At 52.0% G+C, this 57,671-nt stretch carries 52 protein-coding genes and 1 tRNA gene (1 of these 53 running past the window's edge); 32 read left to right on the forward strand and 21 right to left on the reverse strand.

Annotation, left to right across the window (positions count from 1 at the left end; all coding sequences use genetic code 11):
- From INT33_RS05945 to INT33_RS05955, 3 genes are all read left to right on the forward strand, one after another.
- On the forward strand, nt 1-477 hold a 477-nt coding region (locus tag INT33_RS05945), incomplete at its 5' end, for an integrase core domain-containing protein (protein WP_226940095.1).
- A gap of 62 nt (nt 478-539) precedes the next feature.
- Nucleotides 540-740 carry a hypothetical protein gene (locus INT33_RS05950; protein WP_018916069.1) on the forward strand — a complete coding sequence of 67 codons (201 nt, stop codon included), beginning with the start codon at nt 540-542 and terminating at the stop codon, nt 738-740.
- A 197-nt stretch (nt 741-937) separates the two neighbouring features.
- Complete coding sequence (locus tag INT33_RS05955) at nt 938-1,141, forward strand: hypothetical protein (protein ID WP_018916068.1); 204 nt, start codon at nt 938-940, stop codon at nt 1,139-1,141.
- 64 nt (nt 1,142-1,205) lie between these two features.
- Here the strand turns inward: INT33_RS05955 and INT33_RS05960 are convergent, their stop codons facing one another.
- The 5 genes from INT33_RS05960 to INT33_RS21440 form a co-directional block, all read right to left on the reverse strand.
- Nucleotides 1,206-1,388: a hypothetical protein gene (locus INT33_RS05960; protein ID WP_192538700.1), complete on the reverse strand. Its 183-nt coding sequence runs from the start codon at nt 1,386-1,388 to the stop codon at nt 1,206-1,208.
- Nucleotides 1,389-1,691: 303 nt separating this feature from the next.
- Nucleotides 1,692-1,768, reverse strand: a tRNA-Pro gene (locus INT33_RS05965).
- A 131-nt stretch (nt 1,769-1,899) separates the two neighbouring features.
- Nucleotides 1,900-2,706, reverse strand: coding sequence for an inositol monophosphatase family protein (locus INT33_RS05970; protein ID WP_193091388.1), 807 nt, complete (start codon nt 2,704-2,706; stop codon nt 1,900-1,902).
- A gap of 94 nt (nt 2,707-2,800) precedes the next feature.
- Complete coding sequence (locus tag INT33_RS05975; RefSeq protein ID WP_193091389.1) at nt 2,801-3,253, reverse strand: anti-virulence regulator CigR family protein; 453 nt, start codon at nt 3,251-3,253, stop codon at nt 2,801-2,803.
- A gap of 112 nt (nt 3,254-3,365) precedes the next feature.
- On the reverse strand, nt 3,366-3,785 hold the full coding sequence (locus INT33_RS21440; protein WP_193091390.1) for a pilin: 420 nt from the start codon (nt 3,783-3,785) through the stop codon (nt 3,366-3,368).
- A 243-nt stretch (nt 3,786-4,028) separates the two neighbouring features.
- Here INT33_RS21440 and pilB point away from each other — a divergent pair, with 243 nt between their 5' ends.
- The 6 genes from pilB (at nt 4,029) to INT33_RS06010 (ending at nt 9,714) form a co-directional block, all read left to right on the forward strand.
- A complete protein-coding gene (gene pilB / locus INT33_RS05985) occupies nt 4,029-5,723 on the forward strand; it encodes a type IV-A pilus assembly ATPase PilB (protein ID WP_193091391.1) in 1,695 nt (564 codons plus the stop codon).
- Nucleotides 5,724-5,726: 3 nt separating this feature from the next.
- Nucleotides 5,727-6,959 (forward strand): type II secretion system F family protein, encoded by a 1,233-nt coding sequence (locus tag INT33_RS05990; protein ID WP_193091392.1) that lies wholly within the window; start codon nt 5,727-5,729, stop codon nt 6,957-6,959.
- Nucleotides 6,960-6,976: 17 nt separating this feature from the next.
- Entirely contained in the window at nt 6,977-7,819 is an 843-nt protein-coding gene (locus INT33_RS05995; RefSeq protein WP_193091393.1) for a prepilin peptidase, read from the forward strand.
- A 130-nt stretch (nt 7,820-7,949) separates the two neighbouring features.
- A complete protein-coding gene (gene coaE / locus INT33_RS06000) occupies nt 7,950-8,540 on the forward strand; it encodes a dephospho-CoA kinase (protein WP_193091394.1) in 591 nt (196 codons plus the stop codon).
- Between the two features lie 31 nt (nt 8,541-8,571).
- The gene (gene yacG / locus INT33_RS06005; RefSeq protein ID WP_018916059.1) at nt 8,572-8,805 is read left to right on the forward strand and encodes a DNA gyrase inhibitor YacG; all 234 of its coding nucleotides are present in this window, start codon (nt 8,572-8,574) and stop codon (nt 8,803-8,805) included.
- Between the two features lie 33 nt (nt 8,806-8,838).
- A complete protein-coding gene (locus INT33_RS06010; protein WP_193091395.1) occupies nt 8,839-9,714 on the forward strand; it encodes a DNA replication terminus site-binding protein in 876 nt (291 codons plus the stop codon).
- A gap of 48 nt (nt 9,715-9,762) precedes the next feature.
- On the opposite strand, the gene INT33_RS06015 is transcribed toward INT33_RS06010, so the two are convergent.
- The 9 genes from INT33_RS06015 to INT33_RS06055 form a co-directional block, all read right to left on the reverse strand.
- A complete protein-coding gene (locus tag INT33_RS06015; RefSeq protein ID WP_192538708.1) occupies nt 9,763-10,101 on the reverse strand; it encodes a hypothetical protein in 339 nt (112 codons plus the stop codon).
- Between the two features lie 1,031 nt (nt 10,102-11,132).
- Nucleotides 11,133-11,510 carry a histone-like nucleoid-structuring protein, MvaT/MvaU family gene (locus INT33_RS06020; protein ID WP_192538709.1) on the reverse strand — a complete coding sequence of 126 codons (378 nt, stop codon included), beginning with the start codon at nt 11,508-11,510 and terminating at the stop codon, nt 11,133-11,135.
- A 294-nt stretch (nt 11,511-11,804) separates the two neighbouring features.
- Nucleotides 11,805-13,481, reverse strand: a complete 1,677-nt coding sequence (rpsA, locus tag INT33_RS06025) for a 30S ribosomal protein S1 (protein WP_192537884.1) — start codon at nt 13,479-13,481, stop codon at nt 11,805-11,807.
- Nucleotides 13,482-13,676: 195 nt separating this feature from the next.
- Nucleotides 13,677-14,366 (reverse strand): (d)CMP kinase, encoded by a 690-nt coding sequence (gene cmk, locus INT33_RS06030; RefSeq protein ID WP_192537885.1) that lies wholly within the window; start codon nt 14,364-14,366, stop codon nt 13,677-13,679.
- Complete coding sequence (locus INT33_RS06035) at nt 14,359-16,617, reverse strand: bifunctional prephenate dehydrogenase/3-phosphoshikimate 1-carboxyvinyltransferase (protein WP_193091396.1); 2,259 nt, start codon at nt 16,615-16,617, stop codon at nt 14,359-14,361. Before INT33_RS06035 ends, cmk begins: the two co-directional genes overlap by 8 nt.
- Nucleotides 16,618-16,643: 26 nt before the next feature.
- Entirely contained in the window at nt 16,644-17,735 is a 1,092-nt protein-coding gene (gene pheA, locus INT33_RS06040; RefSeq protein WP_018916052.1) for a prephenate dehydratase, read from the reverse strand.
- A gap of 5 nt (nt 17,736-17,740) precedes the next feature.
- Nucleotides 17,741-18,844 (reverse strand): 3-phosphoserine/phosphohydroxythreonine transaminase, encoded by a 1,104-nt coding sequence (gene serC / locus INT33_RS06045; RefSeq protein WP_193091397.1) that lies wholly within the window; start codon nt 18,842-18,844, stop codon nt 17,741-17,743.
- Complete coding sequence (gene gyrA, locus INT33_RS06050) at nt 18,828-21,539, reverse strand: DNA gyrase subunit A (protein ID WP_193091398.1); 2,712 nt, start codon at nt 21,537-21,539, stop codon at nt 18,828-18,830. Before gyrA ends, serC begins: the two co-directional genes overlap by 17 nt.
- A gap of 149 nt (nt 21,540-21,688) precedes the next feature.
- The gene (locus INT33_RS06055) at nt 21,689-22,123 is read right to left on the reverse strand and encodes an acyl-CoA thioesterase (RefSeq protein ID WP_193091399.1); all 435 of its coding nucleotides are present in this window, start codon (nt 22,121-22,123) and stop codon (nt 21,689-21,691) included.
- A 168-nt stretch (nt 22,124-22,291) separates the two neighbouring features.
- Between INT33_RS06055 and INT33_RS06060 the strand changes: the two genes are divergently transcribed.
- From INT33_RS06060 to INT33_RS06120, 13 genes are all read left to right on the forward strand, one after another.
- Complete coding sequence (locus tag INT33_RS06060) at nt 22,292-23,230, forward strand: recombination-associated protein RdgC (protein ID WP_193091400.1); 939 nt, start codon at nt 22,292-22,294, stop codon at nt 23,228-23,230.
- A 55-nt stretch (nt 23,231-23,285) separates the two neighbouring features.
- A complete protein-coding gene (locus tag INT33_RS06065) occupies nt 23,286-24,470 on the forward strand; it encodes a 1-acyl-sn-glycerol-3-phosphate acyltransferase (protein WP_193091401.1) in 1,185 nt (394 codons plus the stop codon).
- A gap of 124 nt (nt 24,471-24,594) precedes the next feature.
- On the forward strand, nt 24,595-24,876 hold the full coding sequence (locus INT33_RS06070; RefSeq protein ID WP_192537892.1) for a hypothetical protein: 282 nt from the start codon (nt 24,595-24,597) through the stop codon (nt 24,874-24,876).
- 138 nt (nt 24,877-25,014) lie between these two features.
- On the forward strand, nt 25,015-27,051 hold the full coding sequence (gene metG, locus INT33_RS06075; protein WP_193091402.1) for a methionine--tRNA ligase: 2,037 nt from the start codon (nt 25,015-25,017) through the stop codon (nt 27,049-27,051).
- Between the two features lie 195 nt (nt 27,052-27,246).
- Nucleotides 27,247-28,758 (forward strand): sensor domain-containing diguanylate cyclase, encoded by a 1,512-nt coding sequence (locus INT33_RS06080; RefSeq protein ID WP_193091403.1) that lies wholly within the window; start codon nt 27,247-27,249, stop codon nt 28,756-28,758.
- On the forward strand, nt 28,755-29,336 hold the full coding sequence (gene rsxA, locus INT33_RS06085; RefSeq protein ID WP_018916043.1) for an electron transport complex subunit RsxA: 582 nt from the start codon (nt 28,755-28,757) through the stop codon (nt 29,334-29,336). The genes INT33_RS06080 and rsxA overlap by 4 nt, the downstream gene beginning before the upstream one ends.
- Nucleotides 29,337-29,345: 9 nt before the next feature.
- Nucleotides 29,346-29,954 (forward strand): electron transport complex subunit RsxB, encoded by a 609-nt coding sequence (gene rsxB / locus INT33_RS06090; protein ID WP_193091404.1) that lies wholly within the window; start codon nt 29,346-29,348, stop codon nt 29,952-29,954.
- Nucleotides 29,955-31,628 carry an electron transport complex subunit RsxC gene (rsxC, locus tag INT33_RS06095; protein WP_193091405.1) on the forward strand — a complete coding sequence of 558 codons (1,674 nt, stop codon included), beginning with the start codon at nt 29,955-29,957 and terminating at the stop codon, nt 31,626-31,628.
- On the forward strand, nt 31,625-32,665 hold the full coding sequence (locus INT33_RS06100; protein ID WP_193091406.1) for an RnfABCDGE type electron transport complex subunit D: 1,041 nt from the start codon (nt 31,625-31,627) through the stop codon (nt 32,663-32,665). Before rsxC ends, INT33_RS06100 begins: the two co-directional genes overlap by 4 nt.
- Complete coding sequence (gene rsxG, locus INT33_RS06105; protein WP_193091407.1) at nt 32,662-33,297, forward strand: electron transport complex subunit RsxG; 636 nt, start codon at nt 32,662-32,664, stop codon at nt 33,295-33,297. The genes INT33_RS06100 and rsxG overlap by 4 nt, the downstream gene beginning before the upstream one ends.
- Nucleotides 33,294-33,995, forward strand: a complete 702-nt coding sequence (locus INT33_RS06110) for an electron transport complex subunit E (RefSeq protein ID WP_192537899.1) — start codon at nt 33,294-33,296, stop codon at nt 33,993-33,995. The genes rsxG and INT33_RS06110 overlap by 4 nt, the downstream gene beginning before the upstream one ends.
- A 15-nt stretch (nt 33,996-34,010) precedes the next feature.
- A complete protein-coding gene (gene nth / locus INT33_RS06115; protein ID WP_192537900.1) occupies nt 34,011-34,649 on the forward strand; it encodes an endonuclease III in 639 nt (212 codons plus the stop codon).
- Nucleotides 34,650-34,674: 25 nt separating this feature from the next.
- The gene (locus tag INT33_RS06120; RefSeq protein ID WP_193091408.1) at nt 34,675-35,745 is read left to right on the forward strand and encodes a carboxysome shell carbonic anhydrase domain-containg protein; all 1,071 of its coding nucleotides are present in this window, start codon (nt 34,675-34,677) and stop codon (nt 35,743-35,745) included.
- On the opposite strand, the gene INT33_RS06125 is transcribed toward INT33_RS06120, so the two are convergent.
- From INT33_RS06125 to INT33_RS06140, 4 genes are all read right to left on the reverse strand, one after another.
- Nucleotides 35,734-36,816 carry a tRNA-queuosine alpha-mannosyltransferase domain-containing protein gene (locus INT33_RS06125; RefSeq protein ID WP_193091409.1) on the reverse strand — a complete coding sequence of 361 codons (1,083 nt, stop codon included), beginning with the start codon at nt 36,814-36,816 and terminating at the stop codon, nt 35,734-35,736. The two genes, INT33_RS06120 and INT33_RS06125, sit on opposite strands and share 12 nt — an antisense overlap.
- A 37-nt stretch (nt 36,817-36,853) precedes the next feature.
- A complete protein-coding gene (locus tag INT33_RS06130; protein WP_193091410.1) occupies nt 36,854-37,861 on the reverse strand; it encodes an ArsA family ATPase in 1,008 nt (335 codons plus the stop codon).
- A gap of 100 nt (nt 37,862-37,961) precedes the next feature.
- Nucleotides 37,962-38,264 carry a cory-CC-star protein gene (locus INT33_RS06135; protein WP_192537904.1) on the reverse strand — a complete coding sequence of 101 codons (303 nt, stop codon included), beginning with the start codon at nt 38,262-38,264 and terminating at the stop codon, nt 37,962-37,964.
- A gap of 16 nt (nt 38,265-38,280) precedes the next feature.
- Nucleotides 38,281-39,957, reverse strand: coding sequence for a carbon starvation CstA family protein (locus tag INT33_RS06140; RefSeq protein ID WP_192537905.1), 1,677 nt, complete (start codon nt 39,955-39,957; stop codon nt 38,281-38,283).
- A gap of 260 nt (nt 39,958-40,217) precedes the next feature.
- Between INT33_RS06140 and INT33_RS06145 the strand changes: the two genes are divergently transcribed.
- From INT33_RS06145 to INT33_RS06160, 4 genes are all read left to right on the forward strand, one after another.
- Entirely contained in the window at nt 40,218-40,592 is a 375-nt protein-coding gene (locus tag INT33_RS06145; RefSeq protein ID WP_193091411.1) for a response regulator transcription factor, read from the forward strand.
- Complete coding sequence (locus INT33_RS06150) at nt 40,589-42,670, forward strand: 3'-5' exonuclease (RefSeq protein WP_193091412.1); 2,082 nt, start codon at nt 40,589-40,591, stop codon at nt 42,668-42,670. Before INT33_RS06145 ends, INT33_RS06150 begins: the two co-directional genes overlap by 4 nt.
- A gap of 202 nt (nt 42,671-42,872) precedes the next feature.
- Nucleotides 42,873-45,602 carry a sensor histidine kinase gene (locus tag INT33_RS06155; protein WP_192537908.1) on the forward strand — a complete coding sequence of 910 codons (2,730 nt, stop codon included), beginning with the start codon at nt 42,873-42,875 and terminating at the stop codon, nt 45,600-45,602.
- A 110-nt stretch (nt 45,603-45,712) separates the two neighbouring features.
- Complete coding sequence (locus INT33_RS06160; RefSeq protein WP_193091413.1) at nt 45,713-46,933, forward strand: EAL and HDOD domain-containing protein; 1,221 nt, start codon at nt 45,713-45,715, stop codon at nt 46,931-46,933.
- Nucleotides 46,934-47,033: 100 nt separating this feature from the next.
- Here INT33_RS06160 and INT33_RS06165 read toward each other — a convergent pair whose 3' ends face one another.
- Entirely contained in the window at nt 47,034-47,357 is a 324-nt protein-coding gene (locus tag INT33_RS06165; protein WP_193091414.1) for an HlyU family transcriptional regulator, read from the reverse strand.
- 56 nt (nt 47,358-47,413) lie between these two features.
- Nucleotides 47,414-48,634 carry an argininosuccinate synthase gene (locus INT33_RS06170; protein ID WP_018916025.1) on the reverse strand — a complete coding sequence of 407 codons (1,221 nt, stop codon included), beginning with the start codon at nt 48,632-48,634 and terminating at the stop codon, nt 47,414-47,416.
- A gap of 212 nt (nt 48,635-48,846) precedes the next feature.
- Here INT33_RS06170 and rnt point away from each other — a divergent pair, with 212 nt between their 5' ends.
- Together rnt and INT33_RS06180 are read left to right on the forward strand one after the other, a co-directional pair.
- Nucleotides 48,847-49,515: a ribonuclease T gene (gene rnt, locus INT33_RS06175; RefSeq protein ID WP_018916024.1), complete on the forward strand. Its 669-nt coding sequence runs from the start codon at nt 48,847-48,849 to the stop codon at nt 49,513-49,515.
- 127 nt (nt 49,516-49,642) lie between these two features.
- Nucleotides 49,643-50,902, forward strand: a complete 1,260-nt coding sequence (locus tag INT33_RS06180; RefSeq protein ID WP_018916023.1) for a 6-phosphofructokinase — start codon at nt 49,643-49,645, stop codon at nt 50,900-50,902.
- Between the two features lie 87 nt (nt 50,903-50,989).
- Here INT33_RS06180 and INT33_RS06185 read toward each other — a convergent pair whose 3' ends face one another.
- Nucleotides 50,990-52,708, reverse strand: a complete 1,719-nt coding sequence (locus INT33_RS06185; RefSeq protein WP_192537911.1) for a protein kinase domain-containing protein — start codon at nt 52,706-52,708, stop codon at nt 50,990-50,992.
- A gap of 254 nt (nt 52,709-52,962) precedes the next feature.
- Here INT33_RS06185 and ppa point away from each other — a divergent pair, with 254 nt between their 5' ends.
- The 4 genes from ppa to accC all read left to right on the forward strand — a co-directional run.
- Nucleotides 52,963-53,493 (forward strand): inorganic diphosphatase, encoded by a 531-nt coding sequence (gene ppa / locus INT33_RS06190; protein WP_018916021.1) that lies wholly within the window; start codon nt 52,963-52,965, stop codon nt 53,491-53,493.
- Nucleotides 53,494-53,668: 175 nt separating this feature from the next.
- Nucleotides 53,669-55,579, forward strand: coding sequence for a protein-disulfide reductase DsbD (gene dsbD / locus INT33_RS06195; protein WP_193091415.1), 1,911 nt, complete (start codon nt 53,669-53,671; stop codon nt 55,577-55,579).
- A 337-nt stretch (nt 55,580-55,916) separates the two neighbouring features.
- The gene (accB, locus tag INT33_RS06200; RefSeq protein ID WP_193091416.1) at nt 55,917-56,375 is read left to right on the forward strand and encodes an acetyl-CoA carboxylase biotin carboxyl carrier protein; all 459 of its coding nucleotides are present in this window, start codon (nt 55,917-55,919) and stop codon (nt 56,373-56,375) included.
- A gap of 30 nt (nt 56,376-56,405) precedes the next feature.
- Nucleotides 56,406-57,671 carry the 5' portion of an acetyl-CoA carboxylase biotin carboxylase subunit gene (gene accC / locus INT33_RS06205; RefSeq protein WP_193091417.1) on the forward strand. It continues 75 nt past the right edge of the window, so 1,266 of the gene's 1,341 nt are visible here — the first part of the coding sequence; its start codon is at nt 56,406-56,408; the stop codon falls past the right edge of the window.

Consider the following 57,671-nt stretch of genomic DNA (forward strand, 5'->3'; position numbering starts at 1 on the left):
CGAGAAGGATGCTGGCATCAGCCCCCGGTGTTGCACTCGGATAATGGCGCGCCGATGACGTCTTATACGCTTAAAGCGAGGTTAACAGAGCTGGGGATGTTGATGTCTTACAGCCGACCAAGAGTGAGCAATGACAACCCTTACTCGGAAGCGCTGTTCCGTACCGTCAAATACTGTCCAGCATGGCCCACAAAGGGCTTTGCATCGCTGAGCGCAGTGCGTGACTGGATGCTGACGTTCGAGCGGGCTTACAACGAACAGCACCTGCATAGTGGCCTTCGGTACGTGACACCTGCTGACCGGCATCGAGGTGTCGACCGAGAACGTCTTGAGCACCGCAAAGCAGTTTATGAAAGTGCTAAGTGCCGACATCCACAGCGTTGGTCGGGCAAGACTCGAAACTGGGAGGTACCCGGTTCGGTATCGCTCAACCCTGGCAAGCTGCAGGAAGTTGAGCGTAATAAACAGGCTGCTTAGAGGCAGCCATTTGGACAACTGGGTTGAAAATCACCGATATCTACCAAGGAAAGGAAAAAGTTATGACGATGATTGATCAATTACGTGATGGCAAGACAAAAGCATTCGCCAAACACTGCTTTGAAAGTGGTTCCGTTGAAAAACTCCGCGCTGCAGCCGAGGGTAGCGCAGATCAAGCAGAAATGGAGCATTGGGGCATTACGGAGGGTCAGTGGGAAGAAGCCGTTGCTGCGGCACTGGCGGACCATGAAGCGGCAGAGTAAATCTGCACTTTGCTAGGCTTTGCATTTAAAACCGTCCGCTTTACGCGCTGACGGTTTTTTTAATCATGCTTTTTTCTTAAATTATTAATAAGTATTAAAACAGCATTTTTATAAGCGTTACCTAGCAAATCGGTGCAACCAAAGTTTGCTCATAAAGTCATAGAACCAGGGAATAATGCAGATCAAGGAGAAAGATAATGTCCATTATGATTGACGACATTCTAATGTTGCCAAAGACGGATTTTGACAGAGACCTCTCGGTTGGCGATGAATGTGAAAATTATGGTTTAAAAGATACACGCGATGAGTATAACCAGGTTTCGCGAGACGTTACTCTTAAAGTAATTGCCGTTCATGACGACGATTATGAAGTTAAAGTTATCGACATATTGACCGAATAAACCGCGACAAGCACTGATGAGCCACATTAGTAGCGTAATCAGTGCTTACTCACAGCCCCCGCCTCTACTCTTCTACTGTGACTTTTCGCAGGTCATCTACGCTAACCCCTTCCGGCAATTCAGATGCATCGGTGGGCAGCCATACGGGCGATAGATCGCTATCTTCACGTCCATTCTTATGAGTATGGCCGGGTATACGGTAAACCACCTGGCCTCGACGATCATCCCAGGCAAAAATGCGGTCCATATCGCGTTCCTCCATTCAGCTACATTTTAATGTGGGAGTTGAGTAATGCGGCATTATCATTACTCATTATATTTAGTCGAACACTAGCGCAGAAGCATCTTCTACGCTCAAAACAGCAGATATTCTATACCGGGTATAGTGTATCGGGCTGACCGTCAGTGAGTTTAGCGCCGACTTTGCTCTTACAGCAGCAAGGGCAGGAATGCATAACGGCCACGCACAATGACAGTGTAGTCGAGGCGATTTTGAAGGCATAAAAAAACGCCGCTCGGTGTAACCCGTAAGCGGCGTTTTTTACTTAATTGGTCGGAGTGACAGGATTCGAACCTGCGACCTTTGCAACCCCATTGCAACGCGCTACCAAGCTGCGCCACACTCCGATGTCTCGTTGGCATTTGCCTTAAGACGGTGCGTATACTAGCGTTTTACGAGGCAAATGAAAAGCTCTTTTTGCGCTTTCTTTTCAAGTATTTGCCATGACAACGAGTTGCCTTTGTCAACCGAGGGCTTATCACTGACTGGCATCGAGCAGCAGCCGTTCCATCGCCTGGTATACAGCTGGCGCAGCTACCAACAACTCCTTGGGGTATAAATCGGCAGGCACGCCTTCAGGAATTGCTGCGAGATGCCCAACAGTAGCGCCAGCCTCACGCGCAATCACCCAGCCGGCGACAAAATCCCAGGGTGAAACCGTTTCGTAATAAGCGCCTAGACGACCACAAGCGACATCGCATAAATCAAGTGCGGCGGCACCGTTACGTCGGACGTCACGACACTTGGCCAAGACAGCCTCCAATCGAGGCATCAAAGCTAGCCGGGCCTCTTTCTGATAAGGAAAACCGGTACCCACTAGTGTCTCAGCTAATAAACTTACCTTGCCCGCCTGGATAGGCTGCTGGTTGCAAAAAGCACCTAGCCCTTCTGCCGCGCTAAATGTTTCATTCAAGAAAGGCGCATGCACCACTCCCACTTTGCCAACGCCCTCTTCCATCCAACCAATAGACACGGCAACATGCTTTAAACCCTGGGCAAAATTGACCGTTCCATCGATAGGGTCAACGACCCAGAGCTTTGCAACGTTGGCATCTAGCGCACGCTCTGGCGCCAACTCTTCGCTCAGTAGCGCCTCGCCAGGGAAGTAACCATTCAAGCGCTGACGTATGAGCTGATCGACGGCTACGTCAACATCGGTGACCAATTCTTCGTCAGCCTTTAAGCGTTGCGAGAACGACTGTTCTGCGCGAGCCTTACGAATGAGTTCCCCCGCTTCTTGAGCGATTGAAATCGTTAGCGCTAAACGTTCTTCCAATGTATGCATGCTCTTCTGTCCTTTAAACACATGGCTAAAATTTCAGAGCATAGTCACACACTATGACTTTTTAAATCACGTCCGTGCAGTAAAGGCATAAATATTAACGCAGTGCGTCCACCAGTATATCAACCACTACGCGAGTTGCTGCCTCGATCAACACAACATCGCTGCCTACATACTCCCACTCATAGCCGGGGTAACTGGGTAATTGAGCGGCTAAGGGCCTGTCAAAACGCTTAGCGATACCGGGAGGCAAAGGCTTGCCCCGTTCAATCTGGCGCTGAATACCCGGCGGCAAAGACCCTGTTGCCGGTGCGTTAAATTCACGCAGCAGACGTATCAGCTCGCGCTCGTTCACACGCGGTAAATCAACATACTGATCGTTGCGCTCATTATGTGATGGCCGAGCGTCTTTATGATGTCGCTGTTCCTGGTGCCCATTGTTATCGCGTGCACCATGTGCCGGAGCATGGGCAGGCTGCGCAAAAGCGGTATTCACGCCAAGGAGCAATCCGAACGCACCTAATAAGACCATATAGTTAACATGTTTCATCGTAAGCCCACAACCCGACGTAGAAGCCTACAGTGTAGAGGGGAAATACGCAGACAGTGTGGAAATAAAAAGACCTATCTAAGTAAAATAATATGCTAAGGCCTGCTTACTCTTAGGAATTTTTAGACATAATATTGCCAGCTTTAATATTAATGCTGCCAGCACTGTCACCGCGATACGTCTTAATATCGTTTACATCATCGGTTGACGCGCTGCTTATAAAAGCCGTAGCTAAATCCTCCTTGCTAACTGTCGATGCACCAATATCACAGGAATTAAATTCGAAATCATTATAAATTTCAGCATCAACATTTGCTGACTGTGAGAGGGAATAATTAGTTATCACTATATTACGAAAAGAAGCTAGCTCGCCCTCACAGGCTGTTAATGAAGCTCTATCAAGATAATTTCCATATTGCGGCACCGCCACCGCCATCAAAACACCAATAATGGCAATTACGACCATTAGCTCTATAAGCGTAAAACCACTTTGAAAACTTACACTGCTGATATTATTAGCATATTTTTTCATACTACCCCTCTGAATTATATACAAAAAACTTTTCTCTAAAATCCTCGCCATAGGTGCTTCGCTCTGATTGCCCTTCTAATACACCTCCCAAATAATAAAGCACATCAAATAATAATTAATCAATATTTTAATAAAATTATTGTTTTTGATGTTTCAGCATAGGAATATAGTTATTAGCCATACTTCAGAAAATCAATAAATATATTAATATCATAATCTTATAAAATCACTTTTGAGCTGCCTATGAATTCAGGACTTGCTAGTCGCTTGATCAAGAATGAGCTTTTAAACCATGATCAGGCAGACAAAGCCAATAAAGCGTCCCAAGCATTAGACATATCGTTATTACAGTATGTAGTTGAACATAAACTAGTCGGCTCGATTACTGCAGCCACAGCAGCGGCTTACGAATACGGTTTACCGGTTATCGATTTAGACGCTGTACAGCTGCAGGCACTTCCTGAAGCCTCTATGTTTCCTTCTCGCCTGTTAAAATCATTAAAAGTGCTCCCTCTAGCACTTCAGAAACGACAATTGACCGTGGCAGTTTTTTGCCCATCGGTGCTATGCCAACTTGATGAGTTAAGATTTGCATTAGATGCCATCACTATTGAGGGTATTCTTGCGCCTCTTGATCAACTAGAGACTGTGCTTGATAGCTACCTTAATCATCATCGCTACGCCGCATTAAAAAGCACAAATGACGTGGTGAGCCACTCTTCTTCTATTGATGTTCAAGAAAGCGCTACGCTTGATGATACAACACTGAATGTCGATGACGGCCCTGTCGTTGAACTGGTTAATAAGGTGATCCTGGACGCTATTGATCGAGGCGCCTCGGATATTCATTTCGAGCCCTATGAACAACTTTTTCGAATCCGATTTCGTATTGACGGTGTGCTTATTGAAGTCGCCCAGCCACCCAAAGCAATGCGCCATCAGATAGCCGCCCGCTTAAAAATTATGGCTCGTCTCGATATTTCCGAGCGGCGCCTCCCTCAAGACGGCGCCATTAAACTGGCACTGTCAGACGCTCGGTCATTGGAGCTGCGCATCAATTCTCTCCCTACAGTGTATGGTGAGAAAATTGTGCTTCGCTTACTCGATCCTGCGGCCGTGCAATTGGGAATTGACCAGTTGGGTTTTACCGACGATCAGCGAGCGCTGTATGAACAGGCGCTAAAGCAACCGCAAGGCATGATTTTGGTAACCGGTCCTACGGGGAGCGGTAAAACGGTCTCGCTGTATACGGGCATTACGCTACTTAATAAAGTAGAACGCAATATTTGTACTGCTGAAGATCCTGTTGAAATCAAGGTGCCGGGCATTAATCAGGTCAATGTTCTGCCTAAAATCGGCCTGGATTTTGCCCATGCATTACGGGCTTTTCTTCGCCAAGATCCTGACGTGGTTATGGTGGGTGAAATACGCGATTTGGAAACCGCGGAAATAGCGGTAAAAGCAGCGCAGACGGGGCACCTGGTACTTTCAACGCTACATACTAACTCTGCGGCACAGACACTGACTCGCTTATCCAACATGGGTGTTTCAGCGTTTAATATCGCAAGCTCTGTTAGCCTTATTATTGCTCAGCGCCTTGCCCGCAAACTGTGTAACCACTGCAAAGAACCTGCTGACATTCCTATCGAAGCGCTGTACAGCGAAGGCTTTATGAACGCTGATATTCAACACGCTACCTTCTATCACGCTGTTGGCTGCAAGAAATGTACACAAGGCTATAAGGGAAGAATCGGTGTTTATGAAGTCGTGCCCGTCTCAGAAGCCGTCCGGCAACTGATTATGCAAAATGCACCGGCTATTGATATTGATCAGCAAGCTAAAAAGGAAGGATACCCAGGGCTTCGTCAGAGTGGTTTCCATTACGTTACCCAAGGCGTTACCAGTCTTGAGGAAATCAACCGGATCAGTAAGGAGTAACGCATGGCCCGGCATACCGCTAAACACAAGGCGCATTCTCCTCGACTGTATCGCTGGAAGTGGACAGGCCTTGGACCTCAAGCACGCTTATTGAGTGGAGAAACCATTGCCCATAACAAAGCGGAGGTTATCGCTACACTAACCAAACAAAATATTAATGTTCGCCGTATCCATAAACAAAGTGGCCTGCGTAGCCATGGCCGAATAAAACCTTATGACATTATGATTTTTTCACGCCAAATGGCAACCATGATTCAAGCAGGCATCCCGCTTCTGCAAGCTTTTCGAGTAGTCGCGGAAAGTCTTAAAAAACCAGCCCTGGTCGCCACGGTTCACAAGCTATCCAATGATGTAGCCTCAGGAACAAGTTTTTCGGATTCCTTACGACGCCATCCGCAACACTTTGATCGCTTATTCATCAATATGGTGGATGCAGGTGAGCAGTCAGGTACACTCGCTAAAATGCTTGAGCGCAACGCTCTTTATAAAGAAAAGGTTGAATCACTCAAAGGCCGTGTAAAAAAAGCCCTCTGGTACCCCGCTATCGTGATGCTCACAGGTATCGTTATTACGCTGCTATTACTGATTAAAGTAGTGCCCCAGTTTGAAAGCATGTTTCAAAGCTTCGGTGCTGAACTGCCGGCGATTACCCAATTCACCGTTAATCTATCGGTGGCTACTCAAGAGTACTGGCTACCCATGACAGCGCTACTATTAGCCACTGCGCTCGTACTCAGATGGTTAACACGGCGGTCCCCAACGCTTGTCTTTCACCTACACCGTTTACTCTTACGCCTACCTATTATCGGTAGCATCATCGATAAAGCCGCCGTCGCCCGCTTTTCTCGCACACTGGCGACAACCTTCGCCTCTGGAATTCCCTTAGTGGAGGGGCTGGAAACAGCTGCGGGCGCAACAGGTAATAAAGTGTATGAACAGGCAGTACACCAGGCCCAATCAGATGTAGCCACAGGTCAACAGCTGCATTTTTCAATGCGAATGACCAATTGCTTCCCCGCCTTAGCGATTCAGATGGTAAGTATTGGGGAAGAGGCTGGCGCGCTGGACACCATGCTTCTGCGCGTAGCCGATTACTATGAAGAGCAGGTCGACAACCATGTCGACGCGCTAACCTCTCTAATCGAGCCTTTTATTATCGTTGTGCTGGGAGCTCTAGTCGGAGGTATCGTGGTTGCAATGTATTTACCGATATTTGAACTGGGCAGTATTCTGTAGGCCTATTAAGGAGCGTTATGAGTTCGTCAGCATTGGGTATTGGTGTAGCAGTCTTTGTATTAGGACTTTGCCTGGGCAGTTTTTTAAATGTGGTGATTACCCGCCTTCCCGTCATGCTGATGCATCACTGGCGCCATGAAGCACGCACGGCACTTGAGCTGCCTATTGAGCACTCCTCGCGCTTTAATCTGGCAACACCTGGTTCGCTATGCCCGCGCTGTGAACAACCCATTGCCTGGCACGATAACCTTCCTCTGATTGGCTGGATCAAACGGCGTGGACGTTGTGCAAGCTGCCAAACCACTATCAGCCCGCAATATCCTCTTATTGAGCTGATGGGGGGTCTGCTTGCCTTGGCCGTTACGTTACTCCATGGACTTAGCATTTCTAGCCTATTTATTTATGCCGCGTGCATGACGCTTCTAGCACTCGCAGTTATCGATTTTCGAACGTATTTACTGCCCGACATTCTGACACTGCCATTACTCTGGACTGGGCTGCTATATCAGCTATTTTTTCAGCCCTTCTTGCTGACTAACGCAGTAATAGGCGCCATGGGGGGCTACCTGATACTTTGGAGCTTTTTTTGGGCGTTTAAGCTGCTTACAGGCAAAGAAGGTATGGGGTATGGAGATTTCAAGCTCCTGGGCGCTTTGGGCGCCTGGCTCGGCTGGACGTTTTTACCGTTACTGTTACTACTCTCTGCTGGCCTTGGGGCGATTGTCGGCATTATTGCGCAGGCACACTTTCCACGCTTACGCGGCGCTCCCCTGCCTTTCGGCCCCTTTCTGGCGATTGCGGGGTGGGTATGTCTGTTAGTAGGTAACGATCTGATGGCTGTCTATCTCTCTTACCTCTAATACTCCAACATTGCGCCACTTCCTAGCCTATCAATAATTTTATCATGGCTAGTATATCAATCTGAAGGTACCGACTTTCCACATAAAAGCGCGTAAAATAAAGCCTCAAAGAACGTATTGAAGGGCGACTATGATTATTGGCTTAACCGGCGGCATTGGTTCAGGGAAATCAACGGTTGCACGCGCGTTTGAATCGTTAGGTATTGGTTGGATCGATGCCGACGATGTCGCCCGAGAGATAGTTGAACCAGGCGAGCCTGCACTAAGCGCAATCATTAATTACTTTGGTCAGCGTGTTGCCAAAACAGATGGCACGCTTGATAGAGCGGCGCTGCGCTCGCTGATTTTTGAAGACCCATCTAAACGCCAGTGGCTTGAAGCGGTTACACATCCTCGAATCAGGGAGCGACTGCTTCAGCATCTGACACGTTTATCTGGTCACTCGCCTTATGTTCTACTCGTCTCACCGCTACTTTTTGAGTCTGGCCAAGATGCTTTGGTTGCCCGTTCAATCGTGGTGGATGTACCGCCCGACATGCAGCTTTCACGCACGCTCGCCCGCGATGGGGTAAGCGCTAAGCAAGTTCACGCAATTCTTGCCGCTCAGCTTCCCCGTGAAGAGCGCTTAGCGAAAGCCGACGACGTGATTGATAACAGTGGTAACCATGCCCACTTGATGGAACAAGTCGAGCGCTTGGACAGAGCCTACCGTAACGGCTGACTTAATTTTTTAATTTTAGGATTTTTTTGTTATGTCTCATTCCGCCAATGATGCCCCGCTTGAAGTTAACTGCCCACAATGCGGCAAAGCGGTTGCATGGTCACCTGAAAGCACCTATCGACCGTTTTGCAGCAAACGCTGTCAATTAATTGATTTTGGCGCGTGGGCAGAAGAATCTCACCGAATCGCAGGCGAGTCCGCCATGGACGAAGCTGATCTAGACACCCTGTTGGCACAAGCTGATAAAGATGCGCCTCTTTCTTAACGGATTGTTGATCAGGTGAGGTAAATATTGGCCATGCTGGAACCCGACGTAACCGCTTATCGCTTATTGCATGAGCTTGATGATCGATTTGACCATCTGGTTGGCACTATTGAGGTGGCCCTGGTCCTGTACGAACGGCAGCGCCCGGCTACGTGGGTCCTGCATCAGCCCACCGTTGATTCCGACTGGCTGCGCCACGCGCTGCTGGATATGTGGCATCAGGAAGGCCAGGACGGGCGGGAAACACGTAATTACGTAGGGGTGATTGCCGCTGACGAACCGCTTATCGAAGCAGTAGACGCAATTAACCATGCTAAAACAGCGATTAGCGAGTTAATTCAAAAAATAAAAGCGCTCTCTCCAAAAGCGTTTGGAGAAATTAAACACCGCCTACCGCAACGTCACCCTCACGTGGACAATGTACTGCGGCGCAGTGGCTTTGCCAGGCTGCATCTTAAACAGTGCTGGCGACATCTACCTATCGCTGAGGCGCCCGTCTCACGCATACGGCTTGCCTGGTATAGCAGTGGCCGCTCTATCAAGCGGCTGAGTGTCCAAGAGGCGGAACGAAAATTAATGCTGCTGGATACCGAAGCGCCACACGTACGTATCCAGTTACGCAAGCTGGCCGCCCTGCCTAGCAATGAAATATTGGCTCAGGTGCAAGCACAAGCGCCTTTGATGCGAGCCAACCTCTTTTTTACTGAACCGTTGCTTGATGGGCATTCGCGACGGGCTCTTAATATTGCCATGCCCCTGTTTGTTCCCGCCCCTGATAAGCGCCTACCTCAAGTTAACTCGCCCTCTTTACAACCGCCCTTAGAGCGAACGCGGGCTAAAAGACGCGATGAGAAGATTGAGCACGACGCGTACCTACCTAGCTTACGTATTTATCGCTACCGTCAGTAAGGCCTGCGAACGGTTAGCGATAAACCATCAATAGACGTACACAAGCCCTTAAGGCGTAGAAATGGCGGGAGCTTCGTCTTGAGGCCAGAGGTCATATTCTAACAATGTTGAAATCAATTCATTTAATACTTGGTCAGACTGATCATATTCGCTCATTAGCGCTTTCAGCTGCTGCTCGAACAAACGATCTCTTACCTGCTGCTGTTCGACTGCATCGTCTTTTTCTAACGCGGCTAAGGAGCGTACGGGAGGCCCTGTTGGAATGTCAAAACCACTATTAGGATCTTCCAGCTGACGTAATGCCTGAGCAAATGCATCATCCAACTCACGAAACTTACGCAGCTTGTCACGCTCATCCAACTGTTTTGGAGCTTTGTGATATTTCATTGATGTTTCATTTACACCTTACTTGAAATGGTCGAAGCACCTGGTAGACAGGTATTTTCCACAAGTGTGTTCAATTGCGTAAAGTTAACCCTAAAAATGACTATTTGCCTGATGGAATGTAACTAACAAGCCATCATAACGCACAGCCTTATCAATGCGGATCTGTTGATGCAGGGTGAGGCAAATGCACATAACCTAGCAAAGAAAGGAAGAATGCCTGCCACTGCAACACATGAGTATATATAGGCAATGATATACCCACTTGCCAGCAATACTATAGTTCATCAGATGTTCAATAAAGGCTAACAAGGCTGAAAACAATTCATACCGGTAGCACAAGCGCTCAGAAAATACATGGCCAGCCCATGTGACGCATGATCATGCGACCTAAAAATCTGAGCTGTAAGTACGCTTAGTAAAACGCCCTACAGCAGCAACTTTGCAAATTGTCTAACGTCGCCGACGGAGCGTCGACTCGCTCAACACAGCCCCTAGTTTACTATTAAACTACTCTCAATTCTTCTTTAGCGGTGGCAATCAAGGTAAGTAGGCTATGGCAAACGTGACACAGCACCTGAGGCGCCTGCACGTAGCTTCTGGCCCGTCAGCTCAATGTGCGGCGATAGGTCACGCCTTCTGCAGAGAGCTAAGCAACCCCAATCCCTTTTTATAGAGTTAGTAATTAATAAAAGCAAATACGCTAAGGGTCTATTCAATGCCATCTTACCTACGATACGCCATAGGAGTATACCTTGAAAATCCCCACGATGGTTATCGTCTAGCGCTGCCGATAAAATAATGCAGAGGCGACATTTCCAATGTTTCCTCGATCAATTAACACAAAAAATAGACCGAAGTTTTGCAGAGAAGCACTGTCGCTTCACAGCATGCCCTTCTCGCTAGATTAAGAATCCCGCTGCTATGCTAGCCGCTATCAACTAAGGGTGGATCTTCAGGCTACTATTTTAGAGATTTAAACAACGATAAAAATGAAAACGGCATTTCCTAGTAGAAATGCCGATCATTACTATTTAGTCTTCCATGCTTTCCAGCCATGACTCTACGGCTTCGTCACCGTATTCGTCTTTCCAGCTACGTAAACCTTTATGGTTACCACCTCGGGTTTCAATTACTTCACCCGTTTTTGGATTTTTGTAAATTTTAAGACGGCGCTTACGGCGATTCGCATTATTACCTGCCGACGCTTTCGTACCACGCTGATCATTTGCAGGATCTAGCAGTGCAATAACATCTGCGGGACGTTTACCAAACTCGTTCATTAGCGCTTCAAGCTTAGCTTTGAATTCCAACTCGCTTTTTAAACGCTGATCGCCTTCAAGACGTTGCAAGTCTTCTTGAAGCTGCTTAAGTTGCTGCTCTTTTTGAATATATTCATTTAGAAGTGACATGGGGGAGTCCTTATACTTCAGGTTTATCTACTAGATACTGAATTGACCTGCACAATATCCATTAGTTCAGAATGCGCGCTCATTATTACTTTAAAACTACACTTTGACAATAGTCTAGACGGTTTTCATTCGACTACTAATATTTTTTTAAGTGTTTAATGTAATTTTATAAACGTTTAAATACGTCATTAGCGTCAATCTAATAAAACAACACTATTAGAAAACCATAAATTCGCATACAAAAAAAAGCGCCGCCCATAGGGCGGCGCTTCTTAGAACCAGCGACTAAATAGCTTAGTCTTGGCCCATTTGCTGTTTGATAAGGTCACCGATAGTGGTCGGACCACCAGCTTCGGGTTCTTGATCACGCAGCTTTTTCAGGTTCTGACGGGTATCGTCCTGCTCTTTCGCTTTGATCGACAGATTAATCTGACGGCTCTTGCGATCGACATTAATGATACGCGCTTCAACGCTGTCGCCTTCGTTCAGCACATTACGCGCGTCTTCAATACGGTCAGCACTGATTTCAGAGGCTTTGAGGATGGCAATAACGTCGGTTGCCAGCTCAACGTGTGCTTCTTTAGCGTCTACTTCAACAATACGGCCAGTCACAATGCTGCCCTTATCGTTAACAGACAGGTATTCAGCAACAGGATCGGAATCCATTTGCTTGATACCTAAAGAAATGCGCTCACGCTCAGGATCGATAGACAGAATAACGGCTTCGGCTTCATCGCCTTTCTTGAAGTTACGAACCGCTTCTTCACCAGTCTCTGTCCAGGAAATATCGGATAGGTGAACCAGACCATCGATACCGCCTTCAAGGCCGATAAAGATACCGAAGTCAGTGATTGACTTGATGGTACCTGAAACACGGTCGCCCTTGTTGTATTCAGCGTTAAACGTTTCCCACGGATTAGCAGTACACTGCTTGATACCCAGAGAAATACGACGACGCTCTTCATCGATATCCAACACCATGACGTCAACATCGTCGCCCACTTGGACAACTTTAGACGGATGGATGTTTTTGTTGGTCCAATCCATTTCAGAAACGTGAACCAGACCTTCAACGCCCTCTTCCAGCTCAGCAAAGCAGCCGTAATCGGTCAGATTAGTGACCACAGCATGTACTTTGGTGCCTTCCGGGTAACGCTGCTTAATGTTGACCCACGGATCTTCGCCCAATTGCTTCAGACCCAATGAAACGCGGTTGCGCTCACGGTCAAACTTCAGCACTTTAACGTTGATTTCGTCGCCAACAGCAACGATTTCAGACGGGTGCTTGATGCGCTTCCACGCCATATCGGTGATATGCAGCAGGCCGTCAACACCACCCAGATCTACGAACGCGCCGTAGTCTGTCAGGTTCTTAACGATACCTTTGATCTGCTGGCCTTCCTGAAGCGTTGCCAGCAGCGCTTCGCGCTCGGCACTGTTTTCAGCTTCAAGAACGGCACGACGAGAAACAACAACGTTATTGCGCTTCGGATCAAGCTTGATGACTTTAAAGTCCAGCTCTTTATTTTCCAAATGCGCAGTATCGCGAACCGGACGTACGTCGACCAAAGAACCCGGCAGGAAGGCACGGATAGAGTCGACGTCGACAGTGAAGCCGCCTTTGACTTTACCGTTGATCACGCCTTTGATGATTTCATCTTTCTCGAAGGCGGCTTCCAGAATCTTCCAAGCTTCTGCGCGCTTGGCTTTTTCACGGGACAGACGTGTTTCACCGAAGCCATCTTCTACGGCTTCCAGTGCAACGTGAACGTCGTCACCGATAGCGATGTTTAACTCGCCATTTTCATCGCGGAATTGTGCCGCCGGGATCTGGCCTTCAGATTTAAGACCAGCATTGACGGTAACCCAGTCGCCATCGATGTCGACAACTTGAGCCGCGACGATAGCGCCTGGCTCCATGTTAATGTCGTTAAGGGACTGTTCAAACAGTTCAGCAAAGCTTTCGCTCATGGTTTTCCTACGTGATCAACGTTGTTGAGGCATAAATGCCTTCTCCGTACCACCAGCGAGTACGGGCCTAATGTCACTCTGCTTTTGGAGGTGTTAGCGCTGGTTAGACCTGACCGGGCTCACTGATATGAACGATCATATGAACTGCCGCCCTGCCACGTCGTGACACCTTTCCAAAAACGCCGCAAGGGAGAATCAGGTGTCGGATGCCAACCCTTTCAGGGCAAGCAATTCCGTCAGCCGTTCAACCACTTCCGGTATGCTCAGGCGCGTGGTATCAAGCGTAATGGCATCATCTGCCGGCTTGAGAGGTGCCACGCTGCGCTGCGTGTCGCGTGCATCGCGTGCCTGAATCTCCTTCAAAAGACTCGAAAGACTAGCATTCATGCCCGCTTCCTGCAACTGAAGATGGCGTCGACGCGCACGTTCTTCAGCACTAGCGGTTAAAAATATCTTTAATGGCGCATCCGTGAATACCACGGTTCCCATATCACGGCCATCGGCCACGAGCCCTGGCGCCTTCTGAAAATCCCTCTGTCGTTGAAGCAGAGCCGCACGAACGGCGGGTAGCGCAGCTACCTGAGAAGCCAACTCACCAGTTTGTTCGGTCCGGATCGACTGGCTTACATCATCACCTTCAAGCAGCGTACGGGGCTTACCGCCCTCAATGGGGAAAGCGACATCCAGCGACTCTGCTAATGCGGCAACTGCCTCTTCGTCATCAAGCGCAATACCGTGCTTCACCGCTGCGGTAGCCGTTAGCCTATAAAGCGCCCCGCTATCCAGCAAATGCCAGCCCAAACGTTCGGCAACCAAACTACTAATGGTTCCCTTGCCTGCCCCACCGGGTCCATCGATGGCCAGAACAGGGATACGCTTAGTCATGCTGCCCCTCCACGTTAACCCTCATGCCAATTTTATTAGCCAGTTCAACGAAGCTGGGGAATGACGTTGCCACATTGGCGCAGTCATCAATGATAATGTCGTCACTAGCCCGCAGTGAAGCAATCGTAAACGCCATGGCGATACGATGATCACCCAGGCTATCAATGCGTCCACCGCCGTAGCTTGGCACTTGTGCGTCAGCGTTACCCAGGATATCGATACCATCTTCAACTACCGTATGCTCAACGCCTAAAATTGCCAACCCATCGGCCATGGCCTGAATACGATCAGACTCTTTAACGCGGAGTTCTTCAGCACCACGCAAGCGCGTTGTTCCTTGTGCGTTAGCGGCGGCTATAAATAGCGCAGGGAATTCATCAATCGCAAGCGGCACTTGGTCGACCGGAATATCAATACCCTTAAGCGGCGCATATCGAATGCGAATGTCGGCCACCGGCTCGCCGCCCACTTCAGCTTGGTTAAGAAGCTCAAGATTGGCGCCCATCAGCGTAAGAATATTAATGACGCCAACACGGGTCGGGTTAATGCCTACATGCTCAAGGGTGATATCGGCCCCTGGCGTAATCGCTGCGGCCACCATAAAGAACGTCGCCGATGAAATATCGGAGGGGACGTCAATGGGGCCAGCGCTTAAGGTTCCGCCACCCTGCAACCAGCAGGTGTCACCTTCGCGTGACACTGAATAGCCAAAACCATTAAGCATACGCTCAGTATGATCACGCGTTGGCGCCGGTTCTCGTACGCGCGTTTCACCTTCGGCATAAAGCCCGGCCAACAGTAGGCATGATTTCACTTGGGCGCTAGCCATGGGCATATCGTAGAAAATGCCTTTAAGCGCCGTGCCACCTTTAATTTTTAGTGGCGGACGGCCACCCTCAGCCGTTTCAATAGAAGCCCCCATCAAACGCAACGGGTCAGCCACCCGTGCCATAGGGCGTTTGGTCAACGACTCATCACCAGTAAGCTCACTATCAAATGCCTGCCCGGCTAAAAGCCCCGCGAACAGCCGCATGGCGGTTCCAGAGTTACCAACATAAATTGGTCCGGCCGGTGCTTTAAGGCCCTTTATTCCCACACCGTGAATTGTTACACGCCCCTGGTGTGGACCTTCAATCGCCACGCCCATTTCACGAAAGGCTTGCAGCGTGGCCAGGCTATCTTCACCTTCAAGAAACCCTTTGACCTCAGTCACGCCTTCGGCGAGGGCGCCCAGCATAATGGAGCGGTGCGACATGGATTTATCGCCCGGTACGCGTAAACGGCCTTGAGCCTGGCCGCCTGGCCGTACTCGATAAGTTACCTTACCTTGTGGTTGCATATTATATTCCGCTTGATAGCTGGTTTTATTCAATAACGTATCAAAGTAATGCCGTGCGTGGCTGGCACGATCGAAGGTCGCAATAAGGGCATCGCTATCGCCCTGCTCAATCGCTTGGCGCAGCCGGGCAAGACCTGCTTCAAAATCATCCAGTGACGTCAGCACCGCCTCGCGATTGGCCGTAAAGATATCCCGCCACATCACCGGGTCGCTGCCAGCGATACGCGTAAAGTCGCGAAAACCTCCGGCGGCGTATCGAAATATCTCAAGACGCTCGTCTTGACGGGCAAGCGTATCAACCAATGAAAATGCTAATAGATGGGGTAAATGGCTGGTCCGCGCCAACACCTGATCGTGACGCTCAACGTCCATCTCCAGCACACAGGCACCGCAGGCCTGCCACAACGCCCGCACCCGCATCAAAGCATCTGGATCAACATCCGGCTCAGGGGTCAAAATAACGTTGTGGTGAACATAAAGCGCCGGGTTAGCCGCCGCCACACCGCTCTTTTCTGAGCCTGCTATAGGATGGCCCAAAACCATATTGGGCGGCACTCGGCCAAACACACGCGCCGCGCAGTCTCGGATGGTCGCTTTCGTGCTACCTACATCCGTTAATACCACGTTGCTAGCAGCATGTGTGAGCAGGTCTGCAAGCGATGCCATCACCGACTCCATTGCCAACACAGGTACCGCGATAACGATCATGCTGGCGCCTGCCACTTGATCAGCAAGCGCCACGCCACCGGTATCGATTAATCCCATATCGATACCGCGGGCAATTTCATCTTCGCTTGGATCACAGGCCGTGATCACACCCTTAAATCCTGAGGCACGCAAGGCCGCCGCCAAGGACCCGCCAATCAAGCCCAAGCCAACGATCAGCAGGCGCTGTTCGTGGCAGGAAGGCATACCATTTACCGGCAATACTGCAGCCGTCACAGCACGCCCTGCGGATAAGAACCCAAGACACGCAGCTCAGAGGCACGCAGTCGGACTTCTTCAAGCACAGCAGCGACTCGAGGCTCATCAGCATGGCCTTTAAAATCGATGAAGAATACGTAATTCCAGACACCGCTGCGTGACGGGCGCGTTTCAATACGCGTCAAATCAATTTTATGGCGATGGAAAGGCTCTAGCAGATCATGTAGCGCACCGGGCAAGTTACGCATGGCCACCACAACCGACGTTTTATCATCACCCGCCATAGGCACCTGCTGATTGCCGATAATTAAAAACCGGGTCGAATTATCCGGCCGGTCTTCAATTTTATCGGCAATACGCTCAAGACCGTAAAGCTTTGCGGCCATGTCGCCAGCGATTGCCGCGCTGTGCCATTCGGTTTTTACCAGCTTGGCTGCCTCAGCATTAGACGACACCGGTACACGTTCCGCGTGCGGATAATGCGCATCCAACCATTTGCGGCACTGTCCAAAAGACTGGGGATGGGAATAGATACGGGATATCTTATCGCGCCGCGTCGTATCACTAATCAACAGATGATGATGAATACGTAATACGACCTCGCCACAAATATGGATAGAAGAATCCATAAAAGTGTCGAGCGTATGGTTAACTACGCCTTCCGTTGAGTTTTCAACGGGCACAACACCGTAGTTAACCGCGCCGGCTTCCACTTCACGAAAGACTTCATCAATGGCCGCCATGGGCAGACTGATAGCGCTGCCGCCAAAGTGCTTTAAGGCTGCCTGCTGAGTAAACGTACCCTCAGGCCCCAAATAAGCCACTTTGACGGGCTGCTCAAGAGCCAAACACGCCGACATGATTTCGCGAAACAGCCGCGCCATCTCTTCAGAATCAAGAGGCCCCTGGTTTAGCGCCATAATACGCCGCAATACCTGCGCTTCGCGCTCAGGACGGTAAAACACCGCATCTTTGTCTTGAGCAAGCTTAACGTGAGCGACTTTCTGGGCGCAGTCAGCACGCTCACTGATCAGGCGTAGAATATCGCCATCCAGTTGATCAATACGCTGCCGCAGTTCGTCCAAATCGACCGGCGTGTCGGACATAGTTGTTAGCCCCTTCGTTTTTCAAAATCTGCCATAAAAGCCACCAATGCATCGACCGCTTCTTCGGGCACCGCATTGTACAAACTGGCGCGCATTCCTCCCACGCTGCGATGGCCTTTTAAATTTAGCAGTCCAGCCTGATCCGCTTCTTGCAAAAAGGCCTTATCGAGCGCTGAATCGGCTAGCACAAACGGCACGTTCATGCGTGAGCGGTTCTGCTCAGCAATCGGATTGCTATAAAAATCGCTGGCTTCAATGGCGGCATAAAGGTTGTCCGATTTGCGCTGATTGATCGCATCCATAGCCGTTAGACCACCGATATCATTGCGCAACCATTCGAAGACAAGCCCAGCCAAATACCATGCATAGGTTGGCGGTGTATTCACCATGGACCCGGCTTCCGCCAGCATTTGATAATCAAACAACGAAGGAATATCGGGCTTAGCGCGGCCTATTAGATCATCACGCACCACCACCAGTGTTAATCCCGCAGGGCCTATATTCTTTTGTGCTCCGGCGTAGATAACGCCAAACTCCGAGACATCAATTGGCTTGGAAAGAATGTTGGATGACATATCGCACACTAGCGGCACGGATTGGCCGTCCTCACGTGTCATGTGCGGCGTGTAATCAAACTCCAGACCACCAATCGTTTCATTGGAGGTGTAGTGCAGATAGGCAGCGTCTTTGCTGACCCGCAGTACATCATGCTCAGGTACAGCAACGTGCCCGTTAGGCTCGCTGCTGCCCGCCACATGACACGCATAGCCCAGCCGCTTGGCTTCGTTAAGTGCCTTTTTGCCCCAAATGCCTGTCTGGATAAAATCAGCACTGCCACCCTGACCCAACAGGTTCATGGGCAGCATGGAAAATTGCAGGCTGGCGCCGCCTTGCAAAAACAGCACTTTATAATTTTCGGGAACGCCGAGCAGCTGGCGGAGATCCGCCTCTGCCTTTTCAGCAATAGCGATAAACTCATCGCTGCGGTGGCTCATCTCCATAACGGACAAGCCACGCCCTTGATAGTCCACCAGCTCGCTGCGGGCTCTTTCGAGCACCGCAACAGGCAGGGCCGCTGGCCCTGCACAAAAGTTATAGTGACGTGTCATCAGCCCCAGTGTCCTGTGCGCTTGCGTCCGCGTTGTCTTGCTCGCCCTCTTCAACCAGTGTCTCCAGCTCACTGTCAACAGGCTCATCAACACGCACGGTTTTAACCAGTTTTTCTTCTTTACCCAGACGAATCAGCATGACGCCCTGGGTATTACGCGAAGTGGTAGAAACCTCTTCCACGCGTGTACGCACCAGCGTGCCACGGTCTGTAATCAGCATCATTTCATCGCTGTCATAAACCTGCATGGCGGCTACCAGCGAACCGTTGCGCTCACTGGTTTGCATGGCGATAACACCTTGACCGCCACGCCCACGCAGCGGGAACTCTTCCAGACGCGTACGCTTACCGTAACCATTTTCACTGGCCGTCAGAATGTAGATCTGACCTTCTACCTGAGTGCTTTCAGTGGCGTTTTCTTCAACACCTTCTGCAACCACATCGGCATCGGCTTCCGCGTCAATCTGCTGGCTTTTGGGGATAATCAGGCTGATTACTTCAGCGCCATCCGCCAGACGCATGCCGCGCACACCGCGAGCGGTACGGCCCATTGCGCGCGCCTTGCCTTCTTCAAAACGGATCGCTTTACCATTCGAAGAGAGCAACATGGCATGGTCAGAGCCTGACGTAATGGCCGCGCCGACCAGACGATCACCTTCTTCCAGGTCGATGGCAATCAGGCCTACGCTACGCGGACGAGAGAACTGCTCAAGGCTTGTCCTCTTCACGGTGCCATTGGCGGTCGCGAAGAAGATATAGTGTTCCGGGTCGTAATCACGTACCGGTAGAATGGCGTTAACCGATTCGCCCTCTTCCAGCGGCAGCATATTGACCAAAGGCTTGCCGCGCGAACCACGGCTAGCGGACGGCATCTCGTACACTTTCAGCCAATACACTTTACCGCGGTTGGAGAACAGCAGAACGGTATCGTGGGTTGAAGCAACGAGCAGATGTTCAATCACATCCTCGTCTTTCATCGACGTTGCCGACTTGCCGCGCCCTCCACGCCGCTGCGCTTGATAATCCGAAAGCGGCTGGGTTTTAGCGTAGCCAGAGCGTGACACGGTAACCACCATGTCTTCTTCGGCAATCAGGTCTTCGATCGACAGATCCAGATGGCTTGCCTGAATTTCAGTGCGGCGATCATTGCCGTATTGATCGCGTACGGCATGCAACTCTTCGCGAATCACTTCCATCAACCGGTCGGCCGAGGCAAGGATTTCGGTCAGCTCGGCGATTCTTTCCAGAATAGCCAGGTACTCATTGAGCAGCTTCTCGGTCTCAAGGCCAGTTAAGCGATGCAGCCGCAGCTCAAGAATGGCCTGCGCCTGGGCAGGCGATAGGCGATATTCGGTAGCCGAGGGATTAAGGCCAAAGCTTTCATCCAACTCTTCGGGCTTGCATGACGTGGCGCCCGCCCGCTCTAGCATCCCGGTGACCTGGCCAGGCTGCCACGTTTTCGTCAACAGCTTCTCTTTGGCTTCAGCGGCATTGGGCGAGGCTTTAATCATCTCGATGATTTCATCAATATTCGAGATGGCAACCGCCAGGCCTTCCAATATATGCCCGCGCTCACGCGCTTTCTTAAGCTCAAACAGCGTCCGACGCGTCACTACCTCGCGGCGGTGACGAATAAACGCTTCCAGCATTTCTTTCAGGTTCAGCGTGCGTGGCTGGCCATTTTCAAGGGCCACCATATTGATACCAAACACGTTTTGAAGCTGTGTCTGGGCAAAGAGATTATTAACGACGACTTCACCCGACTCGCCGCGCTTAATCTCAATAACGACCCGCAAGCCGTCTTTATCAGACTCATCGCGCAGCTCGGCAATGCCTTCGATTTTCTTTTCTTTAACCAGCTCGGCGATTTTTTCAATCAGGCGCGCTTTGTTTACCTGATAAGGCAGCTCGGTAATGATGATGTGATCACGACCCGTCTTATCATGGTGCTCGATCGTGTGGCTGGCACGTACATAGATGCGCCCACGCCCGGTGCGGTAAGCATCTAAAATGCCCGCACGCCCATTGATAATACCTGCGGTCGGGAAATCAGGACCGGGGATGTACTCCATCAGATCGTCCACCGACAGCGTGTAGTCATCGATCAACGCCAAACAGCCGTCGATAACTTCGCGCATGTTATGCGGTGGAATATTGGTCGCCATACCTACCGCAATACCCGATGAGCCGTTAATCAGCAGGTTGGGGACTTTAGTGGGCAATACGGCAGGAATACGTTCGGTACCGTCGTAGTTATCGACCCAATCGACGGTATCTTTTTCAAGATCCGCCAGCAACTCATGTGCCAGGCGCGACATGCGCACTTCGGTATAACGCATGGCGGCGGCGTTATCGCCATCAATCGAACCGAAGTTGCCCTGGCCGTCGACCAGAACGTGACGCATCGAAAAGTGCTGCGCCATCCGTACGATGGTGTCGTAAACCGCACTATCACCATGCGGGTGATATTTACCGATGACATCGCCGACAACACGCGCCGATTTCTTGTACGGTTTATTCCAGTCATTACCCAGTTCATGCATGGCAAACAGCACACGCCGGTGAACAGGTTTCAGACCGTCACGCACATCGGGTAGCGCGCGGCCGATAATGACACTCATCGCATAGTCGAGATACGACTGTTTGAGCTCGTCTTCAATATTGACGGGCAAGATTTCTCTGGCGATGTCACCCATGAAAGTCAGATCCTTTGCACTGCATTGGCACTGCGAGAGTTGAAAGCGCTTAAATACCGCTACTGCTAGACAGCAAGACGGTGCGCAGATACTGCTACATCATACCACTGCATCCGCAGCAAGGGCAGCCGGGTACCGCGCATTGATTGTTATACCGAAAACTGCTCTTTGGTTAGTATCAATCCTTTAAGCGCATGACTCACGCTGCCTTCGATGGTCGCCGCCTTATTGGCCCGCATATCGAGAAGCACAAAGGTGAGGTCGGCTTGGGCAATCAGTACGCCATCGTCTCGATAAATTCGATGATGGCAAATGGCACTTCGCTCGCCCACCTCCACAATACCCGTCAATACGATTAAATCATCGCCATGCCCTGCTGCCGCGCGGTAATCAATATTCAGATTCACCACGACAAATGCACGCCCGGCATCATGAAGCTCGCTAATCAACGTCGGGTGTTCGTCAAAAAATGCCCAGCGGCCCTCCTCCATAAATTCCAGATAGCGGGCGTTGTTGACATGCCCGTAACCATCTAAATGAAAACCGCGAACGCGCAGATGAACGCGAGAGAGCGACTTGGACATAACAACTCCTTTGGTGGTTGTTCAATAAACTTAAAAAGCGACTGATAAGCCATTGACTTAATCAAACACAAGTTTAAAACACATACAATAAGCACCTATACAGTAAGGTGCTGGCAGGAATGCCCCGCTTTCGACATAATGTGCCACCTTTTGAACAGGATCGGTGACATGTGGTTTAAGCACCTGCATTTATATCGCCTTCACGGCGCGCCAGAGCTCGACAGCACAACACTTTCTGATGCGCTACAAGCTCACGCAGCCAAACCGCTGGGCAATGCGGATGCCCGACGCCTGGGCTGGACAGCTCCCGCAGGACGGCTTAGCGGTGGCCAGTTGCTCCACGAGATTCAAGGCCAGCGTTTGCTTTCGGTATTGCGTCAAGAACGCCTGCTCCCTGCCTCGGTGGTGAAAGAAGAAGTTGATGAGCAGGTTGCTGACATAGAAGCCCGTGAAGGCCGCAAAGTCACCCGTAAAGAGAAGACGGCGCTCAAAGAGCAGGTAACCGAAGCGCTTCTTCCGCGTGCCTTTGTGCGCAGCCAGAAGATTGATCTGTGGTGGGATACGCGACGCCACTTGATTGGCATTAACGCAAGCTCCCGCACCCGAGCTGAAGATCTTCTGGATCTACTCCGTGAGACACTGGGCAGCCTGAAAGCCACGCCTTTATCGTCCCAGACGCTACCCATCCGCGCGATGACGACCTGGCTTGGCGACCCCGCCAGCCGCCCTGCGGATTTACAGTTGGGCGATCAGGTTGAACTTAAAGCCAAGGGCGATGATGGCGTACTCCGCGCCCGTCAGGTTGATCTGGATAGCGATGAAATTCAGCAACTGCTGGAAAGTGGACGTCAGGCAAGCAAGCTTGCGATGAGCCTGGAAGGCCGCTTAAGTTTTGTACTGCATGACGACCTCGCGCTTAAATCGCTACGGTTTGGCGATGCCTTGATCGAAGAAGCGGACCACGCAGACGATGGCGATGACGCCCTGGCCCGACTTGAAACCGACTTTATTTTAATGGCGCAGGCGTTATCCGATGACGTTGCGCGTCTGATAGAGTGGCTGGGTGGTGAAAACAAGCAGGAACCTGCGACGCCAGCAGATGCCTAACGTTTGATCTCGCTGCAATGAATTGATTTTTACTGTTTATCATCCAACGGATCGCATGACTCATCACAACGACGTAACCAACGCTCTGAATGCCACCGACCCGTGGGCAGATATACGCCCGTATACGGACACCGAAGTGGCCGATGTCCTTGCACGACTGGCCCGCGACAGCGAGCTACTGGATGCGCTTACCCGCTTTCGATTGCCCCGCATGGCACGCTGGGTTCCATCGCTTGCGCGCAAGCTTGCAAGCAATGCGATACAGCGTGAAGTAAAAGGGGTCACGACGGTACGCGATTTTCAAATGCGCATTGCCAGCTATATGGAGCGCATGATTCGCACCACGACAGATGCATTTGAAGTCTCAGGCCTGGATAAGCTCGATCCAGAAAGTGCCTATCTGTTTATTGGTAACCACCGTGATATATCTCTCGACCCCGCCTTTGTTAACTATGCGCTTTACCAGGCAGGGCGCGATACAGTGCGTATCGCCATCGGTGATAATTTGCTGAAAAAACCGTATGTCACCGACCTGATGCGGCTTAATAAAAGCTTTATCGTTCCGAGAAGCGCGCGCGGCAAACGCGCCATGCTGGCCGCCTACCAGCAGCTTTCCGCCTATATTCGCCACTCGATTACCAGCGATAACCACTCTATATGGATGGCGCAGCGTGAAGGGCGTGCCAAAAATGGCATTGACCGCACTGACCCCGCGATCATCAAGATGCTCACCATGGCCAAGCGTAATGCAGAGCGCGACATGGTGTTTGGCGACGCCGTGGCTGAGCTTAAACTCGTCCCGGTCTCCATCAGCTATGAATACGACCCCTGTGACCTGCAAAAAGCCCAGGAGCTGCATGACATAGCGAACCAGGGAAGCTACGCAAAAAGCGAATTTGAAGATATTCGCTCGATTGTCTCGGGTATTACCGGTGAAAAAGGCCGAGTACAGCTACGCTTTGGCACCCCGGTAGGTGCCGACATGGCCACCCCAGACGAAGTAGCGGCTGAGATTGATCGCCAGGTTATCGGCGGTTATCGGCTTTACCCAAGCCATTACCTGGCTCTGGAAGCACTCGGTGAAGCACCGGAGCTAGTGGCTCGCAAGACGATTACCCGCCAGGACCGTGAGCGCTTTAAAGCGCGTATGGAAAGCATTCCTGAGAACCTTCGGCCATACTGGTTAGCACAGTATGCCAACCCCGTTAAACACAAAGCGGGGCGTTTGACGCTTAAATAATAGGACTGCGCGATAGGCTTTGGACCCAGTCGAGCCATGCCCGCTCCACAAAAAAATGCTATGGTCAATGCATTGACTGGCCCCGCTTGCCAATATGCGCAAGCGCGGCGTTAAGGAGAGCTTTATGTCTGCATCGGAAATTCAAAAAACGCGTATTATTAATGAACTACGCGGCTTTATACGTAAATTGCTTCAAGACCCCAATATTCTTGAACAGTCGCTGGTGATCGCTCGTCAGCAATTAACTGAAGGCAGCAGCCCGACCGTTATGGCACGGATCGCCAATGAAATTTCGGACACTACCAGTGTGCATATTCCAGAAGATCCTGCCGAGCATTCAGAGGCCGACAGGCTATTTTTAGAACTTTTGAAAGAAGTCGTTCAAGAAGAGCAAGCGCTGTACTAGCTTCATGAAAAGCGAAGATACAGGTGTCCTATTCATCTGATCTGCTGGCATCTTCGCCACTTAATTACGCTAACCGGCTAAGCCGTCGGTTAACTTCGCCGTTTTATTGTCATCGCCTAATCGGAATTATCATTCACCATGTCTAACTCTGCCACGCGCAACATTCTGGTGACCAGCGCGCTCCCCTACGCTAATGGAGCTATTCACCTCGGTCACTTGCTTGAATATATCCAAACCGATATCTGGGTACGTTTTCAGAAAAGCCGTGGCCAGCAGTGCTACTACGTTTGTGCCGACGACGCTCATGGCACGGCCATCATGCTGCGTGCCGAGCAGGAAGGTATTTCACCGGAAGCCTTGATTGACCGGGTCTCGCAGGATCATCAGGAAGATTTTGCCCGCTTTGGCGTGGGTTTTGATAACTACCACTCCACGCATTCCGATGAAAATCGTCACTTCAGTGAGCTAATTTATAAGCGTCTGCGCGACAAAGGCCATATTGCTACCCGCGATATCGAGCAGATGTACGACCCTCAAAAAGGCCTGTTCCTGGCAGACCGCTTCATCAAGGGTACCTGTCCGAAATGCGGGACGGAGGATCAGTATGGCGATAACTGCGAAAAATGCGGCGCCACCTATACCCCAGCCGACCTAATTAATCCGGTCTCAGCTATTTCTGGCGCCATTCCTGAAGTGCGCAGTTCAACCCATTATTTCTTTAAACTGCCCGACTTTGAAGCGTTTCTACAGGCCTGGATAAACGATGGCCATGTTCAACCACAAATTCGCAACAAGCTGATGGAGTGGTTTGAGTCAGGCTTTAATGAGTGGGATATCTCCCGGGATGCACCCTACTTTGGATTTGAAATTCCGGATGCGCCAGGCAAGTATTTTTACGTTTGGCTTGATGCGCCTATCGGCTACTTGGCCAGCTTTAAAAATCTATGCGACCGTGAAGGCATCGATTTTGATAGCTATTGGCATAAGGATTCCAGCGCCGAGGTCTATCACTTCATTGGTAAAGATATCGTTTATTTCCACGCACTTTTCTGGCCGGCCATGCTGCACGGTGCCGATTTACGCACGCCTACTGCGGTTAACTGCCACGGCTTTTTAACCGTGGACGGCGCCAAAATGTCTAAGTCCCGTGGCACATTTATCAAAGCTGCTACCTACGCCGACTACTTGAATCCTGAGTACTTGCGTTACTACTTTGCGGCAAAGCTCACCTCTAAAGTTGATGACCTTGACCTCAACCTGGAAGACTTTTCAGCGCGGGTTAATGCGGATCTCGTTGGCAAAGTGGTCAATATCGCCAGCCGCTGTGCCGGGTTCGTAAAAAAGATTGGTGGCGGTACGCTTTCCGCGCACTGCGCCGAACCGCAGATGGTCGCTCGGTTTATTGCCGCGGGCGATGAGATCGCCGAAGATTTTGAGGCACGCGAATTTAGCCGTGCCATGCGCAAGATCATGGAACTGGCTGATGAAGCCAATACCTATATTGCCGATAAAGAGCCCTGGGCACTTGCCAAGCAGGACGGCCGTGACGAAGAAGTACTCGAGATTTGTTCAGTAGGCATTAACCTTTTTCGCCAGTTGATGGTGTACTTAGCCCCAGTAGTACCTACCATGGCCGCCCAGACACAAGCCTTCTTGAAGCTTGACTCACTTAACTGGGAAAGCCGTCATAGTGTACTGGTGAGCCATGAGGTGGAGAAATTCAAACCCCTGATGACCCGAGTAGAACGCGACAAAATCGACGCCATGATTGAAGCCTCAAAGGAGGATCTGGTGGAAGAGCAAAAGCTTAAGGAAGCTCCTAAAGGACCTCTGGCAGAAGCCCCCATTGCTGCCGAAATCAGCTTTGATGACTTTGCAAAGGTAGATTTGCGCATTGCCCGTATCACCAAGGCACAGTACGTAGAGGGCGCTGACAAGCTGCTGCAATTGACGCTGGATTTAGGCGGCGAAACCCGCAACGTATTCTCCGGCATTCGCAGCTCCTATGCACCCGAGGCGCTGGAAGGGCGTCTTACCGTCATGGTCGCCAACCTTGCCCCGCGTAAAATGCGTTTTGGCCTTTCCGAAGGTATGGTGCTTGCCTCGGCCAATAAAGACGGTATTTATCTGCTTTCACCTGACGCTGGTGCCGAACCCGGCCAACGTGTAATGTAGCCGACCTTTAAGCACTTCCAGGGGGTAGAGACGACCAGACTCTGCCCCCTTCTTGCGTGTATTGCTTAATAAACCTTTTACAAGACTCTCCGTTTAGGCCTGATTATGCTTCGGCACTTCTCTCAATCACTGCGTTTTCAATTTTTAGTAGCGTTGAGTGGTGTGCTATTGCTCGCTCTATGCTCATTAGTCGTGATGAGTAAATGGTTTATTTTTCCCGCCCTGCACGAAGAAGAGCGTGGCGTTATTAATCAGGAGCTAAAACGTGTTGAACGCAGTCTCGACTTAGCCCAGCAAAGCCTACTGGCTCAAGCGCGTGATTGGGCTCACTGGGACGATACTTATCAATTCGTTCAAAATAACTATCCACGCTACGCCGACGTTAATTTCAGCCCTGATATGATGAGAGAGATGCGCTACCAGTTGATAGCGTTTTTTGATGCTAACGGCGAGATCTACTTTCTTTCAGGCTTAGACCCTGACACTAACCAGTTTGCAATCTGTGCAGGCGTTACTGATGATTGCGCCTGGATGGCAGCGTTGATTGACAGTATCCAGCGTTCGATAGAAAACACCCCTGAACAGCAATATTTTCTTTCACCAGGGGTTAGCGCTCCGGCAATGGTCGCCATTACGCCAATTCTGCGCACTGACGGCAGCGGCCCGAGCGTCGGCTGGTTAGCCAAAGTGCGCTTAATGGATAAAAAATGGGTAGCGCAGATGGAAAATGTAACAGGCCTTCCGATCACCATTGAGCAGCGACCGACTTCTGAGGCCATACCGTTTACCAACATTGAGGGCGAGACGATTTACGCCCATCATTTACTGCCGACCAATGTGCCCACCATTAGCATCTTGGTGGGCACTCAACTTAACCGTACTCATTATCTAGCAAGCCTTAGTACCATTCGCTATGTATTAATCTGGACAGCTTGCCTCATGCTGTTTGTGATTGGCTTTGTACTCTGGCTTATGGAGCGCATGATTTTAAAGCCACTTAAAGCACTGGCCATTTTTGCAAAACAAACTATGAGTGAAGACAGTAATTTGGACTCTGCACTGCTTTGCCAGCGTAACGATGAAATTGGGCTGTTAGCGCGAAGCTTTGATCAGCAGCTAAGTCGACAACGTGAGCTTAATGCTGAGCTTTTAAATCTCTCCACGCATGATTCTTTAACGGGCCTACCTAACCGGCGGCTGTTCGACCAGCGCCTTCAAGCGTCCATTCATGAAATGGAGGCGTCATCGCAACCACTCGCCGTGATGATGCTGGATATCGATCATTTCAAGCTTTTCAATGACCACTATGGGCACCAGAAAGGCGACCAGTGCTTGCAGCAGGTCGCCCAGACACTGCAAAAAGTGGCCACCACGCATGATTTTTTAATCGCCCGAACCGGGGGTGAAGAATTTAGCGCATTACTGCCCAATACCTCTGCCCAACAGGCAAAACATATTGGTCAGTTGCTGCATGACACGATAGATGCTTTAGCATTTCCTCATCTGGCCTCGCCCGTAGCGCCCTATGTTACTATTAGCGTAGGAATCGGGTCGCTGGACGAAGGCACCGATATTTCTCCGAATGTACTAATGAGCACCGCCGATCAAGCGCTTTATAGCGCCAAAGCGGCAGGACGCCACCAGGTCAAGATATTCACACCGCCTAATGCTGATTTTTCTGTCGTCAGCCACGATACGTCACTATGAGCGAGTTATTTATCATTCTGATCAGCACGGCGCTGGTCAATAATTTTGTATTGGTACAGTTTTTGGGGCTGTGCCCGTTTATGGGGGTTTCCAATAAGCTGGAATCTGCCATGGGCATGTCGCTGGCGACCACTTTCGTATTAACACTTGCCTCGGCTGCAAGCTACGTTGTCTATTACGGCTTGTTGGTGCCGCTGGATGTGACCTATCTGCGCACCATCAGCTTTATTGTGGTGATTGCCGCAGTTGTGCAGTTCACCGAGATTATGGTGCGCCATTTAAGCCCGCTGCTGCATCAAGTACTGGGCATCTTTCTGCCTTTGATCACGACCAACTGTGCGGTGTTGGGTGTCGCCCTGCTCTCGCTCAACCGCGAGTTAAGCTTTTTCCATACCACGCTTTACGGGCTTGGCGCGGCGCTGGGGTTTTCATTGATCCTGGTGCTTTTTGCCGCCATGCGTGAGCGTTTAGCCGGGGCGGATATTCCCAAGCCGTTCAGGGGTGCCGCTATCGCCATGATTACCGCCAGCTTGATGTCACTCGCCTTTCTCGGTTTTTCCGGTTTAACCCAAGGGTAATTCAATACCATGAGCGATACGTTCTCTCTCTGGGGTATTGTCAGCGCCATTGGCATACTCACTGGCTTAGGGGTTGGCTTCGGCGCTCTATTAGGAGCCGTTAGCGAGCGCTTCAAGGGCGACGAGCATCCGCTTGTTGACCAGATTGATGCGCTGCTGCCCCAAACTCAGTGCGGCCAGTGCGGCTTCCCAGGCTGCCGCCCTTATGCTGAAGCGATTAATGAAGGCGATGCCCTGAACAAATGCCCGCCTGGCGGCGAGGCAACCATTCATGCCCTGGCCGATTTGCTTGGCCGCGAGCCCGAGCCGCTTGATGGGGACGCCCCCAGCGAAGCAAAGGTAGCGTTTATCCGTGAAGCTGAGTGCATCGGATGTACCAAGTGCATTCAGGCGTGCCCAGTGGACGCCATTATTGGCGCCGCCAAACAGATGCATACCGTTATTGAAGATGAGTGCACGGGCTGTGACTTATGCGTCGACCCTTGCCCGGTAGACTGTATCGATATGCTTCCCAGGAGTACGCCCCTTAGCCAGTGGCAACCGATTGTGTCTCCCGCTCACAGTGTCATTGCAAGCGACCGTATACCAGCAACCGTACACCAACAACCAGGGGGCTAGATGGCACGCCTATTTGATTTCCCAGGCGGTGTTTATCCTCCCGAGCGCAAAGCCCGTTCGGCGCAATCACCGCTACGCCGCGCTCCCCTACCTGCACAGGTAGTGCTCCCCTTGCGTCAGCATAGCGGCCGCCCGGCAACGCCCTGCGTTAGCCTCGGCGATAACGTCCATACGGGTAGCCTGATCGCTAAACGCGATGGCCTGATATCCGCCGCTGTGCACGCAACGGTCAGCGGCACGGTTAGCCAGATGGATGGCGATACTATCGTAATTGACAGTGATGGTCAGGATACCCGGCAAAACCTGCCCCCGCTTGATTGGCGCGCAACAGATGCGTCTATTCTGCTTACCCGCTTGGACGAAAGCGGTGTGGTTGGGCTAGGCGGTGCCGGGTTTCCAACCCATATCAAAGCCCGGGTGATTGAGCGCCACGCTATCGATACGCTGGTGATTAATGCCGCCGAATGCGAGCCCTATATTACGGCCGATGACCTAACTCTGCGCTGCTACCCAGACGAAGTGCTCGAAGGTGCTCAATTAATTGCCTCGTTGTGCGGTGCCCAGCAGATTGTTATCGGTATTGAAGATAATAAACCCGAGGCCATCGCCGCGTTAAAGCGCGCCATATCACAAAGCCTACCGGCAAGCGTTACGTTAACGGTTATTCCTACACGCTACCCAAGCGGCAGCGAGCGACAGTTAATTAAAAAGCTGTTGAATCGCACGGTGCCGAGCCAAGGCCTGCCGGCGGATGTCGGGGTGCTTTGCCACAACCCCGGCACGTTATTGGCAGCACTTTACGCGGTGCGTGATGGCCTACCGCTGATTGAGCGAATAGTAACGCTAACGGGAGAAGCCATTGCCCAACCGGGCAACTACTGGGTGCGTTTGGGCACGCCTATTGAGATACTTTTAACCCAAGCAGGGTTGGATAACGCCCGGCTCAGCTGCGTTATCCAGGGTGGTCCAATGATGGGCACCTCTCTTGAAACACTTAATACGCCCGTCACAAAGACCACTAACTGCCTGATTGCAGCAACGCTTGAAGAGTTGCCTTCCGCACCAACGGAGTCACCCTGCATTCGCTGCGGTGCGTGTGAAAACGTATGTCCCGCGCAGCTACTTCCTCAGCAGTTACACTGGTACGCCCGTGCCCAGGACGATGACAAGCTTGAGCGCTACCACCTTTTTGACTGCATTGAGTGTGGTGCCTGCAGCTACGTTTGTCCGAGCCATATACCGCTGGTTGATGATTACCGCGAAGCGAAAGGCCGTCTTCGTCACAACAGGATTGAGGCAGCCAAGGCCGAACATGCCAAACATCGCTTCGAGTTTCGTCAGGCACGCTTAGCCCGTGAAGAAGCCGAAAAGCAGGCGCGCCGCCAGGCCCGGTTAGCTCACAACAAGCCCACCGATGGGGATGTCAACAACGAGAGTGCCAGCGCTCCCCCCGTCGATTTGCGTAGCCTGCGCATTGCTCAAACGGCGGCCAAGGCGGCGGTTAGAAAAGCCGAAAAAGTCCTTGCACGAGCAGCCCAGCAAGAGCCACAGCAATCTCATGAAGATCTGGAAACGCTGCTGGCTACCGCCCAGGAAAATCTTAAAGCCGCCGACTTGCAGCTGGCGCAAGCGCGTGAAAGCGCTAAAGCACCTACCGCTGAGGACACTCCATGAGTATGTTTCACGCCTCGCAGGTCGATGATGCCTCGTCTCTATTAATGGCTCCGCCAACGGCCTCATTAATGCGCTGGGTGGTGATAGCCACGCTGCCCGGGGTGTTGGCCATGACCTATCACTTTGGCTTGGGCGTACTCAGCAATATTGCCCTGGCGTCGATAATGGGCGTCCTTCTTGAGGCGGCCATGCTGCATGTTCGTAGCCGCCCCATAGCGCCAGCGTTAACAGACACCAGCGCATTACTGACCGGTGTACTGCTAGGCGCTTCATTACCCCCGGCAAGCCCCTGGTGGCTAATAGGGGTAGGTATGCTAGCCGCCGTAGTGATCGCCAAGCAGCTTTATGGCGGCTTGGGGCATAACCCGTTTAATCCGGCCATGGTGGGCTATGCCCTACTCCTGGTCTCGTTTCCTACCTATATGACCCTATGGGCGCCGCCTCAGCCGCTGATTAACGATACGCTTTGGGCACAAGTCCTGGGCACGTTACCTACTCCCCAGCTTGATGCGCTTAGCGGTGCCACGCCACTGGATGCGTTTAAACATAAAGCAGAGGAGCTGTCTGCCCAACAGTTCTGGTTAAGCAGCCCGCTGCCTGAAAAAACGCTCACCGCCTGGTACACCATTAGCCTCGCCTGGCTTGCGGGCGGTGTACTACTGCTGATTAAACGGATTATCAGTTGGCACATTCCCGCCGCCCTGCTGGGCAGTTTAGTGGCACTCGCAGCGCTATTTTATCTGAGCGACTCTGACCGCTTTGCATCGCCGATTTTTCACCTATTAACCGGCGCCACGCTGTTTGGGGCTTTCTTTATTGCCACCGATCCGGTATCCGCCGCGACCAGCCAGCGCGGCAAGTTGCTGTATGGCGCGGGTATTGGGGTGCTGATTATGGTGATTCGCAACCTGGGCGGCTATCCAGATGCCGTGGCCTTTGCCGTTCTATTGATGAACCTTTGTGTCCCGCTGATCGACCTATACACAGTACCCCGCCCAACAGGGCACGCAAAAGACGCACCTGGAGTACCACGATGACACCCATGAGTGCCATGCGGCGCGGTGCTTTCACACTGGGTGTCTTTGCGCTGATTACTGCGGGCAGCGTTGCCGTCACCCGCGCGTTGACGGCTGAGCGCATTACACAGCACCAGCAGGCCTATCAACACCGCCAGCTGCAGGCGGTACTGCCTCAGGCCTTCGCCGACACATCGATTGATCAGCTTCTGGAAAGTACATTTGACCTGCCTGATGCTGAGGCCTTAGGCCATCGCAAACCCGCTATAGGCTGGCAAATAAGCCGTGACAATCACCGCGCCATTATTCTACCGGTCATTACCCGTCAGGGTTATAGCGGTGAGATTGACTTGTTAGTAGGAATTGATGAGCAGCAGCGCATTAGCGGTGTGCGGGTTACCTACCATCAGGAAACCCCAGGCCTGGGCGATAAGATCGAACGCCAGCGCAGCGATTGGATTACCCGGTTTAACGGGCTAAGTCTTGATGAGCTGCCACCCAGCGCCTGGGCGGTTAAAAAAGACGGTGGGCAGTTTGATGGATTTACCGGGGCGACCATTACGCCTCGCGCTGTCGTTCAGGCAGTTTACACGGCCTTGCAGTATGTCGCCGAGATGCCGTTACCCACTAGCGCTGAGGAGCCCTCTCAATGAATCAATGGCAAACGCTAACCCATGAAGGCCTGTGGGCCAATAACCCCGCATTGGTGCAACTGTTGGGGCTGTGTCCGCTTCTGGCCGTCAGCACGACCGTGGTCAACTCGCTGGGGTTAGCCATTGCTACGCTGTTTGTGATGGTAGGCGCGAGTACCGCCGTATCACTGGTGCGTCATCAGGTTCCCAGCACCGTTCGGCTCCCGGCGTTTGTCATGATCATCGCCGCCTTTGTTACCTGTGCGGAGCTATTAATGGCCGCCTATGCCTACCCGCTCTATCAGCTGCTGGGTATTTTCATTCCGCTGATTGTCACGAACTGTGCCATTTTAGGCCGTGCCGATGCGTTTGCCTCCCGCCAGCCTGTTGGTCTTGCCGCACTCGATGGCCTGATGATGGGCGTTGGGTTTGGTAGCGTTCTGGTGGTGCTGGGAGGGCTGCGCGAGCTGCTGGGTCAAGGCACGCTGTTTAGCGATATGGCGCTACTGTTTGGCCCGTTCGCGGCCAACTGGCAGCTTACCCTGGTAGACGATTATCAATTTCTGTTTTTTGTTCTGCCGCCCGGGGCCTTTTTCGTTGCCGGCCTGCTGATTGCACTGAAAAACGTGCTGGACCAGCGCAGCGCCGCGCGCGCCCTACCTGCAGCGGCCTCACCGCGCTCAGAACGTCGCGTCCGGGTCACCGGCATTATCAAGTAACCGTAGAGACACGCCATGAATGCCCAAAAGCGCCATGAAATTTTTGCTCGCCTTCAGGCAGCGGACCCGCACCCCACGACTGAACTCAACTGGACCACACCTTTCGAGCTGCTGGCGGCGGTGCTACTTTCTGCACAAGCCACCGATGTCGGCGTCAATAAGGCAACCGCGCGGCTCTACCCCGTTGCCAATACGCCCCAGGCAATCATCGATTTGGGTATCGATGAGCTTAAAACGCATATCAAGACGATCGGCCTCTATAACACCAAAGCTGAAAACTTGATGAAGACCTGCCATATTCTGGTTAATCAGCACAGTGGCGTCGTGCCCGACACACGCATCGCGTTAGAAGCGTTGCCGGGTGTGGGGCGTAAAACCGCCAATGTGATTCTAAATACGGCGTTCGGGCAGCCAACTATTGCGGTCGATACGCATATCTTTCGTGTTTCAAACCGTACCGGTATCGCCAAGGGTAAAAACGTCGTTGAGGTGGAGCAAAAGCTGATACGCCATGTGCCCAAAGGATTCCGGCAGGACGCCCATCACTGGCTTATCCTTCACGGCAGATATACATGTATTGCCCGCAAACCGCGTTGCGGAAGCTGCATAATCGAAGACCTGTGCGAGTTTCCGGATAAAACCGAACTCGCCTAGCCTACTTTTACACTAGGATGCCCTTATGCCGATGCCTGCTACTCTGCTACATAGCCAATCCATTGAGCAGCGCATCGATGCTCTATTTGCGTTATCCCGCCAGCACGCTGAACACTTCTGCAGTCCCGGCGCCTGGCTTTCGCGCCAGCGCTATCTGGCGCAGCATCCGACATCCATCGTAGTCATGAAGTGCATGGATGGACGTATCCATATTCCCCACGCCACCCGCACACCGCTGGGTATCATTACCCCATTTCGCAACCTTGGTGGAATTTTCGATTTAGGCTGGCCGTATCTGGGTGAGCTACTCACCGACACCGTCGTTGATGCCGCTAACGCTGGACGGGGCACGTTACTGCTGATCACCTATCACTTTTCTCACGGCAATCAAGCGCGGGGGTGTGCCGGGTTTGGTTGTGATACTCAGGCAGCCAAAGCGCACGCCTATGCGATTGCCCGCCAAGCAGGTCAGCTGTTTGGCGAGGACCATCAGCAGGTCTACCCGCTGGTATGCGGGTTTGAAACTGACAGCGACGCGTTGATACTTCATGGCCAGGATGACGCGGTTCTGGATAGTCGCGAATGGCTCGGGCAGCCTATCGAAGCCCTGAGTGCTCATCTACAGGCCGTATGCCCCGACATGCCCGCCGATATGCGCCGGGACTTACTGCCGCTGCTTGAGGGTAATCTGGCTCACGTTAATGATCTGCAAGGTGTTGAGCGTGAACTGGATATCGAACATCGTGAGTGGGCGATTTGTATCGGACGTGGGTTCGACTTTTTACATTTGCCGAATACCGCACTCATTATTGGCCCTTACGGCCCCGATTTAGCCGAGCCGATCGGCACCGCTGCCACCATCATCGAAGCCAATATGCAGGCAGGCAGAATTCCTGATGACGGTTTTATGCTGCTGGCCTCAACGCCTTATCAGCATAGCGGCGTTGACCGCGCCCGCGCGATGTTGAAGTCACGCTTTTTATCCGATTTCGCCGAGCAGGTGATTCGTCGCGAGCATCCCGTTCTTGCTCAAAAAATGCGCCGCCACACGGCCGTCGTTCACTGGCCAACGCGGCGCCTTGACTCACTTGTCTGACGCAACGCCTGCCATGTCCGATGCAAGCAACGAACGATACGCCTCACGCCAGGCAGACCACTGCCAAGCTTGCGTGTTTAAAGCGCTTGGGCGTGTTTCAGGGGTAGTAAGCCAGCCGTGTAATCGCTGGTAGAGGCCTTCTGAAGTGCCATCGTAACGATAAGCATCAAGATATAGTTCGGGAAAGCACAGCCTGTCCGGCACCAATGGCAGAGCACCCTGCTGGGCGGCTTCCATGATCGCCAGCCCCTGAAACTCATGCCAGGTAGTTGATACCACGATACCGGCGGTCGCCAGGAGTTCACGGTATTCCTGCTCCGGCTGCGGCCCCCAGGCCACTATATGCGCTGCCAGCTTCTCCTGAGCAATATCAAAAATGGGCGGTGTTTGTCGAAAGCGCTGGCCCAACACGACTAGCTCAAAATCAACCCCCTGCTCGCTTAAAGCGATTAACACATTAAAAAAATCGTCTGGGTTCTTGTCGTATTCCCAGCGGTGGTTCCACACAATACGCTGGGGCACCGAACGGCTAGCGTTCGCCCCAGTAATCGGAGCAAGCGGCACGGGCAGTACGTGGGCACGCGAGCGTAACGCTTCAAGGGGCTTTGCGGCAGGCAGGTTTTCGGGCATTTTCTTTAGAAATGCGCGTACGCCAGCAAAGAAAGAGTCGCGATTATAAGCGGTGTTAAATACAACGGTATCGGCGGCAAGCGCGGCGTAGAGGTTTACCATCTTGGCCTCTACCTGGGGCATCTGGTCGCTGGACTCCGGGTAGGCAAACTGGTTTTCGTGAAAATAGACAATTTTCCTGGCCCGCCCTAAATGGGGAAAAAGCCCGATCAGCGTCGCCAGATCCACCATGGACGTTGCCAGCACCACATCATAGGGTTGGTTGAGCATCTCATGCTCTTTTAGCCACCAGCTAAGCGGGTTACCGCGGATTCGCCAGGCAAAGTGACGCGGCGGTAAACTCAGCGTTTGCCACGCCACTTCAGGAAGATTAGCCATTAAACTGTCTGCCCAGTAACGGTGACTTACCGCTTCGTACGCTGAGAGTAATAGAACGCGCATCAAAACCCTTATTAAAAACCAGCATTAAAACTCGCTGTTAAAAACCCTGGTGCTCCAGCTTATCAGCCAGCGATTCTAGCACGTCGATCCCTTGTACATCGGTCGCCAGCCAGGGCAGTGTGGGGCGAGGAAGATGCTTAAACAGCGTATCGATGCGCTCAAGGTAGGTCGCCTCCTGCACGCGTCGTGCCTGCAAAAAAGCACCATCTGCCTCTTCAGGTATCACCCGGTTAACCAGCACGCCCGCCACGTTAATATTAACCTCTTCCAAGGCGCCGACCGCGCGCTGTGTCTCGAGTATGGGCAGCCGCTCCGGCGTCATGACGAATAAAAAGCTGCACGCCTTGGCATCTTCTATACGCCGCCGAGCCTGGTGAAACAGCCGCCGACGGTTGATTAGCGTTTCCGCTACTTCTCGGGTCCGCTCATCCAGACCGGAAAGCGCATCTTCCGTGGGGTTATCAAAGGGGGTGGCGACGTCCTGCCCGCGTGAAGGCGTGAGATGCTTTAACACGCCACTTAACTCAGCCGATTTTCGGTTGTGCGCCAACAGTCCATCCGTCCAGGCTGCCATGGCTTCGGGCAGAGTTAAAAGGCGCAGCGTATGCCCTGTGGGCGCCGTATCGATAATGACCAGATCATACGGTGCGTCATCATCCAGCATCAGCCGAGCCAGCCGCTCAAGCAGGGCCGCTTCCTGAGTGCCGGGGGACTGACGCGTGAGGCGCATTTGCCGCTCAAGCTCCTGCATCATTTCAGGCGCAGCGAAGCGGCGCATTTGCTGAGTGACTCTATTTAAATGCGCTTCAACCTCACTATCCGGATCTATTTCCATGGCATCCAGGTTCGGCAACAAACGGCGCGGCGTATCGCCTAACGTGCGATCAAACACATCACCCAGGCTATGCGCGGGATCAGTTGAAACCACCAGTACGCGCTTATTGCGCCTGGCCGCAAGAATCGCCAAAGAGGCCGCGACGGTTGTTTTACCCACGCCGCCTTTGCCGCCTACCCACAGTAAGCGGCGGTTGAGAACTGATTGCATAGGCTACCTATCTATAAGTTCATTTACCTATTTATAAGTTCATTTAGCTATCTATCTATGAGGCCATTTATCCAGGATGTATTAATCCCGAAATGACGCGTTAGCAGCAGCGAAAATGATCCAGCGGCGAATGCTCCATGCCCATTCGCGTATGCCAGTCGTGAAAACGCTCAAGCAACAGCGGCTGAAGCTCCAGCGTGTAATAGGACGCGGGATTGGGTACTCCCATCATTTCTGAAAAGACTAACAGCATGAACAGGTCATCTTCATCACGGCGCGCCCGTGCAATAGCTCCACGGTAGCGCGCGCTGTAGACCTCTTCGGTGAAAAAACGGGCCTGCCCCAACCAGGCCCGCAACGTATCACGCTTGGATGACGCCACTTTATCCGAGTCATCGCGCATTATGATGCCCTCTTATTTAGTCGCCTTGGGCCGCCATTTCAGCGCGCGAGCGTTTAAGCGCTGCGGCACACTCCATCGCAACCAAAATCGCCGCCATCAGCACCACAATATCCAGCACTAACAGGAACATGTTGCCCTGATTCCAGAAGGTACGCAGTTGGATAAGAAGCGCCAGAATAGTCATGACCAGCAAGAAGCACAGAGGCGCCAGGGTGTACCACATGGGGCGCCGCAGGCGTACCAACATAACCGTAATCACCAAGAGCGTTAGCCCGGCCAGCAGCTGGTTGGTGGTGCCAAACAGCGGCCAGATAATCAAGCCACCGGAGCCATTCGCACCGCCGGCGCCAAACGCCAGTAAAAGGCAGGTGCCAACGGCAAGTGCGGTTGCTAGCGAAGGTTTTTTCATCCATTGCTGGTTATAGATATCGCCCCACTCTTGGAAGATATAGCGCTGCAAGCGTAAGCCGGTATCCATGGTAGTGCCTGCAAACAGCGCGGCCATGACGGTTAAAAGCGTCGCCGCGGTAGCCTGGGGCAGCCCAAGGCCGTTATGGATGATAAATGCCCCGCCTTCTACAAACGCATTTACCCCACCTTGGCCAAAGGCGCTGTACATGGCCTGCCAATCGCCAAATGTCGCAAACCCTGCGGTGGCTGCCAGAATAGCCGCTAGCGCCAGCATGCCTTCGCCTACCGCACCAAAGTAGCCTACAAACCGCGCGTCGGTTTCTTTATTGAGCTGCTTGGAAGTGGTACCTGAAGAGACCAGCCCGTGAAAGCCTGATATTGCACCGCAAGCAATCGTTACAAAAAGCAGCGGTATCATCGAAGGCGTGCCGGCAGGCACATTGTCATTAAAGGCAGGCGCGACCAGCGTTGGGTTAAGCAGTACCAGCGCTCCGTAAAGAATCAGCAGGCCGATAAATAGCTGCAAACCGTTGATGTAGTCCCGTGGCTGCAGCAGCATCCATACCGGTAAAAGTGATGCGATGGCCGCGTAGCCAAATAGAATTATGATCCAGATCGCATTACCCGACATCCCGGCAACTTCGGCTGGCATTTGTACGGGCACCATAGGACCAATGCCAATCAGCGCATAAAGAGCGATAACGCCTACTACAGATACCACCGCTAGGCTCATTATCCGCCGATAGATCAGTTGGCCAATGATCAGGGCCACAAAAATCGCGCCCCAAACCGGCACCACCGCACTGGGGAAATTCATCATCAACCCGGCAATTACCACGGCAAACACGGCATTGACCATGAGCAGCACCAGGAAGATCACGATCATGAAAATGCTGCGGGCCCGCTTACCCACCACATCGCCCGTCAAGGCGCCTACCGATTTGGCTTTATTGCGCACGCTTGCCCAAATAGCGCCAAAATCATGTACACCGGCAAAAAAGATGGTGCCAAACACCACCCATAAAAACGCGGGTGCCCAGCCCCATATTACTGCAATAGCAGGCCCTACTATGGGTGCCGCCCCAGCAACCGAGGTGAAGTGATGCCCCCAGAGCACGAAGCGGTTGGTCGGTACATAGTCGATACCGTCTTCGAATTCATGGGCAGGGGTTTTGAAATTGGGGTCTAACTTATAGATCTTTTGAGCAATAAATTTGGAATACACAAAGTATCCTAAAGCCATTGCCCCAAGTCCGATTAATAGCAGGATAACAGCACTCATATGCACGGCTCCTTTGGTAATGATTGTTGTTGTTTATTAAAACCAAGGCACGTATAGGTGTTTCTGTTTACATGTTGGTACGGCTTATTGAATACGTCTATGCCTAAATTCCTTTAAACCCCACTCTTCATCCAAAAGTCGTAAGCTGGCGTCCGCATTGGCTTTCTATTCGGCCAAGGTCGTCTTGGCTCGTCCTGCTTGGCTATCTACACTCTTAATGGTGTAGCGTATTTTAAATAACAACCGATTAGGTGGGCTCCATGGCAAAAGTGCTGGTGGTCGATGACGAACCGAACATTGTGCTATCGATCGAGTTTTTAATGGAGCAGGCAGGGTTTGAAGTTACCAGTGCAGCCGATGGTGAACAGGCACTTGAACAGGTAGCGACCCATACGCCAGATGTCGTGCTACTGGATATCAGCCTTCCAGGCATTAGCGGGTTCGATGTGTTAGAAGCACTGCGCACCCGCCCGGCGACGGCATTACTACCGGTTATCATGCTCACGGCCCATGGGCGAGAGGTAGAGCGAGAGAAGGGATTTGCGCTGGGCGCTAACGCCTACATTACCAAGCCGTTTTCAACCCAGACCCTTGTCGATCAAGTGCAAGCCGTGCTGGCAGAGAAAACCTTATGACGCCCAAGGGGCTGCCTAAACGACAGCGCTTGATTGGCGCCTGGTTGTTACTAACCGCTTTTAGCCTGCTAGGCGGCGCCCTGTTTGCCGTGTGGCTGGAGAGCCAATTGGAAGTGACCGGCGTCTATCAGCTGCTGCTCTGGCTGGGATGCTTTTCAGGTGGCGCCACAATATTTGCAGTGGGTTTATTGCTTGAACGCATGCTGTTTAGTCCTGTGCGTCAGCTACAGGCGCAGCTCGCCCGCTTGGTTGCCAACCCTGATACTGAAGATTTCTCGCAACCACAGGGCTGGCTGAAAGGATTAGCTCCGGACTTGCGCCGCGCGCAGGAGAGCTGGCAGTCAGACCGACGTAGCCTGCATAGAGCCCATGCGGACGGCGCCAAAAGCGCTACCCGCATTCGAAAAGAGCTTGAGGCCTTGCTTCAAGTGCTGGAAACGCCCCTTCTGCTTTACGATAAACACCGCCGCTTGATGCTCTTTAATCAGGCGGCCGAGCAGTTTTTTGCTGGCATACCTAGCTTGGGTCTGGGTAAGCGGCTCGAAGCGCTGTTTCCACTGGCGAGTTTGCAACAAACCCTAAGCCAGTTGCCAGCCGATGGTACCCAGCGAGAACTCCTGGTGCCTTGCGATTGCCGCTGGCTGAAAGTAATCGTACGCCGCGTGCCCGAAAGCCAGGATGAAACGCTGATTACCTGTAGCGATGCGACAGCTGCCTGGACAAACGAAAGAGGCGTTCGTGCAGAGCTTGCGCAAATGCTCACCCCGTTGCGCCAACATACGGCAAGCCTGGTAACCGCCACCGACGCACTTAGCCAGCTGCGCCAGCACGATCATACAAGCGGCTCCCTTGCCCACCGTCTGGAGCAGGTGGCGAATGAAGAAAGTATCGCCCTGAGTGAGACAGTGGCCAGGGTTGGCGGGCTTATCGAAGCCATACAGCAACAAGGCGAGCGTCTTACCTCCATATGGTCCAATGATTTCTGGCAAATGTTGGACGACTACCTGGACCCAGCGCACCGCCTGATTACCCCGATTGGGGTGCCTGCATGGTTTAAAGGCGATGCCCCGGCCCTCATGGCACTGTTTAACTCGCTGGTTAAACACCTTAGCGATTATTTTAAAAACAATCTCAATGACAATATCAAGAACAGCATTTTTGAGGGCGAAGTCTCTATCAGCTCTAAACATACCTACCTGGACCTTATATGGTTGGGCCCGCCAATACCCGAACGCGAACTTAACCAGTGGCGCCAACAAATATTGGATGCACTTCCTCTAAGCCCTAGCGCTGCCGACGTACTGCGTCAGCATGCCAGTGACGTATGGAGTATCCAGGACACCGACGGTCAGCATGCACGTCTTCGCTTACCCTTGCCTTCTGTTGAGCAAAGTGAGGCACCGCGCGTCGTTACTCCCCGCCCTGAATTTCATGACTTTGGGATTGCCGATTTACCCCCTCCGGACGCCGCCTTGGCCAACTGCCCCTTACGTAGCCTGGAGCTGGTTATTTTTGATACTGAAACAACAGGGCTCGAGCTTCGCCGAGGCGACACCGTCATTAGTTTAGGCGCCTGCCGTATCGTCAACGGGCGCTTATTGGCCAGCGATGTGTTTGATCACTACGTTAACCCGCAACGGCCGATTCCTGCGGCAAGCACCGCTATCCATGGGATTACCGATAATGATGTTATCGATGCGGCATCACTAATACCCGTACTGGCACACTTTCATGATTACATCGGTGACGCGGTGTTACTTGCCCATAATGCCGCCTTTGATATGCTCGCAATTAGCCAAAATAGCGTTTTATTCGATATGCCCCTGCTGGATACCTTGCTAATTTCACGAGCATTAGATGAAGCACTCGACGGCCATGACCTGGACAGCCTTGTACAGCGCTATGGATTAATATTTCCCACAGGAATGCGCCATACGGCGTTGGGTGATGCCCGGGTGACCGGAGAGCTTTGGCTTGCTCTATTGCCTCGGTTGGAAGCGCGCGGTATTACGACGCTTGAGCAGCTACTGCACTTTCAAGCAAGCGCGTTTGACCGCGAGGATGCCAGCGCCTCATGAAGCCTTCAAACCCACGCTATCGTGAAAGGCTGTTGGTGCTGGTCATTCTGGCACTAATACTTTTTTGCCCGCCGTTATTACTAGTGATCGACCGCCTCCCAACGTTAAGTATTGGCTGGTTACCGATGTATCTTTTTTGTAGCTGGGCCTTGATTATTGGCCTGACCGCGTGGCTGATGGAACCTACTACAAGGCGATAATCATGCGAACGGATGCGCTGATACTAAGTGCGGTGTTCGGTTATTTAGGGCTGCTGTTTCTGGTGGCGGCCTGGGGTGATCGACGCGCCGAACAGGATCGTTCTATCATTAATTCGCCGACTGTCTACGCACTTTCCATTGCGGTTTACTGTACCGCGTGGACCTTTTACGGAAGCGTAGGGCGGGCAGCGCAATTTGGTCCAAGCTTTTTACTTATCTATCTTGGGCCAACGCTTGCGATGATGCTATCACCGTTTATCATCCGCAAGATGGTACGCATTGCCGCGCGCCAGCGGCTGACCTCCATCGCGGATTTTATTAGTGCGCGATACGGCAAAAGCGTCGGCCTTGGTGCGTTAGTGGCACTCATATCGCTGATTACCATTACGCCCTATATCGCGCTGCAATTAAAAGCGATTACGGTTAGCCATGCAGTGCTGATCAATTATCCCCAAAGCGCCGATTCGATACTGTATAACGAGCGCTTCTGGATGGATCGGTCACTCTGGGTGGCCCTCGTATTAGCCGTATTTATCATTTTATTCGGTACCCGCCATCTGGACGCCAGTGAACGCCACGAAGGCATGGTGGCAGCCATTGCCCTGGAATCGCTGGTCAAGCTGATGGCCTTCTTAGCGGTAGGCATTTTTGTTGTTTTCATTCTATTTGAAGGGCCAGGCGCGCTTTTTGCCCAGGTTGCCCAAACGCCTGCGTTAAGCCAATTAATGCAGTTGGAGAGTGTACCGGGTGGAGCAACCGGCTGGGTGGGCATGTTGATTCTCGCCTTTCTGGCGTTTTTAACCTTGCCACGCCAGTTTCAGGTGCTGGTGGTGGAAAATGTCGATGAACAACATCTGGCTCGCGCCAGCTGGCTGTTTCCCCTTTATCTACTGCTGATCAACCTATTCGTTATACCCATCGCACTGGCGGGATTACTACTCGATGCGGGGGACCCAGACAGTTTTGTGCTTACGCTACCGCTTTCTGCAGGGCTCGAAGGCCTTCCCCTTCTGGTTTTTATTGGCGGGCTTTCTGCGGCCACCGGCATGGTCATCGTTGAAACCATTGCACTCTCTACCATGGTCAGCAACCAATTGATCATGCCACTTTTATTACGCTCCAAAGCCCTGCATGTAGATAGCCACGGAGGCCTTGCCCGATTGCTGCTAAGAGTGCGCCGGGTAGCCATCGTGCTTATTTTGCTGCTTGGCTATCTCTATCACGCACTCATTGGCGATACCTACAGTTTGGTTACTATTGGGCTGGTCTCTTTTGTCGGCGCGGCACAGTTTGCGCCAGCACTTCTGATTGGCCTTTATTGGCGTGGAGCAACCCGGCTGGGCGCAATGTATGGGTTAATCGCCGGTTTTTTAATCTGGGGCTATACGCTGCTTCTGCCCGGTTTTGCTCAATCCGGCTGGCTGGACGCAGCGCTGCTCACCGATGGCCCGTGGGGGGTTGGCTGGCTAACGCCCTATGCACTTTTTGGGTTGAAGGAATGGGATATCTATAGCCATTCACTCCTGTGGAGTATGCTCGCCAATGTAGGACTGTTAGTGGGAATTTCGCTATTTATGCGCCCCACCCCGCTTGAACAAACCCAGGCGGCATTGTTTACCGAGGCGCTCCACCCCAACTTGCAAACCACGCCGCTCCAGCGTGGCCAAACCACCCAAGGCGCGCTTTATGAGCTGCTGGTTCGCTACTTGGGCTTTAAGGTTGCCTTGCGGGTTTTCTCAAAACGCACCCATAATTTTGAATTAACCCAGCCCCATCTACCCGCGTCGGATGACGTTATTATGCGCGCTGAGCAGGCGCTCGCGGGCTCGCTGGGCAACGCCTCGGCACGCATCCTGATCAACTCGGTGGTAAGAGGTGAAGCGCTCGATATTGAATCGATCCTGAGCATGCTGGATACCACCACGCAAACGCTGGAATATAACCGTCAGTTAAAGCAGAAATCAGACGAGCTTGCGCGCATAGGACAAGACTTGCAAAGCGCCAATGACCGTCTCCGTGAGCTTGACCGCTTAAAAGATGAGTTTGTGGCCATGGTCAGTCATGAGCTACGCACGCCGCTTACTTCCATTCGTGCGTTTGCCGAAATTCTCGCAAGCCATCAGGACATCCCAGAAGCCAAGCGGCAGCATTTTTTGCAAGTAATGGTATTAGAGAGCCAGCGCCTATCACGCCTGATTGATGAAATTCTCGATCTGGCTCGCCTGGAAAGCGGTCGCATGCCTCTTAATGCCGTGCCGCTAGATTTGGCGGCAATTGCTGATCATAGCCTTGAAGCCATTGCGAGACTTCAGGAAGAACGCAACGTGAGCCTTACCGTTGCGATTGATGAACGGCCCGCCCACGTTATCGGCGACCCCGACCGTTTAGAGCAAATCATTATCAACCTATTGGATAACGCCAGTAAGTTTGCCAATCATGAAAATCCACGCGTTTTACTGCGCCTTTTCAAACACGATCAGCATATCTATCTATGCGTAGAAGATAACGGCATGGGTATTGAAGAGAAGGAGCGCGAGCAGGTATTTGAAAAATTTAATCAACTACTATCTAGTGATAAAGCAACGAGTAAGCGCCCAAAAGGCAGCGGCTTAGGGCTCCCCATAAGCCGGGCAATTGCTACGCATCTCGGTGGCAGGCTTTGGATAGAAGATGCCCAGGTGTTAAACGGCGCATGTTTTGTATTAGAGCTCTCTGAAGCCGTTAACACGTAATGACCATGTATTGACATAACAATGACAATCGCACTAGCGTTAAGCAACCCACTTAAGCTATTCTTTTACTAATTAAGCTTCATTCAAAGTGGTTGTTCACGGAAGATCTGATGCAGAATCAACAAGACCAGTCTTTTAATGAGAATAGCAACAATTATACTATTGCGATACAGCCTATTGTAGATAGCAACTTACAACATGTAGCAGACGAACTGTTGTATCGTTCTAGCGACGCTTGTAATTCAGCCCACATTGATGATGATGTCCAAGCAACAGCGCGTGCATGCGCCGTTGCTGTCTATGAAATTGGGCTTGAGAATCTTTGCGGATCACGTCAACTTTTTATCAATGCCTCTTACGGTTGGCTTACCAATCCCAATTTGCAAGGCTTGCCGAGCCAGCAAATTGTTATCGAAGTGCTTGAAAATACGCCTGTAAATCAAGAAGTGCTTACGTCTTTACAGTCTTTAAAGCAACAAGGTTACACGATAGCACTTGACGATTTTATATTAGATAAAAACAATGAGAAGTTATTACCTTATTGCGATATTGTCAAAATTGACATTTCAAACCCAATACAAAAAGAAGTCATAAAAAAACTGGTGTCTCAAGGTTTTACATTACTAGCCGAACGCGTAGAAACACAGCATGAATTTGAACTATGCCAATCCTTAGGCTTTACGCTATTTCAAGGCTATTTTTACGAAAAACCTAAAACTCAGGCATCTGGCTCGATTCGACGCACGGCCTCTCGGGCTAATCAACTGCAACTTTTAGCTTGTCTTTATAGTGAAAATGCTAGCTTAGCAAATATTGGATCTTTGATCACAAGAGATCCTTACTTATTAAGCGCAGTATTTAAACGGGCAAATTCAGCTGAAAAAGGAGCCGGCAAGCCTACCACCAAACTCATCAATTGCTTGCAAATGATTGGTTTGAAAGAACTTAGAACACTTGTTTCAATACTCATGTTAGCTAGCAACAGCCCAGCTAGTCGCTTGAACTTAATAAAAGCATTAACAAGAGCTTTTGCATGCGAGATAGTAGCTGAGCAAAGACATATTGATGAGCAAGAAAGCTTTATCACAGGCTTGTTCTCATTAATGCCCTCTATCTTAGAAATAGATTTAAAAGCAGTGTTAAAAGAAATTCATCTAGGCAAAAAAATTGAAAACGCCTTAAAGAAACAAGCAGGACCGCTTGGAGAGCTATTGAGAGACATCAAGGTCGCAGAGACAAGCACTATGCCCAATGACTTCCCAGCAAATACGATGCTTAGAGCGGCTGCACAAGCAAGGGCACTGATTGATACTCACGCATCAACAACCTAAAGCTAGTATTTTAGGCAGTTAATGTTAACTAAAAGCGACACATCGAAAGCAATTAGCGCGACTACTTGATCATGCCTTCAAGCAAGCCGTCATTTATTAACTAATGACTTGCCTGGCGGGGATCGGGTTCAAAAATAGCCTCGCCTACTTCATCAATGTAGCGCTGCGCTTTGGTCACCATCATGGCGTCGCAGGCATCACGGCTGGGTAACATATCAGAGCGTTCAAAACGGTGTTCGCGGGGTTCTCCGCTATCGCTTGGCTGCTTGATCCATCCGCTGACGCGGTATTGGCCGCTTTGCTGATCGGGCTGAGAAATAATCAAAAAGCCTTTGTATTCCACCGGGTCAGCCGCGTTGACACCCGCGTTAGGGGCTCCGCTACCTTCACCGCCAAACAGACCTGAAAAGAGCTTCTTAAACATACTGGCTCCTAGCGTTATAAAAAAAGCGGCAGGAGAACCTGCCGCCTTTAACGGGATTAGCTCTGCTGACGACCTTTGCCAGCAGCAATCCGCAAGCGTAAAGCATTAAGCTTAATAAAGCCTTCCGCGTCTTTCTGGTTGTAAGCACCGGCATCGTCTTCAAACGTTGCGATAGACTCATCGAACAAAGACTGCTCGGACTTACGCCCTACTACGGTAGCGTTGCCTTTGTAGAGCTTCATGCGCACAACGCCGGAGACGTTTTTCTGTGTCTCGTCGATAGCGGCTTGCAGCATGCGACGTTCAGGGCTCCACCAGTAGCCGTTGTAGATCACTTCGGCGTATTTCGGCATCAATTGATCTTTCAGGTGAGCCTCTTCGCGGTCCAGCGTCAGCGACTCGATCGCACGGTGAGCACGCAACATGATGGTGCCACCAGGAGTTTCATAACAGCCACGTGACTTCATGCCCACATAGCGGTTTTCTACGATATCCAGACGGCCAATGCCGTTGTCGCCGCCGACTTTGTTGAGTTTCTCAAGTACTTCGTGGGCTTTGAGAGCCTCACCGTCGATCGCGACGATATCGCCTTTCTCGAACGTCAGCTCAACATAGGTAGGCTGATCGGGTGCCGCTTCTGGCGACACGCTCCAACGCCACATATCGTCTTCGGCTTCGGCCCACGGATCTTCCAGAATGCCGCCTTCGTAAGAGATATGCAGCAGGTTGGCGTCCATGGAGTACGGCGATTTTTTCTTCTTGTTGGAGAAGTCGACCGGGATATTGTGCTCTTCGCAGTAAGCCATCAGCTTTTCACGCGACGTCAGATCCCACTCGCGCCACGGCGCAATGACTTTAACGCCCGGCTTCAGCGCGTAGCCGCCCAGCTCGAAACGCACCTGGTCGTTACCTTTACCCGTTGCACCGTGAGAAATGGCGTCCGCGCCCGTTTCATTGGCAATTTCAATCAAGCGCTTGGCGATCAGCGGGCGTGCAATCGACGTACCCAGCAGGTATTCACCTTCGTAGATCGTGTTGGCACGGAACATGGGGAAGACGTAGTCACGTACAAACTCTTCACGCAGGTCTTCGATGTAAATTTCTTTAACACCCAGCGCCTGGGCCTTAGCACGGGCCGGCTCGACTTCTTCGCCTTGACCGATGTCGGCAGTAAAGGTCACTACCTCGCAGTTGTAGGTTTCCTGCAACCACTTAACGATTACGGATGTGTCCAGGCCGCCTGAATATGCCAGCACAACCTTTTTGACATCGGACATTCTTTGCTCCTTGTTTATGAAAGCAAGTTCACTAGAAAATGCAGCACCTAATTGCGTGCTGCATGTTGAAATAAACCCTGAGTATAGCGTTCTCTATGCCCAGCGAATACCGTCAACGACGCCTTAGCAAGAAAGCTGCTAGAATCACACCACTCAAGAGGCGGCTTGCCGCCCATTTTTGACCGATTACTCGCTTTACTAAGGAGAGCTGCATGAGCGAGGCAATTGCCCGCGAATTAATGGCCCAACGTTTTCGTAGTTATCTACCGGTTGTCATTGATTTAGAAACGGGTGGCTTTAATGCCCAAAGTGATGCCGTGCTTGAGATTGCAGCCGTCACGCTCACCATGGACCCAGAAGGCAATCTGCTGCCTGATGCGACCTATGCCTATCACATCAAACCGTTTGAAGGGGCCAATGTCGAGCAGTCCGCACTGGATTTTACCGGCATCAATCTTGATGACCCGCTGCGCCGACAGGTAGCGCTCAGTGAGTCTGAAGCATTAGGCGAAATTTTCCGGCCCATACGCAAATCGATAAAAGCGCACGGCTGCTCTCGGGCGATTTTGGTTGGCCATAATGCCGCCTTTGATCAAGGGTTTCTCAACGCGGCCGCTAACCGGTGCAACGTTAAGCGTAACCCCTTTCACCCTTTCTCGAGTTTTGATACCGCAACGCTTGCTGGCCTGGTCTATGGGCAGACGGTGCTGGCGCGGGCTTGCCGCGCAGCGGGCATCGAGTTTGATAATAAAGCGGCGCACTCTGCACGCTACGATACCGAGCGCACCGCAGAGCTATTTTGCGCCATGGTTAATCGTTATAAAGATTTGGGTGGCTGGCGTTTAGCCCAGCGTGAGCAAGATCTGGATGATGGCGAATAAGCCGTTCGTTGGATGCAGCCATTATCGCTTTACGCTAAACTTCGCCACCTTGAGGCACCGGTAGTGAACGTATTTAACACTTCCCGCGTGCTCCACTTTTTCGCTTTTCAAGAGATGAGACGTTTCAATGGCTCAGCATAATGCCTTTTACGCCCAGTCAGGCGGCGTTACCGCCGTTATTAACGCTAGCGCCTGTGGCGTTATCGAAGCTTGCCGTCAGGCGCCCGAGCAAATTGGCAAAGTGTATGCCGGTCATAACGGCATCATTGGCGCGTTGACTGAAGATCTTATCGATGTAAGCCAGGAAAGTGACGAATCGATCGCTGCGCTACGCCATACGCCAGGCGGCGCATTCGGTTCTTGCCGCTACAAGCTGAAAGATATCGACACGCACCGTACGCAGTACGAGCGTCTGATCGAGGTTTTTAAAGCCCACGATATTCGCTACTTCTTCTATAACGGTGGCGGCGACAGTGCCGATACCTGCCTGAAGATTTCTCAGCTGTCTGAAAAACTGGGTTATCCGCTGACCGCCATCCATGTGCCTAAAACCGTGGATAACGATCTGCCGATTACCGATAACAGCCCGGGCTTTGGTAGCGTTGCCAAATATATTGCCACCTCTACCCGCGAAGCGTCGCTGGATATCGCGTCCATGTGCGCAACGTCTACTAAAGTATTCGTGCTTGAAGTGATGGGCCGCCATGCTGGCTGGATCGCTGCCGCAGGCGGGCTTGCCGGGGAAGGTGAAGGCGAGCCGCCACATTTGATTATTTTCCCCGAAATTGCCTTCAATCGTAAAGCGGTGATGGCGCGTGTAGAAGAAAGCGTTAAGCAGAACGGTTACTGCGTGATTGTGGTATCCGAAGGCGCGCGCTACGAAGACGGCACTTTCCTGGCCGATGCGGGTAATACCGATGCCTTTGGCCATCGCCAGTTGGGCGGTGTTGCCCCCACGCTAGCCGGTATGATCAAGCAAGACCTGGGCTATAAGTACCACTGGGCCGTCGCAGACTATTTACAGCGTGCAGCACGCCATCTGGCATCTAAAACCGACGTTGAACAGGCCTATGCGGTCGGCCGTGAAGCTGTGACGCTGGCCCTTGCCGGTAAAAACTCGATGATGCCGGCGATTCGGCGTGTTTCTCAATCGCCTTACCAGTGGGATGTCATTTCCGCACCGCTTTCGCAGATTGCCAACCAGGAAAAGTTTATGCCGCGTGACTTTATCAGCGAAAGCGGTTTTGCGATTACCCAGGCATGTCGTGACTACCTCTCGCCGCTGATTCAAGGCGAAGACTTCCCGCCGTTTGAGAACGGTTTGCCCAAAGTGGCTAAGCTCAAGCTTGCCAAAGTGGAACAAAAACTCCCCACTTTCACGCTGTAAGCCAAGCGTATACCAAAACGGGCGATGATTATTTCATCGCCCGTTTTTTATGGTCAGCTATTTTATAACCGTTTTAATATAGCGGCCCTAACGTAGCAGCCACGACAGCACGAGCAGTAACAGCAATACGCCAGCGACACCCTGCCAGAAATGACGCCGAGGCTCCGTGCGGGGTTCATCCCGGGCGGGTAAACGACCAAGCGGCACACGCAGCGCATGTAAAAATTCCGATAGCCGCCTAAAGCGCAGCGCTCGCTGAGGATCCAGTGCGCGTCTTAACGCTTCATCTAACTCAATGGATATTTCAGGGTTCTGGGCACGTGAGCTGCGGTAACTAAGTTCTTCTAAATCCGTATGACTGCGCAATTTGTTAGGCGTGAATTGATACGGCAACGCCCCGGTCAACAACCAATAAGCGGTTGAGGCTAGCGAGTACTGATCGCTGCGGCGTCCAACGCTGTCGCCTAGCGCATACTCAGGCGCGGTATGCTCGTTAAAACCAATTTGGCGCAGCAACTCTCCCGATTGACGGTGGCCATCCGCTTCACGCATATGACATGCGCTAAAATCATTCAGAATCAGCTTCCCATGCGTATCAATCAAGATATTATCCGGGGTAATTTGTTGATGGATAATATCCCGGTGATGCAGTGCCTGAACGGCTTTGCCCAGCTGATTGGCAATATCGAGCCGCTGGACAAGGCTTGCCTGGGGATGCCTTTCGGCCCACTGGCGAAGCGTCTCGCCTTCCACATGCTGCATTAGATAATAAAGATAGCGCCGCGGCCTTGAAGGCTTTATCACTTTGACAATGAAGGGTGAGTTAACCCGCTCCACAATCCATTGCTGAAGTAGAAAATGCTCCAGATAAGCATTACGCAGTGAAAGCTCGGGGCTTGGCGCCTTCATGACCATTTCCCGCTCCGTATGCACATCCCGCACGCGGTAAACCCGAGACTGCGCATTACGTGAAAGCACTTCAATGACTTCCAGACCATCCAAGCGTTCACCGGGGGCAAGCTCGGGCGGAATCGGTAAGTCGCCGTAAATCAGGCTTGGGTCATCCGGCGACTCTTCGGGAAGCTCGTCAATACGCACCAGTTGAAAGCAAAACTGTTCTCCACCGTAGCCACGCTCCTGGGCACGCTGTTTGGCTTCACTGGCCAAGCGCTCGCAGGCAGCATCCAGGTCACTGGCATCCTGGCGAATCAGTCTCACGTAATCTGAGGGCAGCAGCGTGCCGCGCACACCCCGCGTGGTAAATAGAAAAATATCGCCTTGCTTGAGCCCTAGATGGGTGTAATCAATATCCACACTGCCATCCATTCCCAGCGCCCGGGATGGGTAGTGATAGCCGCCGATGTCGGTGACATGATCACGGCTCAGCTGCTCAAACTCAGCGCCACGCAGGCGAAAGACCAGTGTATCGCCCATATGAAACAGATGGGCTTCGCGCTGACGGAAGACCATGACCGACATGGAGGAAACAAAGCCGCCCTCTTTTACATGTTGGCTTTGGCTATAGCACCAGCTGTTCAATGCCCGTAGCACACGAGTTGCCGATGTTTTTGTATCCCAATGGTCGGGTGTGGAAAAGTAGTCTGCCAAAAACCCCCGCACGCTTAAGTCGCCCGCCTGCTTGGCCAGCGTATTGCGTGACACGGAGTCGCTGATAACCGCACAGCCCCCTTTAACTTTCAGTATCGGCGCATCAGGGAAACGCACCGACATGGAGCTGCGATGCAAGCGCCTGTCAGGAGCCACAAACGCTTGACCATAACTGATTAGCAACTGGGCATGCCCCACTCATCCTCCTTGGCTAGCCGCTCAGCATAAATTTCCCAGCCGCTATGATACACGCAACGACTTCAATGCGATGCCCAACTAACGTCACGTTTGCACTGATAAACATGATGCGTCGCTGGCACTTGCACGGTGATACGCCCCTAGCACTATGTTGCATTGGCAATCGTTGAGTCATCTTCGTATAATTCCCGCCTATTCGTGCAACGCATCAATTGCTTAGCCACTGCATCACCCAAGGACTTAAGGACTCAACGATGAACTTCGATAACATCCCTGCTGGAAAGGATTTGCCGAACGATATTTACGTGGCGATCGAGATTCCTGCGAACCACGCTCCGATCAAATATGAAATCGATAAAGACATGGGCGCGCTGCTGGTTGACCGCTTCATGGCTACGCCGATGTTCTACCCCGCCAACTATGGTTTTATCCCGCACACACTGGCGGATGATGGCGATGCGCTGGACGCGCTGGTGGTTACTCCTCACCCGGTAGCGCCTGGCAGCATTATCCGTGCGCGCCCCATCGGCATCCTGAACATGACCGATGAAGCGGGCGAAGATGCCAAGCTTGTGTGCGTACCGCACCCTAAACTCAGCACGCTTTATGATGACATTCAGGAAGTTACCGACCTGCCTGAGCTACTGCGTCAGCAAATTGCACACTTCTTTGAGAACTACAAAGACCTTGAAAAAGGCAAGTGGGTAAAAGTTGAATCCTGGGAAGGCGTCGAAGCCGCACGCAAAGCCATTGAGAAATCAGCGGCTGCTTACCAAAAGGCATAAAGTGAACTAACGCTCACGTTTTGTCTCTATTAATAAGGCCGCCCTCAAGGCGGCCTTATTATTATGCCAAGCCAACGTTTTTTTATCGTGCTGCTGCCCTATTAAAGTGTCCGGTTTTCCCTGCGCAAGATCTATGCAGGTGCTTATCCCGTCACACCGCCGTTAAGGATGTATCGTGTTATCCATCAAACGCTTAAGTTCGCTCTTGCTTCTCTGTTGCCTGCCCCTGGTTGCCCAAGCACAGTGGTTTTCATCTAGCAGTGAAGATGCGTTTTTACCGGTGATGGAGGCGTTTCAGTCCAGCGCCTGGCACGATGGTGAAACGCTTTATGTGGGTATGCAGATTACTCAGGGCTACTACCTTTACCGGCATCAGTTTGCTGTTGAAAGCCAGACGCCGTCGGTAACGCTGGGTGGCTCCGTTCTGCCGGAAGGCACATTTACCACCGACGAATTTTTCGGCGACGTTTACACGTTCCGTGATCAGGTAGTATTCGAAACGCCTCTCGAAAGTGCCTATTCAGGCCCTATTGATATTGCACTCACCTTTCAGGGATGTGCCGATGCCGGGCTTTGCTATCCTCCAGAACGCGTAGACCTTCAGGCGGCAGAATCAGAACCGCCCGCCCAATATGCTGATTGGCTAAGCGAGAATACCAGCCAAGCTGCTGGCAGCGTAAAGTCTGGCAACACGTCAGACCCCGACATGGCCAGTTCATTCTCAAGCTCTGCTTCAAGTTCTGTTTCAAGTTCTGTTTCAAACCCATCTATGGGCACACCACAAAGTGCCGATAGCCGCTTTAGCACGCTTTTAAGCGAGGCAAGCCTGCCATTGGCATTAGGGCTATTTTTTCTTGCAGGGCTTGGTCTTACGTTTACACCCTGTGTACTACCCATGATTCCGATACTTTCCTCTATTATCGTAGGCCAGAATCCGACCAGACCGCGTGCTTTTGTACTTTCGGCAAGCTACGTACTGGGTATGGCCGTCACTTACGCGGTCGTAGGCGTGCTGATGGGGCTTTTTGGGGCTGGACTGAACTTACAGGCGCGCCTTCAGTCGGCACCGGTATTAATCACGTTTGCTGTTTTATTTACGCTATTTGCACTGGCCATGTTTGGCGCCTTCGAGCTGCGCTTTTCACAACGGCTCACTAATCGTATTGATGCTTGGCAGGCACGCGCCCAAAAAAGCGGCCCTGGCGGTCTGGCTTTAGCGGGGGCACTTTCCGTTTTAGTAGTATCTCCCTGTGTAACGGCCCCTTTGGCGGGGGCGCTGGTGTTTATTTCCTCAACGGGCGATGCCGTTATTGGCGGCGCGGTATTGTTTGCCTTAGGCCTAGGGATGGGCTTGCCGCTGTTGCTCGTCGGCACATTTGGCGTAACACTGCTACCCCGCACAGGCGCTTGGATGAATGGCGTTAAAACCGCCTTTGGCCTGTTGCTGCTGGGTGTCGCGGTCTGGATGATCGAGCGCCTGGTTGCAGGGCCTATTGGGCTATTACTTTGGGCGGCCCTGGCTATTGGCAGCGCATTGGTGCTTGGCGCTTTAACGTTAAACCAGCGACCAGGTTGGTCACGTGCCCGGCAAACGCTAGGGCTGATGCTGCTGGCCTGGGGGGTCGCCTTAGTACTGGGCGCAGCTCAGGGCAATAACAATCCCCTGCGCCCGTTAAGCTTCTCAAGCACGTCCGATGCAAGCGCTAATATCGCGCTCGCATTTGCGGAAGTGGATAGCTTGGACGAACTGCAGTCAGCACTTACTCAAGCAGACAATGCCAACCAACCCGCTTTTGTACACTTCACTGCCGAGTGGTGTATCTCATGCAAGGTAATGGAACGTGATGTTTACCCCGACCCACGCGTTGTGGCTGCCCTGGAAGGCTTTACGCTGATTTCAGTCGATGTGACTGATACCACCGCGCAGAGCCGACAGCTGCTAAATCAATACCAGCTATTTGGCCCACCAAGTCTACTGTTTTTTAATCAAGGCAATGAGATACGCACAGCGCGCATTCAGGGGGAAGCCACTGCCAGTGAGCTTGCTGAACATCTTTCGTCATTAAAGCAGTGGTTATCGAGTTAGAAACATAATCCTCTGGATTTTGTCTTTGTAGTTATTGGCCCGCGCTAATAACCGCACACTCTTAGCTAAACGCTGACTAAGCTGACTAGTGCATTAAGGGGATGTAATGTCTTAGCTATCCACTGGACAAGCGCTGGACATGCACTTGTTTTTTCGGCAAACTCCGCTTCCATATTAGTTAAATTCTCAATTTTTTAGCTGTAGAAGGGGTAACGTTCGCTAACATGCAGCGTTCTCTTGTTTTCTTTAATTGGTTTACTGCGCGCCGAACATGCCACATTTCGCTTTACGTTCAGCGTAGCCAGCTCGCAACCTTCAGACATTAATGGGGCTCAGTATGGATATTCGCAAAGTAAAAAAATTGATCGAACTGCTCGAAGAATCAAACATTAGTGAAATCGAAATTCAGGAAGGCGAAGAGTCAGTACGCATCAGCCGCCATCCTAATGGCGCCACTTGGCAGCCCCAGCCAATGCCGCAGTACGGCTACCCGACACAAGCCCCCGCACCAGCCCCCGTTGCTCCAGGCGCTGACATTGAGCCTCAGGGCGCAAGCTTCCGTGGCAATGCCGTTAATTCACCCATGGTCGGCACGTTCTATCGCAGCCCTGCACCCGGCGCTAAATCGTTTGTAGAAGTGGGCGACACCGTTAAACAGGGTGATACCGTTTGCATCGTGGAAGCGATGAAAATGATGAACCAGATCGAAGCCGATCGCGACGGTGTGGTTGAAGCCATCCTGGTGGAAGATGGTGAGCCGGTGGAATTTGATCAGCCCATGATCGTCCTCGCTTAATCTTTCACATCAACACGGGTGGACTCTCCCATGCTGGACAAGGTACTTATCGCGAACCGCGGCGAGATAGCCCTACGTATCCTGCGGGCCTGTAAAGAACTGGGCATCAAAACCGTAGCGGTACACTCTAAGGCCGACCGTGAACTGATGCACGTACGCCTGGCGGATGAAGCTGTGTGTATTGGCCCGGCTTCATCGGCCCAGTCGTATTTAAATATTCCTGCACTGATCAGCGCCGCTGAAGTCACCGACTCAAGCGCGATTCATCCGGGCTACGGCTTTTTGTCTGAAAATGCCAACTTTGCCGAGCAGGTTGAGCGTTCAGGTTTTGCGTTTATTGGTCCGCGCGCTGAAACCATTCGCCTGATGGGCGACAAAGTCAGCGCTATCGAAGCCATGAAGAAAGCCGGTATACCGACCGTTCCCGGCTCTGACGGCCCGCTTGGCGATGATGATGCTTCGAATCTGGCCGCCGGCAAGCGCGTTGGCTATCCGGTAATTATCAAGGCAGCCGCTGGCGGCGGTGGCCGTGGTATGCGGGTAGTGCATTCCCAAGACCAACTGCTTGAAGCGATTAGCATCACCCAAAACGAAGCCCAGGCAGCGTTTGGTGATGGCACGGTCTACATGGAAAAATTCCTTGAGAAACCGCGTCACGTGGAAGTGCAGGTACTTGCCGATGGCCAGGGCAACGCCATCCACCTGTATGACCGGGACTGCTCACTTCAGCGCCGCCACCAGAAAGTATTGGAAGAAGCCCCCGCCCCCGGCATTGAGCCACAAGCACGTGCTGACGTGCTCGAAGCCTGCCGTCAGGCGTGTATCGAAATCAATTACCGCGGCGCAGGTACGTTTGAGTTTCTGTATGAAGATGGCAAGTTCTTCTTCATCGAAATGAACACCCGTGTTCAGGTAGAGCACCCGGTTACTGAAATGGTAACCGGCGTCGATATCGTTAAAGAGCAGCTGCGCATTGCCTCTGGCCTGCCGCTGTCGATTCGCCAGGAAGACGTAAAGCTTAACGGCCATGCGTTTGAGTGCCGGATCAATGCCGAAGATTCGCGTACCTTTATGCCTTCACCGGGTAAAGTAACGCTATTTCATGCGCCGGGTGGCCTTGGCGTTCGTATGGACTCGCATCTTTATACGGGCTATACCGTTCCGCCTCACTACGACTCCTTGATCGGCAAACTGATCACCTGGGGGGCTGACCGCGAAACGGCGCTGACGCGCATGCGCAACGCCCTGGATGAGCTGCTGGTTGAAGGCATCAAGACCAATATCGATCTGCAGAAA

The sequence above is a fragment of the Halomonas colorata genome, assembly GCF_014897985.1.
Lineage (GTDB): Bacteria > Pseudomonadota > Gammaproteobacteria > Pseudomonadales > Halomonadaceae > Vreelandella > Vreelandella colorata.

Coding starts and splice junctions, on each gene's coding strand:
- INT33_RS06120 (WP_193091408.1), top strand. CDS start 34,675: ATGCCGATGCCTGCTACTCTGCTACATAGCCAATCCATTGAGCAGCGC.
- INT33_RS05975 (WP_193091389.1), bottom strand. CDS start 3,253: ATGAAACATGTTAACTATATGGTCTTATTAGGTGCGTTCGGATTGCTC.
- INT33_RS05955 (WP_018916068.1), top strand. CDS start 938: ATGTCCATTATGATTGACGACATTCTAATGTTGCCAAAGACGGATTTT.
- INT33_RS05970 (WP_193091388.1), bottom strand. CDS start 2,706: ATGCATACATTGGAAGAACGTTTAGCGCTAACGATTTCAATCGCTCAA.
- ppa (WP_018916021.1), top strand. CDS start 52,963: ATGAACTTCGATAACATCCCTGCTGGAAAGGATTTGCCGAACGATATT.
- INT33_RS06060 (WP_193091400.1), top strand. CDS start 22,292: ATGTGGTTTAAGCACCTGCATTTATATCGCCTTCACGGCGCGCCAGAG.
- INT33_RS06135 (WP_192537904.1), bottom strand. CDS start 38,264: ATGCGCGATGACTCGGATAAAGTGGCGTCATCCAAGCGTGATACGTTG.
- INT33_RS21440 (WP_193091390.1), bottom strand. CDS start 3,785: ATGAAAAAATATGCTAATAATATCAGCAGTGTAAGTTTTCAAAGTGGT.
- INT33_RS06180 (WP_018916023.1), top strand. CDS start 49,643: ATGGCTCAGCATAATGCCTTTTACGCCCAGTCAGGCGGCGTTACCGCC.
- rpsA (WP_192537884.1), bottom strand. CDS start 13,481: ATGAGCGAAAGCTTTGCTGAACTGTTTGAACAGTCCCTTAACGACATT.
- INT33_RS06065 (WP_193091401.1), top strand. CDS start 23,286: ATGACTCATCACAACGACGTAACCAACGCTCTGAATGCCACCGACCCG.
- INT33_RS06035 (WP_193091396.1), bottom strand. CDS start 16,617: ATGCCTTCCTGCCACGAACAGCGCCTGCTGATCGTTGGCTTGGGCTTG.
- serC (WP_193091397.1), bottom strand. CDS start 18,844: ATGACACGTCACTATAACTTTTGTGCAGGGCCAGCGGCCCTGCCTGTT.
- INT33_RS06140 (WP_192537905.1), bottom strand. CDS start 39,957: ATGAGTGCTGTTATCCTGCTATTAATCGGACTTGGGGCAATGGCTTTA.
- rsxB (WP_193091404.1), top strand. CDS start 29,346: ATGAGCGATACGTTCTCTCTCTGGGGTATTGTCAGCGCCATTGGCATA.
- accB (WP_193091416.1), top strand. CDS start 55,917: ATGGATATTCGCAAAGTAAAAAAATTGATCGAACTGCTCGAAGAATCA.
- INT33_RS06110 (WP_192537899.1), top strand. CDS start 33,294: ATGAATCAATGGCAAACGCTAACCCATGAAGGCCTGTGGGCCAATAAC.
- INT33_RS06170 (WP_018916025.1), bottom strand. CDS start 48,634: ATGTCCGATGTCAAAAAGGTTGTGCTGGCATATTCAGGCGGCCTGGAC.
- INT33_RS06080 (WP_193091403.1), top strand. CDS start 27,247: ATGAGTAAATGGTTTATTTTTCCCGCCCTGCACGAAGAAGAGCGTGGC.
- INT33_RS05990 (WP_193091392.1), top strand. CDS start 5,727: ATGGCCCGGCATACCGCTAAACACAAGGCGCATTCTCCTCGACTGTAT.
- metG (WP_193091402.1), top strand. CDS start 25,015: ATGTCTAACTCTGCCACGCGCAACATTCTGGTGACCAGCGCGCTCCCC.
- pilB (WP_193091391.1), top strand. CDS start 4,029: ATGAATTCAGGACTTGCTAGTCGCTTGATCAAGAATGAGCTTTTAAAC.
- INT33_RS06125 (WP_193091409.1), bottom strand. CDS start 36,816: ATGCGCGTTCTATTACTCTCAGCGTACGAAGCGGTAAGTCACCGTTAC.
- INT33_RS06070 (WP_192537892.1), top strand. CDS start 24,595: ATGTCTGCATCGGAAATTCAAAAAACGCGTATTATTAATGAACTACGC.
- INT33_RS06100 (WP_193091406.1), top strand. CDS start 31,625: ATGAGTATGTTTCACGCCTCGCAGGTCGATGATGCCTCGTCTCTATTA.
- INT33_RS05960 (WP_192538700.1), bottom strand. CDS start 1,388: ATGGACCGCATTTTTGCCTGGGATGATCGTCGAGGCCAGGTGGTTTAC.
- INT33_RS06150 (WP_193091412.1), top strand. CDS start 40,589: ATGACGCCCAAGGGGCTGCCTAAACGACAGCGCTTGATTGGCGCCTGG.
- rsxG (WP_193091407.1), top strand. CDS start 32,662: ATGACACCCATGAGTGCCATGCGGCGCGGTGCTTTCACACTGGGTGTC.
- rsxC (WP_193091405.1), top strand. CDS start 29,955: ATGGCACGCCTATTTGATTTCCCAGGCGGTGTTTATCCTCCCGAGCGC.
- INT33_RS06055 (WP_193091399.1), bottom strand. CDS start 22,123: ATGTCCAAGTCGCTCTCTCGCGTTCATCTGCGCGTTCGCGGTTTTCAT.
- coaE (WP_193091394.1), top strand. CDS start 7,950: ATGATTATTGGCTTAACCGGCGGCATTGGTTCAGGGAAATCAACGGTT.
- INT33_RS06130 (WP_193091410.1), bottom strand. CDS start 37,861: ATGCAATCAGTTCTCAACCGCCGCTTACTGTGGGTAGGCGGCAAAGGC.
- INT33_RS06015 (WP_192538708.1), bottom strand. CDS start 10,101: ATGAAATATCACAAAGCTCCAAAACAGTTGGATGAGCGTGACAAGCTG.
- INT33_RS05995 (WP_193091393.1), top strand. CDS start 6,977: ATGAGTTCGTCAGCATTGGGTATTGGTGTAGCAGTCTTTGTATTAGGA.
- INT33_RS05950 (WP_018916069.1), top strand. CDS start 540: ATGACGATGATTGATCAATTACGTGATGGCAAGACAAAAGCATTCGCC.
- cmk (WP_192537885.1), bottom strand. CDS start 14,366: ATGACTAAGCGTATCCCTGTTCTGGCCATCGATGGACCCGGTGGGGCA.
- INT33_RS06160 (WP_193091413.1), top strand. CDS start 45,713: ATGCAGAATCAACAAGACCAGTCTTTTAATGAGAATAGCAACAATTAT.
- nth (WP_192537900.1), top strand. CDS start 34,011: ATGAATGCCCAAAAGCGCCATGAAATTTTTGCTCGCCTTCAGGCAGCG.
- pheA (WP_018916052.1), bottom strand. CDS start 17,735: ATGTCCGACACGCCGGTCGATTTGGACGAACTGCGGCAGCGTATTGAT.
- INT33_RS06145 (WP_193091411.1), top strand. CDS start 40,218: ATGGCAAAAGTGCTGGTGGTCGATGACGAACCGAACATTGTGCTATCG.
- rsxA (WP_018916043.1), top strand. CDS start 28,755: ATGAGCGAGTTATTTATCATTCTGATCAGCACGGCGCTGGTCAATAAT.
- INT33_RS06010 (WP_193091395.1), top strand. CDS start 8,839: ATGCTGGAACCCGACGTAACCGCTTATCGCTTATTGCATGAGCTTGAT.
- gyrA (WP_193091398.1), bottom strand. CDS start 21,539: ATGGGTGACATCGCCAGAGAAATCTTGCCCGTCAATATTGAAGACGAG.
- yacG (WP_018916059.1), top strand. CDS start 8,572: ATGTCTCATTCCGCCAATGATGCCCCGCTTGAAGTTAACTGCCCACAA.
- INT33_RS06020 (WP_192538709.1), bottom strand. CDS start 11,510: ATGTCACTTCTAAATGAATATATTCAAAAAGAGCAGCAACTTAAGCAG.
- rnt (WP_018916024.1), top strand. CDS start 48,847: ATGAGCGAGGCAATTGCCCGCGAATTAATGGCCCAACGTTTTCGTAGT.
- INT33_RS06155 (WP_192537908.1), top strand. CDS start 42,873: ATGCGAACGGATGCGCTGATACTAAGTGCGGTGTTCGGTTATTTAGGG.
- INT33_RS06165 (WP_193091414.1), bottom strand. CDS start 47,357: ATGTTTAAGAAGCTCTTTTCAGGTCTGTTTGGCGGTGAAGGTAGCGGA.